The organism is Sulfolobus sp. E5-1-F, assembly GCF_009601705.1.
GTDB lineage: Archaea > Thermoproteota > Thermoprotei_A > Sulfolobales > Sulfolobaceae > Saccharolobus.
Window position 1 is genome coordinate 57,672 of sequence record NZ_CP045687.1, and the last position, 57,671, is coordinate 115,342.

The following is a 57,671-nucleotide window of genomic DNA, read 5'->3' on the forward strand; positions in this document are numbered from 1 at the left end:
GCTAGGATCATTAAACCCATTCTAACCTTTACTTCCTTAACTCTCATTTCTAACATTTTCTTAAACGCTAAGAATCCCATCTCTATTCCCATCATTATCAAAAACCAAATTGAACCTAGAACCGATCCAACTATATCTATGAAATCCCATAATACATTTATTGGATTTGTAAAAGGTTGCCACGGTAGTGTCAGACTACTTAAAAACCCAGAAACCCTAGGAGAAAAAACTCCTTCAACGAAATCCAGTACCCCTCCCATGAAGAATTCCATAATGAATGTGAGGAAAATTATTGTAAACGCCAATAGAGGATTTCTAGCGTAATTCCCTTTTCTTGGGTTTGGTCCAGCCAATGCTCTGTAAACGAACCACATCATTCCTATTATCATAGATATATCGAAAACTAGTAAGGTATTATAGAGAAAGAAGACAAACTCCCCTATCATCATCAGTGTGAAAATAGAGGTTAATTCAATTGCTGTAAAGGTTTCTTGGGAAGCTCTTAGTCTCTGTGTGTATAGAGAATCATAAATTAGTATTGTATCCCCAATCATTATGATGGCGGAGAGCCATATTGGTAAATTTACTGAAGGAAATACTTGGGGAAACCAAGGCATTAGGAGTAATAAACCAATTAAATAGTTCCTCAACGTTTTATCCAGATTTCTGAAAGAGAGAATTAGTGTAAACGCCATTTCTATTATCATTACGCTCACGAAGTATAAGTTGCCAACAGACGTATCTATATTAGCCGGAATTGAGATTTGTAAAGTGTAAATAAGTGCCCCCATTGCCATTTCAGAAATTACCATAATTAGCGTAAAAACACCGAATACTACTTGTCTCCTTTTAACTTCCTTCACGTTAAGTAGTGCATATAATCCGAAAATCATGTATGCAGAGTTAGTTATTAGAAAGTAGAACGGATTATTATTGATTAGATATAAATATGCACCTATGTTCATTGTTAGCATCATTCCTTCAACGTACAGTGCTAATAGCACTCTCCTTGTTGATCTCCACTTTTCTACTTCGTAAATTACGTAAAACATCACTAGAAGCATAGTGACAGTGATTATTATTGGAAGCAAGAACATGATATCACATAATCTTTCTTTTTAACGCTAAAAAGTTTTGCTTAAAATATTAGAAATTGTGACTAGTTTTATAAATAGTCAATCTGAAGAATAAAATATGAATATTGTTGTTGGCTTTAAGATAGTTCCCGACGATCAAATGATTAAGGTTGTGGGGGATAAACTAAACATCGATGCTCCATTGAAGGTAAGCACGTATGACAAGAACGCGATTGAAGAGGCCGTAAGGTTAAAAGAGAAATTTGGGGGTAAGGTTATGGGGATCACAGTAGGTAATAACGATAGAAAAAGTATTAGGGAAGCTTTAGCTATGGGAGTGGATGAGGTAATAACTATCTTAGTTAAAGACCCAGACGTCTACGTTACTGCTATGGCTATAGCTGAAAATGTGAAAAACCTAAATCCTGATATAGTATTATTTTCAGAAATGACGACTGATAGTGGAACTTCCGCCTTACCAGCTTACGTTTCAGAGCTTCTTGGTTTGCCTTACATTTCTAACGTAAAATCACTAAAAATTGAAGGAAATAAGGTCACAGCGGATAGGGGAATGGTAAGTTACATTGAGACTGTTGAAGCAAGCCTACCTTTAGTTGTAAGTGTTGGTGGTGAAATAAATACTCCTAGAATTCCAAGCGTTAAACAAATCATGGAATCCTCTAAGAAGCCAGTTAAGGAAGTTAAATTTGATGCACAGTCTAAGGTTAGAATAAAGGAAATTAAGCCAATGATTGTAAATAGAAAGAGAATAGTTATTGAGGAAAGCGACATAAATAAAGCGGTTGATAAATTAATTGAATATTTAAAGTCTGACGGGGTGATCTAATATGAAAGCTGTAGTGTTCTCGGAAAGTCCAGTATTCTTTAAAATGGCTTCAGCTGTTGCTCAAAGTTTCGGAGGAGAAGTAATAGGAATATCTAATAACGAGAACGTTAAGTTTGTAAATAAACTATATGTCGTTGATAAAATTGATGAAGATGGTATTGTAGATTTGATATCTTCACTTTCTCCGGACGTAATACTAACTGGAAATGTTAGAAGGGATAGAGCAATAGCTGGAAGAGTAGCGGGAAGGTTAAAGTTACCTATAGTTACTGACGTAGTCTCACTAAAGGTTGAAGAGAATAAGATTACGTTAAATAGGGTAGCGTATAGTGGAATGGGGCTAGTTACTCTAGAGAGTGAACTTCCAATTGTTATAACTGTTGCAAATACACAATTACAACCTAAGGAACTTCAGCCTAGCGTAGAGAAGGTTCAATTGAAAGAGGGTAGAGTTAAAATTATCGGTAGGAAATCCACTTCCTCCGGAGTTAATTTAGCTACCGCAGATATTGTAGTTGGTGTTGGAAGAGGAATTGGATCTAAAGAAAATGTAAAATACGCTGAGGAATTAGCGAACGCATTAGGTGGTGCAGTAGGTGGGAGCAGGCCGGTAGCTGCTGAGCTTAACTGGGTTCCAGAGGATAGGCAAATAGGTTTATCTGGTTTAAGAATCAGACCCAAATTATATATAGCCTTGGGAATATCTGGTCAGCCTCAGCATATAGCTGGTATAAGGGATTCGAAAATTATAGTTGCCGTTAATACTGATAAGAATGCACCGATACTTGAAAACGCAGACTACTTGGTTGTAGGGAATGCAGTTGAGTTCTGTAAAGCTATGGTGAGTAAGCTAGGGAAAAAATAATAATGATAAAACCTATTTTATTTTTATGGTATTTCCTTTTAAGTCGCTAGAGGATTTTAAAGTAGAAATAACCCAAGATCATGAGTTGTTAAGAAGTGCAGTTAGAGATTTTGCTGAAAATGTACTGGCAAAGTATGTTGAGAAAGGTGAAAAAGAATTAGATATCCCTTTAGAGGCTAAGCGAAAGGCTAAGGAAATAGGTCTATATGGCTTATTTGCAAGCCAGGATTTAGGAGGACAAGGAGCAGATTATTTATCGTTACTTACGGCAACAGAGGAATTAGCTAGAATTTGGCCTTCATTTAGCACATTTTTGTTAATAAATTGGATGTTCATTTATGCATTATCTAGATTTGGAAGCGAAGAATTAAAGAAAAAATATGTTACACCAGTAGCTAATGGTGATAAAGTAGCTGCATTTGCTGTTACTGAACCAGTTGCTGGTTCAGACGTGGCTGGTATAAAGTCAACGGCAAAGAAACTAGATGGGGAATACGTAATAAATGGAAGAAAGATTTTCATAACTAATGGCGACATCGCTGATTATTACTTAATTGCAGTTAGGACATCACCTCCAGATTCCAAGGCTAGATGGAAAGGTATATCAATGTTTGTTGTAGAGAAAGACGCTGTAAAACCAGTAAGCAGAATAGAGACTACTGGGTTAAAGTCCTCTCATACTGCTGAAATCGTGCTTGAAGACGTGAAAGTACCCTCTGAAAATCTACTGGGAGAAGAAGGTAGTGGATTTAAATATGCAGTAAGTTCTTTTGATTTCGCTAGGACAATAGTAGCTTCACAAGCCTTAGGAATTGGGCAAGCTGCATTGGAGAAAATGATAAATTATTCACTTCAAAGAACTGCATTCGAAAAGAAACTAGCTGAATTTCAATTGGTTCAAACCAAAGTTTCTGAATCGTTAGCGGATTTAGAAGTAGCTAGATTAATAACGTATTGGGCAGGGACGCTGTTTAAGAATGGTAAAGAAAACGAATATGTAATAGCCGCGTCATTAGCGAAATTCATATCTACCGAATCTGCTGAAAGAATCATATTAAGGGCCATGAGCGTATATGGTGGTTATGGTGTTACCACCTCGACTGGACTGGAGAGAATGTTAAGGGATTTACAAATTATGAAAACATATGAGGGGACAAACGATATTCAGAGGATAAGTGCAGCGAGATTCCTCTACAACAAATTCATTGGTTATAAGGTGTGACCTTGTATATTGGTAGTCCAGTTAAGAGAGTCGAAGATCTACGATTTTTAACTGGAAGAGGTAGATATATTGACGACATCTACTTACCTAATATGTTATACATGGCAGTATTAAGGTCGAATTATTCCTGGGCAAAATTCAAGATTGATCCTAAGAGAGCTGAGGAAAGAGGTTTCAACGTAATAACATTTGAAGATACAAAGGAATTTTCGTCATTACCTAATTTTTTCGTGCCTGATCCTAAAAAAGTACCCAAGGAATATATTTTAGCTAAAGAGGAGGCAAAGTATTTTGGAGAACCAATAGCATTAGTATTAGGTAAGGATAGATATGAGGTTTATGATGCGTTAGAACTAATCGATGTAGATTATGAGCCTAGAGAGCCGATAACTGATCCATTTAAGGCAATGGATCCTAACTCACCTACTTTACATAAAGAACTTGAGTCTAACATCGTATATAGTGATATTTTCGAATATGGAGAAGAACCAAAGGACTATAGCTACGTGAAGAAGACGTTTAGATATAATAGAGTTTTACCGGCGCCTCTTGAAACCAATGGAGTAGTTGCCGATTATGATAAGATAAGCGGAAACTTAACAATATATGCAAACACGCAAGTTCCACAAGTCTTTAAGACGGCCTTGAGTATTATCTTCAATATTCCTAGATCTAAGGTCAGAATAATTGTCCCAGACTCTGGAGGAGGATTTGGCGGAAAAATCTTCCTAAAACCTTTAGCTATGACCGCATTAGCTTCTATAATAACTGGAAGGCCGGTAAAATATATAGAGACCCGGTATGAACATATAACCTCTGCAATCCACGGACCGGATAGACATTACACTGCTAAGATATTATATAGAGGAGATGAGTTGATAGGAATGGTAGTTGACCTAGTAGAGGATTTTGGAGCATATTTACATACTTATCAACCCTTACCAATTCTCAGACAAATATATCAATTAGTTGGACCATATAAGATGAAATATCTTAAGTTTAAAGTATCTGGAGTGGTTACGAATAAACCTCCAACCGGAGCGTATAGGGGACTGGGAATTCCACCAGCAGTACTAGTATTAGAGAATCTCGTGAAAAGTGTTTCTAAAATAAGTGGAATTGATGAGATAGAGTTAAGAATGAAAAATCTCATTGACAAACTTCCTTATGAACACATAACAGGGGCAATATATGATAGTGGAAATTACAGAGAGGCATTAAAGAAACTTGTTAGCCAACTGGAGGTAAAGGACAAGGATAAGTACACAGGGGTCGGTATAGCTTTCGCATTAGAACCTGGATCTTCATTAGCTTTCCAAACATTAGTTGTCAACAAGCCTAGGACACCATACTATGAAGGAGTGTATATGAGGATAGATAGCGGAGGTGACATTACAGTATTTCTCTCAACTAATACTATGGGTACAGGGCATGAAACTAGTATATCCCAAGTAGTTGCTGATACTTTGGGTACTTCTATTGATGACGTAAAAGTCATCTTAGGTGATACTGCAGGTCCTCCAGGGACTGGATTTTATGGTAGTAGATTCTCAGTAGTTGGTATTTCAGCTGTTTACGCTGCTGCCCTCAAATTAAAGGAAAAAATGAGAGAGTACTTAGCTAAAATGTTTAACGTAGAAAAGGATGAGGTTAAAATAGATAATGGAATAGTGAAAGTAGGCAGCAAATCGTTCACTTTTAAGGAAGCCGTTAATATGGTGTATAATAGATCGTACTTAATAGGGGACGAAATAGGATTAGACGCTTCGGTTACTATCAACTCATATAATGTGAACGTTGCTGATGATAAGAGAAGAGTCAATTTCTCTACAACCTATGGTGTTAACGCACATGGTGTGGTAATTAAGGTCGATAAGGATACTGGATTTATAAAAATACTTAAGTACGTGGTATTGAGCGATTGTGGAAATATGATAAACCCTATGATAGTAGATGGACAACTAATGGGAGGTACTACAATGGGGATAGGAGCATCACTCTTAGAGAAAGTTGAATATGATGAAAATGGAATTCCAAAGCAAACTTCTTTTGCTGATTATTGGATTCCCTCAGCAGAAGAGGTGCCTAAATTCGAGATCCAACATATGATAACTCCTTCACCTTTTACTCCGCTAGGCACTAAAGGTGTAGCGGAGGGAGGAGCTACGGTACCCCCAGCTGCTATCCTTAATGCCTTAGAGGATATATTAAAGAAGCCAATTGATAGAGTTGAAATTCCAATAACTCCAGAGTATGTCTTACAATTAATTAACGACATGAGCTAGTTATTGCATTCAATATTTCCTCTTCTTTTCCCTTCCCTTTACCCAGAGTAACGTATTCAATAACCTCGCTAATCAGCTGTTTCAAAGTATCTTCATCTTCATTACAAAATCTATTCTTCATTTCAGGATCACTAGTCAATTTTTCCTTTACGAAATCATTAATCGAATTATGTTCTATTACCTCTCTTATGAAATTCCGCATTAGTGCGTATTTGTAAAATGGTGTTTCCATAAAATTTAATCAATTTATATCGATATAAAGCTAATGTTATTAACCTATTTTACGAGATAATAACATATGGAAAGAAAACTAGGATTTATATTTGATCATAATAAGTGCATAATCTGTAACGCTTGTGTTGATGCTTGCAATAAAGCTTATGGTAACCTTAACTGGAGAAGCCTAATTGTGATGCCATATGGCGAGGATAAAACAGCGCTTTCGATTGCTTGTAACCATTGTGATAATCCAACGTGTATGCAAGTATGCCCCGCTAATGCGATTGAAAAGAACGAAATGGGGATAGTCAGAATAAGAGATGATAAATGTATAGGATGCGGATTCTGTACGTGGGCTTGCCCATATGAGGCTTTAAAATTCAATAATGAAGGGATCATGACTAAATGTAACTTCTGCTATGGTCGTTTAGTAGAGGGAAAGGGTATACCATATTGTGTTGAGGCTTGCCCCACTGGAGCACTAGCTTTTGGTTGGATAGAGAAAGGAGAGGCAGAAGTGGGTTATCTCCCACCCTCAGAAATAACTAAACCAAGGATAGTCATAAAACAGCCAGAAGTTAATGAGGGACTTAAAGCAAATGTATTACATACTAAAAAGGAGGAGAATTACTTAGGCCTATTAGCTTTTACGATTGGAAGTGAATTCGCGTTAGGATATTCTCTCTTTAAATTACCATTCTGGAGCATTGTAAGCGTTATCTTACTAGTAGCTTCCTTACTATTGTCCGTAAATCACGCTAGGAGAACCGATAGGTTTTACAGAGTTATTTATAACCTGAGGACTTCTTGGTTAAGTAGAGAAGTATTATTTTCATCGTTATCTATACTATTCTATATTTTAAGCATAGCCAAACCTATATTTTATTATCCTGCAATAGTATTCATAACCGCTGGAGTTATCTCCAGTATTATGATTTATATGTTGAAAAGTAGACCATCATGGTATAAGGCTGATACGCCAGTTTCCTTCATTGGAAGTATCTTTACAATGTCTTTACCAATTGTGTACTTTTTAACTCACAACCTAATAACTATTATTCCATTAGTGATAATATTAGCCATAGAAATAATCTCTAATCACACAAGGTCTAAAGTTAGAATGAGCCTTAACATTGCTTCGATTGTCATCTCGTTAATTTCTCTCTTGATACCTGAAATTATCATTATAGGTGAAATTATGAATATTGTTTCTGAAACCATACATAGGAAAGAATTTTATGAAAAAGTTATATATTATGGCTTGCCTAAAGTTTAAACATTTTTCATAGTTAGTTTTTTAAATGATGAAGAGTATACAGTTCTAATAGGTGGTCATTTATTGCTCGAAATAAGGTTCCACGGTAGAGGTGGGCAAGGTGTTGTAACGGCTTCTCAATTATTAGCTGAAGCTGCAGGATATGAAAACCTTTATACTTCTTCTTTTCCCATTTATGGAGCAGAAAGGAGAGGTGCAGAAATAGAGGCGTATTGTAGAATATCCGATAGCCCAATCAGAGTGACTTCCCCGGTAGAAGAACCAGATTACTTGGTAGTAATAGATAATTCCCTTCTCCGAATATCAAAGAATTTATTCAGAGGACTAAAAGCTACTTCCTCAATAGTGTTAAATTCACCTTTCAAGCCAGATCTTAACTGGAAAACTTTTCACGTTAATGCAACCAAAATTGCAACAGATTTAGGCCTAGTAAAGTCGGGATGGCCAATGGTGAACGTGATCATCTTAGGAGCTTTAATAAAGGTAATGGGTATACCTAAATTGTCTTCACTTGAGCAAGCAATAGAAGAAGAATTTGAAGGCAAAATAGCTGAACTTAACATAAAAGGTGCAAGATTAGCCTATGAACAAGTTGGTGTTGAGTATGTCACTGCTTGAGTATCAATACTTTCCAGTAACTAGACCCAATAAAGGTGCTGGAGGAAAAACTGGAGCATGGAGAATAGTAAAACCCGTTGTTGATTATAATAAATGTATAGGCTGTAAAGCGTGTTTTATGTTTTGCCCGGAATCTACTATAATCCCAAGTAATGGTAAAGTAAGAGTTGATTATGAGTATTGTAAAGGCTGTGGAGTTTGCGCAAATGTATGCCCAGTTAAGGCTATAAGTATGGTGAGTGAGCAATGATTAGAAAAATTATTTCTGGAAATGAAGCTGTAGCATTAGGTGTGAAACTAGCTAGAGTAGGCGTTACTGGAATTTACCCAATAACACCACAAACTACGATAATTGAGAAATTGGCTGAGATGAGAGCTAAGGGTGAGATTGAAACCGAAATACTGAGAGTTGAAAGTGAACATTCTGCAATGGCAGCAACATTTGGTGCTGCCTTAGGTGGCGTTAGGGCTTTTACTGCTACTGCGTCACAAGGCCTCCTTTACATGCATGAAATGGTATGGTGGGTAGCTGGAAGTAGAGTACCAGTTGTAATGGTTGTAGGTACTAGAGCTGTAGGTGCTCCTTGGAACATTTGGAATGAACATACTGACTTTACAAGTGAGAGGGATAGTGGATGGATAATGGCATTTGCATCTAATCCACAAGAAGCGTTAGATTTAACCTTGCAAGCATTTAGGATTTCAGAGGATGAGAGAGTATTCTTGCCAATGATGGTCGGTATGGATGGATTTATCCTTTCCCATACTAAGACTAACGTACTAATACCCGATCAAGATCAAGTAGATGACTTCTTACCTCCAAGAAGGCAACCGTATGTGATAGATCCAGAAGATCCAATAGGAATGGGTAATATATTTCCTCCTGAGGGTTATATGAGACTTAGAGAATCAATAGATTCAGCGCTAAGAAATTCAGAGGATGTAATAAAGGAAATAGGAAGAGAATACAATAAGAAAATTAATCCACTGGGAGATTATTCCACTCTAAACGTATCGTATAAACTAGAAGATGCTGATTACGCAGTAGTTTTAATGGGAGCTTGGGCAGGGGACGCAATGGAGGCTGTGGACACATTAAGGGAGAAGGGGATAAAAATAGGCATGTTAAGAATAAGGTATCTTAGACCTTGGAGTGAGAAAGAGATAAGAAGTGCACTAAAGGATAAAAAGGCGGTCCTAGCGTTAGATAGGAGTACGAGCTTTGGCAGAGGTGGAGGTCCGCTTTATGTTGAAATAAAGTCTACAATCTCGGATGTTGTACCACAAATAAAAGGTGTAGTAAGTGGATTGGGTGGTGTTACAGTTAACAAAAGCGATCTCGTATATATATTTAACAAGTTTGTAGAAGGCCTAAAGGATGACGTAATTTGGTATTATCCAAAGGAGGTAGGGAAAATTGAGCTTAGGACTCCGAGAGATATTGAATAAGCATAATGGTATCTTATCAGGGACTTCAGCTTGCCCTGGCTGTCCAGAAAATATGGCAATGAGAATGCTAGGAATGGGATTAGGTAAAGATGTAGTTCTAGTAGTAGTTGCTGGATGTTCCTCGGTAATACAAGGAAATGCGCCTTATAACGCTTACAACTTCCCTACAGTTAACGTTGCTTTTGCAGCTGGCCCAGCTACAGCAGCTGGTTTGGCTAGGGCGTATAAACAAAGAGGTAAAAACGCCACTGTAGTGGTTTGGGCTGGAGATGGAGGAAGTGCTGATATAGGATTCGCATCCCTAAGTGGCGCTGCTGAGAGAAATGATAATATACTCTACCTTACTGTGGACAACGAGGCATATATGAATAGTGGAGGGCAGAGAAGTGGATCGACTCCCTTTGGAGCTATAACTACTACAACTCCAGAAGGAAAAAAGGAAAATAAGAAAAATTTGCCATTATTGATGATAGCACATAACGTACCTTATGTAGCTACTGCATCTGTAGGATATCCACATGATTATATAGAGAAGTTGAAAAGAGCTAAGCAAGTTGAAGGTTTCAGATACGTTCACGTCCTAACTCCAGATCCTTACGGTTGGTTATTCGATCCTTCAAAAACTGCAGAAGTGGCAAAATTAGCAGTACAGACTTGTTATTGGCCCCTCTTTGAATACTATAATGGAAAATTAAATATTAGTCCAGAAAGTCTACATTGCCTTGACAAAAGAACTAGAAGACCTGTAAGGGACTTTCTAAGTATTCAAGGAAGATTTAAGAGATTAACTGAGGATCAAATAAAGATTTTAGAGCAATATATAGACAGTGTGTGGGAGAAGTTAAAATCGATGCTCGATAATCAGTAACACTACTTCTTATATTCTTCTGACGCTAGTTCAAATGCTTCTCTCAATTCATTTAAAGCATTACCTACCGAGCACTTCTTAACAGTTTCTTGTCCTAGTGATCCAACCTTCTCATCCTTTAATGCTAACTTAAGTTTCTCAGCTAATTCCTCAACATTTCCTGATTTAAATACGAAACCGTTACCTCCTTCTATAATAAGTTCACTAACTCCAGCACCACTACTTACGACTGCAGGTTTTCCATAAACCCATCCTTCACATACTGCTAGGCCAAATCCCTCTATTCTAGAAGGTAAAAGAACCACGTTAGACCTTTGATAAAGTGTAAATAATTCTTCATCTGGCACATATCCGGTAAATATAACCTTGTTTTCTACTCCTAAGCTTTTCGCTAATTCCTTTAATTTACTTACCCACATGCTTCCCTTATCATGCCCTAGGGTCCTACTAGTAAAACTACCATCTCCAGCTAGTACTAACTTAGCGTCCACATTCTTTATTGCGGATATAGCTAAATCTTGGCTTTTCATTGGATCCATTCTCGCAACAACTAAAACTACTTTATCATCACTCTTTAATCCATATTTATCCTCTACGTATTGGATCTCTTTTTTCCCAGCCGTCTTATAGGCGGAAGGATCTATAAATGGGTAAATCTGTTTAACTTTGACTTCAGCTCCGGTTCTTACTAGTCCTTCCAGATCCCTTTTTGTACTTAAGATTACCAAATCGAAACTCTCAAATGCTTTAATCAGAAATTCCCTTAATTTTTTACTTAGATTTTCTGGAACAAAAGGTATATGGTACCATAGAACTGCTGGAGCAGAAGGCCCAATTATTCCTCCTACTAATAACTGTTGAAAGTCATTTATAAAATAGATATCAGTATCTTTGTAAAATTCCAATAATTTCTGAGCTGAAAGCCAATTATAGTTAGCATAAGCTATATACTCTTCTCCTACAAGTTCGTATTTACCTAATCCGTGAGCTTCATTATATAGACCCTCTTTAAATCTAGTATAATTCGCTAAAGATTTAGCTTCTAAATCTACGAAATGAACTTCAGTACCACTCATTTTTACTGATGGAGGATATCCTGGTCCTAATGAGACCCATCTAGATTTCGAGAAGGCATTAGCATTTATGAGACTCAACATCATTTTCGCAACACCTCCAACTGAGATGTGGTAATCCTCATTACTCAGTAAACTAAGGTCTATTGGAAGCTCCAAGTAACCATACTTCTCCAATAAATCTCTATACGTTAATGTAAATCTTATTGGGGGTGTTTGGGTATTAATAGCAACGCTAAACATACTATTCTCTATTCACATTTATTCATATATGTTTATCTTGAAATAAGGGCTAATTAATATACAAAATCTATACCTACTATTTTTTCTAAATTTAATGAGAGTCCACTAGAAGCTTAATGTTACGGCCGAAAGCCTTACCTACAGGGTATAGGTGAATTCTGTGCTCATCGTTTTTAATACTGCATGTAATTCATGAAAATTTTGCTACTATTTGCTGTAAGACATCCAACTATTAGACACTTGGGACTAAAATTTTTTAGGGAAAACTCTCTACTACTCGTGTGATAAGATATTACGAATTTCTTTCCAATGGCATTACGTCAGCTTTAGTAAAAGACGGTAGTGTTGAATGGTTACCATTACCTAGATTTGATTCTTCATCAATTTTCACAAAAGTTTTAGATGAAGAGCGAGGAGGATATTTCAGTATAAAGCCGGTAGATGAAAAATACGAGATAATCGATGAGGATTACATTGAAAATACGTTGATCTTAAGAACTATATTCAAAACTGAGAAAGGTAAGGCCAAAATACTAGACTTCTTGCCCTTATCGTTATCGGGTATTATACGAATATATGAGAGTGAAATAGATTTAAAAGTAGATATAAAGCCGTTTTTTGAATATGGCCTTATAGCACCAGCTATAATCAAAGCTAAAAGGGGACTGATATTTAGAAATCCTAAATCTAAAGAAGGTATAGAAATATTAATAGGAGGTGAATATGTATCTCTCGATGATACTGAGTTCGTTTTGAAGAAAGGTAAAGGTTATATATACTTACTTTACTCTAAGGACTTACGATATGGCCTTTTCAGTAATAAGGGCTTTGTATATTCAGAGCCATATGAAGCCCTAGATAAGGCTATAAAATATTGGAGAAGAAAACTGGAGAGTGCCAGAAAGGTTAACATATATAAGGATGCGTATTATAGGTCGTTATTGGTACTTCTTGGCTTAATTTATGAGCCATCCGGAGGAATCATAGCAGCTCCAACTACTTCTCTTCCAGAAGTAATTGGTGAATCAAGAAATTGGGACTATAGATATGTATGGATTAGAGATGCTTCATATTCCGCTGAGGCACTAATAAAGGCAGGATTATTAGTAAAGGCCAGGGATATAATAAGCTTTCTAACTGCAATGGTAGATCCCTCATCTAAGAGTTTTGATCATCCACTTTATACAATAGATGGAACTGCGCCACCAGCAGAGGAAATTCTAGATTGGCTTAAAGGTCACAAGAAATCGTCACCAGTTAGAGTTGGAAATGCTGCTTATATGCAAATACAAATGGACGTTGAAGGTGCGTATATGAATGCATTATATGAATATTATAATGCCAGCAAGGATTCGAGATACGTTAACGAAATATGGTGGGCTGTAGAAGCAATAGCCGAATGGACTAAGAAGAGTTGGAGATGGAAAAGTACGGATTTGTGGGAACAAAGAGGAGTAGAGGAACATTTCACACATACTAAGGTTATGAATTGGGTAGCACTTGATAGAGCCAGTAAACTCGCAAGGGAATTAGGATATGTAAACGAGGCTGATGAGTGGATTAGTGTAGCTGAAGAAATCAGAAAGGATATCCTAAGTAATGGATATTCGGAAAAATTAGGTTACTTTACGAGGTATTATGGAAGCGATTCAGTAGATTCTGCATTACTTACTTTACCATTATACGGCTTTATAGATGCTAAAGATCCTAGATTTTTAAAGACGCTTGAGAAAATTGAGAAAGATTTGATGATTTCAAGTGGTTTGTTGTTAAGATACAAGGATGACTTTATGGGAAGTGTTAAGCATCCTTTTACCTTAGTATCAACATGGTTAATTAGGGTTTATATCAAGTTAGGAGAAATAGATAAAGCGAAAAAAGTAATTGAGAAACTAATAAGTTGTTCTACATCATCATTATTACTAGCTGAACACTTAGATCAGAATACTTGTGAACCTAGGGGAAACTTTCCTCAAGCATTTCCCCATGCAGGTTTAGTAATGGCCATAGTAGAACTAGAAGAGAGGTTAGCTTGATGAACAGATTACAACAACTATTGAAAGAGGCTTTAGATGAGATTGAAGTATATGGATCTTGGACTTCTCTTTATTACATCTTAAAGTTGTTAGTGGAAAGTGAAGCAGAAAAGCTATGCAGAGAACAAGAGATAATTTATCACATGACTGTTGATTCGCTGACGTTATTTACAATATACAAATACGGTGAAGGAATTGACAAAACTAGACTTTTCGTGCTTTCATTTTTACTCTACGACTATTTATCTAGACATTATAACTTACAAAATCCAATTTTCTCAATCAAATGGAATAAAAGATACTTCATATATAGTCCGAGGATAGATTCTCGTTTGCATAGCTTATCAAAGAGAGGTCTACTCATAAAAAAGAATAAACTATACTATCTAACTCAGTTAGGTATAAGTGAAGCTGAAAGTATAAGTATAGGAAAAAAGGATAGCATGAAAGTCGACAGTATTGTAGCAAGTTTAAAATCTCTAAGGAAAGTTAAGGATATAAAAATATTTATAAGAAAATATCTTATTGGATAAGAAGAGAAAATTTTAATGATACTCCTGCGACGTAAGTAAATTAAATTCGTCATCTAAATTAATTGCTATAATAAATCCTTTGATCCTTTTGTAAATTCACTTTATACTTTCCTTAATATCTATTATTTATTTTGTTTTTATGTCATATTTTCATATAAATTTCAAATATCGTCACACGCTAAACGATGCAACAAAGTCCCTAATATAACAACTAATGTGATTCCTTATTTAGAGTTTGAATCTAGTATTAAGGGCTGTAAGTCTTATGAATCTTTTGGAACTAAAACCATTACCATGATCAGTAAGGATGACGTTTTTACTCTTATTCTCAATGAATATAAAAGTTCACAGAAGCCCGTTTCACTATCTAAGATTAAGAGAAAATTTAAGGACGAAAGCATTACACAAGTATTAGAGGAATTAGAAAAGGAGGGAAAAATAAGAAGGGTTGAAGATAAGGGTAAGACTACTTTTGAACCAATAGATAGTTTAAATATAGCAGAGGAGTTGAAAATAATAAGGGATGAGATTCATAGAGTGCTCGATCTATTACAGAAATTAATCGAATCTAAGAGCCTCTCATATAAGGATTTTGATGAAGCTTATGATAGGATAAAGGATTCCTTAGGATATGCACCTTTGGAGAGAATAAGGATAGAACTCGGATTTTCCAAAGAAGAGTTTTACTCAAAATTTAGAAAATATATAGAGGAAAACTACGATTTAATAGCTGGAGGTGATGAGGGATTTACGAGAAAAGGCGTTACTTACGGAATAATTAAGAGGAGGAGATAACATGGTTTGTGAAATACCAAGGGTAACTGTAACAACATGGTCTTCTAAAAGTGTTATATTGGTAGGTCCAACTTATAAGAAATACTTAGAAAAGGCTCTAGATGCGGTGAGAAATAACGAAGTAGCGTCAGTTGTTGGACAGCCGGGTATGGGAAAGACTACATTGCTTAAGAAAATAGAGGAAATAACTAAAAGTAATAATCTAACAATTTACCTAGACTTAGCTAATAAGCAAAGTATAGATGAGGAATTCTGGACTAAAATTAATCAATTTGAATTAAGGGAAAAAGTCTTACCAGAATTACAAAAGACAAAGAGTAAATTTGGCTATTCGTTTTGGAAAAAAATAACTGGAGTTAAATTTGAGGATTGGCTACTGAAGGTATGTAATAAATACGATAATCCCTTCTTAAGGATTTATTGTATTAACTACGAAAGAAATTTTGATGGAATGATAAACGCATTAAGAGATATGAAGAGTTTGGGTAGGCCAGTATTACTAGTTGATGAAATAAGAGAGTATCACTTAAGCTTGATACATAGATTAATCAATGCAGGGCTTGAAATACCAATAGTTATAGCGATGCCAACTGAAGTTTATAGTAAGATTTCTGACCTAGCAATAAGAAGGAGAATTGAGGAGAGTAGAATTCCCCTTGACGATGCATTAACTACTGAGGACATAAAGGAAATTGTCGAGGCTTATTGTAAGGATCTGGCAGAGGATATTTTACCCATAATTATTACATTATGGAGTAGTAAGGAGATAACGAATGTAAGTTCAATATTACAATTCATACGAAATGAAATGGATAAGGTCGAGAAAATTTGTGAGAAAAAGGACTTGAATTGTATTAGAAATGAATTGAAAAAGTACACAAGTTTAAGGAATCCAGAAGATGACGCTAAGGAATTTGAAAAGAAAGTTAGAGAGTTATTAAATAATATAAGTAAAGAGTTTGGCATTAGTTACGTTCATCCAAGAGGAAAGAGAATTGAAATTGATGGAAAGAGTTTAGTAGTAGGCTTGTTCTTCATTGTAGATACTCAAGTATTCTTAGGAGATGTAGTATTCTCAAACGACGGAAGATTACATAATGATGAAGAATTGAAATTGTTAAGTAAAGTTGAGGAAGTTGAACATGAAAAGAAAATATACAAGGTTAGGGGAAGATTCTTAATAACCAATGTCGATGTTAGTATTAATGGTATATATACACTAAATATTCCTACATTAGAAGTTGTAAAAATATTAAATGGTGACGTATTTCTACTAGAAGAGAGAATGAAGATCCTCTTCGATCAATATCAAACGTTTACAAAGAATGAGACAGAAAGCCTTGCCCTATAGGATGAAGGGAGCTTAGTCCGATAAAAGAGAAAGGCAGAAGTCATTACAATTTTTATGTATGATATTTACAATATGATTAATGCTTAGTCTTTGTTCTCTAATGATCCATCTACCTTAACCAGAAAGGAAAAATTCGACAAAGAGGAAGCAGTTAGAGCTATAAGGAACGCGATAGCTGCGGAAATCGATGCTATAAACTTTTATTTGCAACAAAATAAATATATAGATGACGATAAGTTAAGAAAAGTACACGAGGATATAACTAAAGAGGAGATGACACATTTCGGGGAATTCCTAAGATTACTATATCAAGTTTCTCCGGAGGATTTCAGCTATTTTAAAAAGGGATGGGAAGAAGCGTCGAAGCTAATAGGAGAAAATAAAGATTTTCCTTTAGTTCAGACCACTTCCAGTGAGAATCGTAATGATCCTATAGTGAGCTGGATGACCGAGGGAATTATGTTAAATAGAGTAGTAAGAAACATAGGGAATATTATAAAATATGGATCCACTACTGTATCTTTTTCAGAAATAAAAGAAAATTCGGGCGAAATAGTTCAGAGCAAAAGTACATCACTCTATGAAGTTCCACTAATTAGCTCTCAAGTTAAATTTTATCTAGGTCAAAAGGATGATTCAAGAAGGATAGCCATAATTGCTGGTAAATCTTTTGCTAAAATGGAAAATCAATTGTTGCTAAAGGATCATCCGTTATCACCTCAAAAGATGAGCTCACGGATAACTGCATCGGATTGGAATGTCCCTGGGAATATACTACTCGACATTCTGAGAGCGTATGAAACTCTAGCTAAAGAGGGATTCAGTAAAGATATTTATATATTGATATCTAGTTCAAACTATTCTAAAACGTTTAGAGTAGTTGATAGAACAGGTACCTACGAAATTGAAATGATAAAGGAGATAGGAAATATAATACCTACAGACACCGTTGATAATGACGAGATTTATATTATTAGTAAACGAGGATTTGACATATTAATTTACTCTGAAGTTAATATCGAATACTTAGCTAAAGAAAAAAGACTATGAGGTATATTTGATCTCTGAACAAATTGCACCTAGATTAATAAGTAAATTTGCATCTTGCATAGTTTCACAAAAAGGATCATGATCTAGCCTTTACTTCTTCCAGCCTCTTTTTTAAGTTCTTAAATATTAAATCATCTAAAGAAATATCATAGGCGATCAGTTCTACATTTCCGCTTACCTTCAGTAAATATGCGAAAATCTCATTACCAGCCACATCCATGTTATTTATTTGTGCATGGGAAATCTCTCCATTGACGATAGATGTTATTATATTGTAATCTTCTCCAAGAATAATTATACCTCCTTGTTTAATATTTGCCATAACTTCTCTTAATTTTAATATAACCTCTTCAACACTTCCTCTAAATCTAAATACCTCATTAATAGTTGGAGCTTCTTCCGATATAGAAGGTTTGAAATAAAATCTAACAAATGGTATTATATGTTCTTTTACTAAATGTGTCGCAAAGTCAAAATCTCCCACTCTTAGTCTATCAAAAAAACCGTAACTTTGCTTTACATCAGCAGCTACTTTTATTTTTGTTAGCTTACCTAATTCCGTTAAGATAAGATCTATCTTCCACGTTAATTTTCCATTATCTCCCTCTCCCTTATATGTAATGGTATTAAATGTAAGTAATGGTCCTTCCATTGTACCCGAAAACGTTGTCACTCTTGATTCAGGATCTCCAATTACATATAGGACCTTAAACTTATTTTCTGGATTTCTTAGATTACCCATAGTTACGAATTTATTTTCGTTCTTATCAAATATATTTACTATCATGAGATGACCCAATATTCCAGTAAACCTCACTGGGTCTAAGAAGAATGACAGTAACTGAGATCTATTACCTTTCACTTCTATTTCTTCTGAATAAGGCATAAATGATATATATAATTTTAAAATATAAACCTTATTGATTTATATAGAAGATTACCTATGTATGAGTACATCTAATAGAATCGAAATGCAAACACAAAATATGAGCTTTCATTCGGCTCCAATATTTTGAGCCCTAAGCCATTGTGGTATGCGTCTGGAGCACCACTCATGGGCTCTATGGCGACTGAGCCTCTTACGCCAGTATATATCTGAACAAATGGCATATTCCTTCTTGTAATTTTCACTTTCGAATATGAGGAATGCAACTGAATACCTCCACTTATCAAGAAACAATCATCGTAATCAGTATGCTCAAGTTTAGTTTTTATCAATTCGCCAGTAGGAATCTTATTGAAACTTATACACTTCTTAACACTTTCTTCTTTTTCCACCACTATCCTCCAATCGTCAGCTGTAATAAAGTAGGGATGTGCACCAACTGTTAATGGAGCCCTTTTATTTCCAACATTTTTTACAATTATTTTTGCCCTAAGACCATATTTGAAAACCTTATAAGTTACTAGACACTCCAGTTTAGAAGGATATCCTTCATGTTCTAAAACATACTCCAGGGTAACACTATCATCGCTCTTGGTTACCACACTAAATTCCTTATCCATGACTAATCCATGAATCGCATTTCCCTCTTTGTTTTGAGGCAAAGTGTATTTTACTCCCTCAAATACATACTCTGCATTTTTCACCCTATTTGCAAATGGTATTAGAATTGCCATGCCACCCCTTGTTGGTCTCTCCAGATCACCCTTTAATATCATATCTTTGTTTCCTATTCTGAATGCATTAAGATATGCACCTTTTGTTAAAATTTCAGCTTCCGTATCTCCTTTTTTTATTTTCATACACTTTCACATTAGGACCGGGATTAAATTTATTTTCTATCTAAGTCGTCTTAATCTATCTTCAATTTAAAAAATTTAAACTTATATAAGGATATTCTTCTCGTTAAACTTTACAATAAAACTTTTAAACATTACATTATGGCTAAAAGAAGTAATGATTAAGTATAAGGATACGAGATGGATGTATCTGGTAATACCCTATAACGCTTCGACGGGACCATTGTCAACGTTGATAACATTACAGATACTTTCGCTTGGTGGAAATGCAATCGACGTAGCATATGCGATATCTCTAAGCAACGCTGTTCTAATTCCAGCTTCAATAATATGGGGATTTATGGCGGACAGAATGGATAGAAAGAAACAAATATTGATAAGCTTCGCTGGAGTTTCAATACCACTTATTATGATGCCTTTCATGCGTAATGTCACATTGATTACCTTAAATTACACATTAATTACATTTATGAGCACTGCGTCAACAACACCGTTCAATTTACTCGTAATGGAGTCAGCAGAGAAAAAACACTGGGGATCCTTGTTTTCAAGATTTTCTTTGTTCTCCTCTATAGGTGTTTTACTAGGATTGATCGTTTCGACTTTTCTTGTAATTCTCTTAAGAATTGACCAAATTGAGGAAATATTGGGATTTTCAGTACTGGTTACGCTAATTGCTAGTATAAAAATACTTCCAAACCCTATAATTACGTTTGAAAGGGCAGCTATTATACACCATAAGGAATCATTTTTAACTAGAATGAGACATTTGCCAATGATGTTCCTTCATTTACCTAATATTCATCATTTTAAAATGTTCTCGATGGCTAGATTATTTAGAAAACCTATTAACTATATCCCGTTACTTTACTTAGGAATAGTATTATTTTACATAAGTAGTGGAATATTCAATACAGTTTATCCTGCAGGATTGTACGTTAAGGGGTTAAATAAATCTGAGGTATTGGCTGTAATAAGCGTTGGTATGGTATTTCAAATTTTAGGATTTAGAATATCATCAACGCTTCTTGAGAATAAGGATGAGAAAGTATTAGCTCACATTTCACTTATATTAAGAGGAATGTCTTATATAATACTTGGCATATTTGCCCAATTATTTTTAGGTATACCAATATTAATATCTGGATTAATATTCTATCCATTAGCAGCTGGAATTGCCTATGCCATATTTTACTCCTCTTCTACTACTTTGATATTCAAAATTGTTGGGGAAAGAAGACAAGGAACTGGACTCGGAGTTTACAGTACAGTAGTAGGGATATCACTATTTGTGGGATCGCTTTTGTCTGGTTATATAACACACTATATTAGCTATGGGATAGATTTTATAATAGCGGGAATAATGCTTTTGACTGCGTCATGGATATTCAGATATCTAGAGGAAGGATAAATTTTTATTAATTTTTCTTAAAAATAATCTGATATTTAAGCCTTACGACTTTCTATCGACGCTAAATTTTTGATTAGTAGTTTCCTGAAAATGACGTCAATTTGAAATACCTTAAAAACTTTTTAGGATGATAATACCAAGACTAAACAATGAAAATAACGAGTCTCTTCAACAGGGGATTTGCAAAGGTAAGGAAGTACCTAGAGAAAGTGAAGAAGACGCTAGGCAGTAAATCCCTAGTGAAGTTACTGGGTGCATCTCTGATCGAGGATGGATCAATGAGGGCCAAGTGCACCACGGCTGGAATTGACTACGAATACGCCTTGAGGAAGTTAGAGGAGGTCGCTAAGGTCGATCTAATCGAAGTAGTGAAGGAATTAGTAGGGGAACACAAGGTCCAGCTCTCAATAGACGACACACTAAACGAGAAATACTACGCTGAAGCCGCGTGGGTCTCAGCTCACATGACCCAATTCTTCTACTCCAGGAAGGATAAAACCTACATCCCAGCACACCAAATCCTTGTAGCCACAATAAGGGACTTGGAAACCAACGAGGTCTACTTGATCCACCTCGAGATCTACCTACCACAAAAAGTCGTGAATATCTTGAAACAAGAAGGGAAGCCAGTCCAGTTCAGAACGAAGATCGAAATCGCAATTGAGCTGATAGAGAAAGTGAGGAGGAGGCTTAACGTTAGTTCAATAGCGTTCGATTCGTGGTACGTGAACAGGAGAACTCTTCTGCCCGGTGTTGTTTCGGAACTTAAGGCGAGCGCGCGGGTTACCGAGGGAGGTAGATCCGTGCCGGTCGCCGAGTTCCCCGAGGGAGAGTTCTCCGTCACGTACCTCGGCGTTCCTATTAAATTAATTGTAGTTAATAATTATAAAGGTTGCGGGAGGAGGTACTTCTTCACGACCGACCTAACCATGACCTCTGAGGAGGTAATAACGACTTGGGAGAATAGGTGGGATGTTGAAACTGTGATAAGGGATTTGAAGGTCCTAGGCCTTAGGAGCAGTTCGTTCAAGAGCGTAGTCAAGATCCTCGGATACATGAAGCTTGTTGGACTAGTCGTGAACTTCCTCCACATCTTGAAGTATGAGCTCGGTTCCCACCTTGGTGTAAAGGCTCTCTCAAGGTACTTGAAAAACGTTTATGGATACTTCCTTGACTATAAGAAACTATTCAGACTACGATAAAATCTATAAAGTACTATTTTGATATTTTTGCACATTATTTGCTTAGCTTTTAAAGTAAAGTAGACAAGATTAAAATTTTACTTGTTATATTTTTTATTATGTTTAATCATAAAATTTATTAAAAATGATAAATCTAATATTTAGTAGAGGTGCAAAAAATGAGCGAAAAACTCGATAAACTAATGCAATTAAAAGGAGCGATAGCTGCTGGACAATATACTCCTGATGGGAAACTTGTGGAATATAAGGGACCATTAACAAGAGAGATTGCTGAGATGGTAGCAAAGATGGCAGCAGCTAACACTTTAATGGGAACTGTGGAAGCAGAGTCTTTCACAAAAATTTCTGGAATGAAATGGACTCCATTCTTAGGGTGGGCAGTAGCTGCTGGAGAGTATGCAGTATGCGTAATGGGAAATTATGGAGTATTTGTTAAACTTTCTGAGGCAGATTTCAATCAAATATTCAAAACATTAAGAGAAGTAGCTGGAATCTAAGGCTAGAAAGTTTTATAATATTTTCTTTTTTCATAAATCCAATCCTCACTTTCTTCATGGCATTCTATATCGTATCTCTTACAATTCTCCAATATTCTATTTTTCAAACTAACCCACCACCATGTAGAACCTTCCTTAAATTTTAACCCCTTATAGTAGTGGAAATTATCAAAAATTACCCTTACCTTAATATTTGAAATTTCACGAATTATATCCTCTATCTCCATATCATTTATGCCTTGAATAATAGGCCCTAAGAAAATCCACGTTTCTAGCCCTTCATCGCTGAGTTTCTTTAAGGCTCGTAATCTGGCTCTAGCTGGAGGTGCATTGGGTTCTAACCTATTATTTAAACTAGTAACTGTAAATCCAACATCTACTCTGTCCTTGTATTCTAAGAGTACGTCAATATCTCTTAAAACTAAAGGTGACTTGGTCTGAATTGAAACTCTGAAACCATTTTTTAACAGCACCTTTAGGCTTTCCCTAGTGAGTTTTCTTAAAGCCTCTATTGGTTGATAAGCATCAGTTATCGTAGATATTCCGACTACTCCTTTCTTATAGATTTTCACTTCTTTCATTAAAACCTCAAGCAAATTCTCCTTAATTATTACTACCTTCCCCCAATTTTCTGAAGCCTCCTTATTTGGAGTAAAATTAGGGGCATAGCAATAGGGACAAGAATATACACAACCTAAATAAGGATTTAAACTATAGTCTAATTCTCTCAATCCAGATTTGCTCAAAGCAGATTTTACTTTAATGGACTTTACTATCATTATAACCACTTATCAATGGTATTAAAGGAGAGTAATGACTTCCTTAACCACTCCTTCAAATCTGACCTTAATAAGCTCTTGACGAAGTCTAAAGCTATATTTATGTTATCGAATACTATTGGTTTGCCTTTAAACATTTCCCTAACGTTTTCCCTAACAAACCAGACACCTACAGGTAAGTTAAATCCTTCATATATTTCCCTCCATAATATTGCAGTTGCTTGTCTTTTTCTACTTGCCAAAAATTCTGCTACGCCTAATCTAGAAGCATAATAACAACCCCCTATTTCTGGATAATCTGATCTTCCGTGATATCTTTCGCTATCAACTTCTATATCAACATAATTGCCAAATTTATTCCAAGTACTTCCAGGATACCAAGCTTCTCCCCATTCAAAACTCCACTTTCTAGGGAGAAGAATTGCAATGAAAAGATTCTTATTATGTTTTCTAAAATAAACTTCCACCTTATCTATCGTTTCATAACGCTTTATACTCTCAATTAGAGTATCTGATATAGCTTTATCTACTGCTGTTATACTCCATCTTGTGGGTACTAATTTTCTTTCTTTCCCGATTCCTCCAACGCTTAATATCCTAGATATTTTTTCCACATCAACCCCTGCATTATACAATTTCATTATACCATCTTTTGCCTTCATATCATTATCACTATAGACCTTCTCCACTACTGATAATGGAGGCGGTAATGTACCTATTTCGAGCTTTTCCAATGGCGCTGAAGGGCCTAATGGCGGTAAACTCTCATCCAAAATACCTCCAAAAGGTACTCTTTTTAGCCTTAAATCCAATTCCACTGGTCTCGACGATATTGCTATGCTCTGAATATCTAGTAAAAACCTATCTGGTAATCTTGCAGCATCCCTATGGTATTTTACACCTCCTCTAACTAAGGAAAGCCTCATAGATAGGAACTCAGTTAGGTCAGCATTAAGCCAATATTTGGGATTTTCAAATTTACTCGTATCTCCCAAAATTGGCGGAGTAGAGGGATAAACTGTAATTTTGGGGTAACTAAACCTGCCTACAAATACTGCTGGTGGAGAAGAACCATATACCTCCTTGAAATTTATTCTCACAGTCTTAGTACTGACTATAACTGGACAGTATGAAAGACCGCAAAGGTACTTTGCCCCTCTACACCTTATGCATAACTCCGGTCTTATCACTAATTTAATCTAACTCTCTTATCTATATAATATTTTTATCAGTTAACTTATCGTTAAGCTCCTTTATTGCAATTACCAACTGAGCATGAACGAAAATCTGAGGAAAGTTACCTGTAAACTCTTCTTTTTCTACGTCTATATGTTCACCAACTAAATGCAGTTTTCCTGAAACTTTACTAATCTTATCCAATATTTCTAAAGCCTTTTCTATTTTTCCCATTCTTATATAAACTCTAGCAAGCCAGACCGTGGTCAACAAAAAGGGATGTTTCGCTTCTCCCATGAAATCAGTCTTATACCTTTTCACAAATACATCGGTTCTTAGATCATTTTCGATTTTCGTCAGAGTATTAATAAATATATCATCATTGACTTCAATGAACCCATATAATGGTGCTGATAGTATCGATGAATCTACGTCATCAGTGTCCCCACAGTATCTAATAAAATAATTGTTCCTTACACAGTTTGTTAATATCCAGTTTCTAAGCCTTTCCCTCTCTTTAGACCAAATATCCCCATATCCAATCAGACTTGCTAGTTTTCCTATTCTGTCTAGTGCTATCCACATCATAATTTTAGAGTGAGTATAGTGTTGAGGACTTCCCCTATCCTCCCAAATTCCCGAATCTTTTAAGCTCCAGTTCTCAGCTATCCAATCCCCAATGTACTTCACTTTACTAAAAACATCTTTAAGAAACACTTGATCATTGGTGATCTTTATATACTTATAAAGTGTCGAAATGAAAAATCCTTCAATGTCCAATTGAATCTGGGAAGAGGCACCATTTCCTATTCTTACTGGTTTAGAGTCCTTGTAGCCTGATAACCATCTTAATTGTCTTTCAGGTGGGGGGATAGTACCTTCTATCGTATATAGGGGATAGTAAAATGGCTTTGATGAAAAATTTATAAGTGAAAGTAAGAAGTTTATTATCCTTCTAGCTTCTACAACGTATCCAGCTTCTAACAAGGCTTCAGCTATAATCGAAGAATCTCTTACCCACGCAAATCTATAATCCCAATTTCTCTTACCACCTTCAACTTCTGGTAAAGATGTAGTAGGTGCTGCAATGACTCCACCAGAAGGTGCATAAATAGAGCCTAACATTGCGTATATGGATGTCTTATAAAGATAATTAAATGCTCTAACATCTCTTACATCAATACTTTTCCAATAGTTTATTGTTTTTTCAAACGATCTTTCATATATTGCATTTAATGCTTTACCTCTTTCGCTGAAAATACCATGTTTAACGTCAGAGGCATAGTTAGCTATTAGATACCCTTTCCCATTACTAAATTCCCAAACGTAATTTCCGAATCTTTTTACCTCCCCTGAAAAGTCGTAAAGAAACGCTATACAATCCCTTCCCCTTGGGTTTACAAATCTACTACCATCGATAATGGGTTTATATAGGGAATAGTAGAATCTAGGTTTAAACACAACCTTAAAGGGAATTTCAGATTCAACCTTTCTTATAATTACTGTTTCACCTAGCGGTATGAGATCTGTGATATTTATTTCACCTTCTTTAGTGCGTATATTAGTCGTTAATACTAATGGATAAGCGTATTCTTGGTTAACACCTATTATTTCTTGTCCTTCTGGTAAAATGGAAAACTCTCCACCATCTTCATCTAACAACTTAGTGAACAGTGATGGTGAATCGAATTTAGGAGTTGGAAACCAAACTATCGAGGATAAATCAATCAGTGCTGATGTTATCTGATTTGATATGAACCCAAGCGGTTTCATAACTAATAAAAGGTTAAACAACTATATAACTCATTATCTGAAGAAGGTAACTAGATTATAATCATTATTAAGGGTGGAAGTGAATAATAAATACTATGATTAAAGATGTACTGCCTTGATGACAGAAAAAGAGTTCCAGTAAATGTTGTATGTTCGTCCTATAATTTCAAAATCAAGGCTATAGTGAATGGAAAACCTTATATGGCTAGCTATGAGGAATTATGGAACTTTCCATTAGATGGTTTGAATAGCATTCATTTATTCGAAAATTTAGATTACGCGTTGAGGAATGACCCGTTCCTTTCAGTTACTAGTTCCTTAGCAATATTCGTTTCCGAAAAGGAGGATATTGAAGGTTTCGTAGAACTAATATTATCGAAAACGCTTTTTGAAATAAGATCTATTATTTTAGCTGAAAATCCGATTTCGCGATACGGAGATAATGAAATTACATTATCCTCAAGTTCATACTATTATTATCTAAGTTATAGGAACGATAGATTGATAATCAAAGCTAAGGATAAAGAAGGATACTATGAGGCAAACATGAAATTACACAATTTTAACTTCGTAAGTGATTATAGGGAGTTGTTGAGAAATATGGAAAAGATTGGGAAAAGTACAAGAATCGTTATTTGAAAGTTTTTTAACTATCATGACAATATATTACATATGAAAGTGATTGATATAGCTTATCCTATTGTAATAACTATTTTCCCAGAATCGTCATTAAAGGAGGCAATTGATATACTTTCAAATAATCCGTCTGGTAGAATTGTTGTTTTAAAGGACGAAAAGCCTATTGGAATAGTTTCTACTAGGGATGTTGTTGCTTCTTTTAGTGAGTATGGAACAAATATATACGATTTAAAGGTTAAGGATATAATGAGCAAGGATTTAGTTACTGTCTCACCTAACGATGACGTCAATGATGTAGTTAGAATAATGCTAATGAACAATATTGGAGGAATTCCAGTAGTTGATAATAACACTATCGTAGGTATTTTTACTGAAAGAGAAGTATTGAAACTAATAGCATCCTCAGTATTCTCTGGGTTAGTGGATTCCGTGATGTCATGTAACATAATATCTATAGGCGAGGAAAACACAATATTAGATGCTGCAAAACTGATGGCAATGAATAACGTAAGGCGATTGCCAGTATTTGGCAGAGATAATAAACTTATTGGTATAATTACTGCAGCCGATATAATTAAATATCTAGCTAAAAATAAATATATAGGAAAAGTCTTGGATGCAGGAACTAAAAACCCAATAACTATAAACAGATATTACAGTATATTAAATGCAGCTAAATTGATGATAGAAAAGAGAATAGGAACATTACCAGTTATGGAAAATCAAAAATTGATAGGGATTGTTACTGAAAGAGACCTTATGTATGCGTACATTAACATAGTATAAAACGACTTTTAAGTTATCTATTTTTGACCTCCATTATTAGCTAGCTTTTCCGTATCTGTCCTTCTCCAAGGCTCTGCACTTTCCTTAAACTCAATACTCTTCTCTATTTGTGATAAGTATCTAGCAATCTTCTCAGCATACTCGTAATCGTAAATCCTATTTATGGCAATTCTCTGAGCTTCTGGACTACCTGCTCCATGAACCGACTCGATAAGAAACGCAACGCTAAAGCCTATATTCTCCAATAATCTTACCATTCTTAGTCTATCTTCCGTAGTGTAGTCCATTATACCTTGTAGATATTTTTCAATGTATGGTTTAAGTTTAGGATTCTTTAAATCCCACTCACTAGGAGCAGTGCCTATTATACCTCCTGCGATATCGGTTGAGAGCTTAGTAATCTCGTAAGGAAATCTCGTGACTAGTTGCTTAGTGACGTTTGCAAACATCGGATTCACCCACCAGCACCCATCTTCACATAATTTAACTGCATCGAGACTGGCTGCAATGCCACTTCCGTACATGTTCTCGTTTAACAGAACCATTTCATTTAGCTTATTCTGAATATGTGGAGCTTTTTCAACTCCGATTTGTTTAGCTAAATTATACGCTGCGCCAATTATCACATCTCCTAATCCGGACTTACAACCTCCATAACCTTGCCTGTGATAAGAGCTGAAAATTTCAACTAAGATTCCGCTCATCTGCCAATCTCCTAGCATAAACACTCTTTCCATTGGAACGAACACGTTGTCAAATATTACTAAACCCTCATGATTAGTACGATAGGGTAATCCATCTATCTCCCCTTCTTCTAACCTTCTCCCATCATTAACTTGCCTTCCAATTATAACTTTGATTCCCTCAGTATCTAATGGAATAGAAAAAGCTACCGCGAAATCCTTATCTTTTTCACTCATCGCTCTAGTTGGCATTACCACAATCTCCTCAGCAGCTGCTATTCCGGTTATATTAGCCTTAGCACCAGAAACATAAATACCGTCTTTAGTAACTTGAGTAACTCTTAGATAAGCGTGAGGTTGCTCATGGGGTCTTAACGTTCTTATACCCTTAACATCAGTCATTGCTCCAGCCAGTGCTATATCATTCTTTTGAACATATTTCAGATATTCCACAAATCTCTCATAGTACTCCTTTTTCCCTTTTTCCGCCATTAGCTTAGATGTGACGTATATTGTATTTAACGCGTCCCATCCTACGCATCTTTGGAAGCAAGCTCCAGTTTTGTGACTTATCTTTCTCAGAAGTTTAACCTTAGCTGCCAAATCCTCTGGAGATCTATGAATATGGGTAAATCTATTTACTTCTTCATTAATAAAGGAACTCCATGCTCTTGCTAGAGATTTACTATCCTCGTCATGAGCAGCATCATAAGTTGCTTTGAATGCTAGCACTGAAGGCTTCAAGAAAGGATGCTCAGTTACGTCTTTTACTTCCTTTCCCATAACGTAAATTTCAACCTTATTCCTATGTTTAATTGCATTAACGTACTCATCACCAGTTCTTAGAACCATATAATAAAATAGTAGGACTGGTTTATAAAGTTAGATATTTGCCAATAAATATAATAATAAAAACTTTATGACTAACATTTTTAAAATTCTAACCAACATACTTAAAAAGGTAGAATACACTATATTTTAGTGGATGAGGAACTTTATACTTTAATTGAATTCTTAAAGAAACCCTCCATATCCGCAACTGGAGAAGGAATAGAGGAAACGGCAAACTATCTCAAAGAAACCATAGAGAAATTATTAGGCGTAAAAGCGAATATTGAGAGGACTAAAGGTCATCCGGTAGTATATGCTGAAATTAACGTTAATGCCAAAAAAACACTACTAGTTTACAACCATTATGATGTCCAACCAGTGGATCCAATAAGTGAGTGGAAAAGAGCGCCTTTTTCAGCGACAATTGAAAATGGCAGAATTTACGCTAGAGGAGCCTCTGACAATAAAGGAACATTAATGGCGAGGCTATTTGCTATTAAACACTTATTAGATAAGAACGAATTAAACGTTAACGTGAAATTACTTTATGAGGGAGAAGAAGAAATCGGCAGTGTAAATTTAGAAGAGTATATCGAAAAGAATACAAATAAACTAAAGGCAGATTCAGTAATAATGGAGGGTGCTGGCTTAGACCCTAAAGGAAGGCCACAAATAGTGCTAGGAGTAAAAGGGTTATTATATGTTGAACTAATTCTTGATTATGGAACTAAAGATTTACACTCTTCAAATGCACCAATAGTTAGAAATCCGTGCGTTGATCTATCCAGGATAATATCTACGTTAGTGGATATGGAAGGAAGAGTATTAATTGAAGGGTTTTATGATGACGTGAGAGAGTTAACTGAAGAAGAAAGAGAGTTAATAAGGAAGTACGATATAGATGTAGAGGAGCTAAGAAATGCGTTAGGGTTTAAAGAATTAAGGTATTCTGATAGAAATAAGATTGCCGAGGCATTACTAACTTACCCAACTTGTAATGTGGATGGATTCGAGTGCGGATATACTGGGAAGGGTAGTAAAACGATTGTACCGCATAGAGCCTTTGCGAAATTAGATTTTAGGCTAGTCCCTAACCAAGATCCTTACAAAATTTTCGAGTTGTTAAAGAAACACCTACAAAAGGTTGGCTTTAATGGAGAAATAATTACTCACGGCTTCGAATATCCTGTTAGGACGTCAGTTAATTCTCCAGTAGTCAAGGCAATGATTGAATCCGCTAAAAGAGTATATGGAACTGAACCACAAGTTATTCCTAACTCTGCTGGGACGCAACCCATGGGGCTATTTGTTTATAAGTTGGGGATAAAAGATGCAGTTAGCGCAATAGGTGCTGGGGGGTATTACTCAAATGCGCATGCGTCTAATGAAAATATTAAGATAGATGACTACTATAAAGCTATAAAACATACCGAGGAATTTCTAAGATTATATTCTACACTATAATGTATAATCTTAATAAATAAGAAAGAAAAATATTCTATGTGGATCTCCCCGGTTATAACTACATCGTTGTGTATAAGGATATTCATTTTGGGAGACCATTTATAGCTGGAACTTTAATCAGGCCAGAAAATGTACTCTACGAACTTGCAAAAGATAAAACATTTGATGAGGTTTCAAAGGCGTTTTACAATCAAATAAACTTCAAACAAATTCAAGAGTGTATAAAATATGCTATTGACGTAATGAAAATTTTGAAATACTATAACAAAATAAAGCCTAAAGTTCCAAAAAGATTAAAGAAAAAATTGGGACCTACTAGCTATAATTTCATAGACAAGGGAGATGGTGATAATAAATATAATCCTATAATAAAAAATTCCAATGTGAAAGTGATAGATGTTCTAACTAAACTATATGAGGGGAAGGAAATTTCGCAAGTGACTGAAGAGCTAAGCATACCCAGAGAAGCTGTAATTGAAGCAATTCTCTACTCTGCTTCACTTATAGATGATTTTCACTTGTCGTTATCACAGTTTAAGGAGCCCGCTTCAGTAGTAATTGAATCCTTTAACTATATTAGAAAGAAGCGATAGAGACTACAACCGAAGGGTAGATAGTTCTGATCTTTTCAGCTATTTTCTCGTCTGGAGTTATAATTTTATTTATCTTCATAGCATAGACTGCTATATCTAAACTGTCCCAAATTTCCTTATCTTCAGCCGAAATATGGTAAATATTTGAACTCAGCTCACCTATTTGGGAGGGTTTACTTATATAGACCATGTAGGGGTCATTAGAAGACGGTATTTCTATCTTATTTACATCTATTAACTCAGCCCTTACTTTATCTCCAAACATTCTTTTTAGATTTTCCTTTTGAATTTCCATGTTCAAGATTTCCAGTTCTGAAAGGGAATCAAATTTCTTTGAGCTAAATTGTCTCACCAGTTTCTCCTCAATAAGTGATGTTATTTTCTTTCCATCTTTTAAGGAAAAGTAAACAACCTTCATTGCCCCACAATCGGTATGAGGTAGCAAAATTACCTCATCAACTCTATCCTTGTATTTATCTAACGTTATCAAAAGTGAATTAACATTAGCTCCAGCATTTCTAATGACTATCGCATCTGGATATCTTTTCTTCAAATAGTAATTCAATCTCCTATCCATACAAGAAACAATTAGCTTCATCTCACTATATACTGACATAAGTGACTTTAAACATTTATTAAGAAAATATCTATTAAACATTTAAACTATAATACACAAGATTAAAATAACTGTGTGTTATAATAACGATTCTATCTTAGTATTTTTAGTATTATTAGGGATAATGCTTTTTAAACTATACTAAAAGGGATTAGTTATGGAATATTCAATAATACTGAAGACATTGGTTAAAGACAAAAGAGAATGTAAATCCTTTCTAAATGTTTGTAAAAATGAAAAATTCATATTTATAACAATCTGCAATGATGAAAGAAAGATTTATTGTGGAGAAGTAAATGGAAATTCGATAAGATTTAATGAAAAGGGAAATAGCAATATAACATACGAAATACCAATAAGTGATGATGATAATATAAGAGTGTTGAAAATCAGCGACGATATTTACATATATAACATTGACGAATCTCTTTTCTTAGATTGAATAGAGCTTATATTTTCTTATTTAGTTTCTATTTATAATGGGAGTTTCAATCTCTGACCTAAAATATCTCATAGAGAAACCAGAGATCTTTGGATTTAAACTGGAAACTGTTAGAAAAGATACAGAATTTAAAACTGCGATAGGTGACATTAAACGAAATGGTATAAAGATTGAGAACTATTGGATAAAGTGTAATAAGGATGTTGGTGAATGTGAGGTAGTTGATGATAATAATAATCTGATTATTGTTAATTTTCTAAAGAAAACAATAACTAAGTATACTACCTCAAATTTGTAAATGCAAGCTTAAAATTCTTTTGTTACAAATGAGATTAGTGGAGAGCTTTATATCTAGGTTAATTTCATGCACTAAATGTCCTAGGCTTACACAATATAGAAACTTATTTCCCGACAATTATTGGAAAAAGCCTGTTCCTCCAAATGGCGAAATTAACGCTGAAATAGTAATAGTAGGCTTAGCGCCAGCAGCGAATGGAGGAAATAGAACCGGGAGAATGTTCACCGGAGATGAGAGCTCAAATAATCTTACCAATGCTTTATACGCAGTTGGACTTGCAAATCAGCCATTTTCCATCTCCAAGGATGATGGACTACGATTATTTCGCGTTTACATTACTTCGGCAGTGAAATGCGCACCGCCACACAATAAGCCTAATAAGGATGAGATAATTAACTGTTCAACATTCTTAGAAGAGGAAGTAAGGATGTTAGATAACGCAAAAGTTTATATTGCATTGGGTAAGATAGCATGGGATTCGATCATTTACGTTTTTAAGAAAATTGGATATAATGTTCCTAACGTCAAGTTCTATCACGGGGCACTAGTAAAGGTTTCAAAGCCAGATATGTCAATAATCTGGTTAATAGGGAGCTATCATCCTAGCCCAAGGAACATGAAGACTGGAAGACTAACAATGGATATGCTGATTGAAATATTTGGTACCGCTAAAAGGTTAGTGAGTAATAGGGAAAGAATTACTTAGTCAAATAATTATAACTATATATTATACTAAATTAATTTTAATTATATCTCCTCATCTATGATATTAATGTCATATATTTCGGTCAATTTTCTGAAAGACGAGATACAAAAAGATTAGTCTTCATGATTAGGTATAGTAGTTGGATAATATTATGCATAAGAACGATTACCTTGTAACGCTAAATTAATAATATCAAAAGGCTAGATATTACTATGAGACAATTAGATGCTTTAAAATCTCCACGTTTTACGCAAATTTCCACCTTTGGTAGATTGCCAATTTGTGGAAAAGACGAGGAAATAAAGGCTGCATTTTTGGGAATACCTTTCGATGATGCCGTAACTTATAGGCCCGGAGCTAGATTTGGACCAATGGGAATAAGACAAGGATCTAGATTATTACGACCTTATAATCAATTCCTAGACACTTATCCTTTTGATAAGCTTAACGCTTGTGACATGGGCGATATAAACATTATTCCAGGGTATATTGAAGATACAATGAACATAATACAAACCAATCTTTACGAAATAATATCATCAAAAAACTTAGTGCCATTTATAGCTGGTGGAGATCACTCAATTACATTACCTGTTTTAAGGGCTTTATATAAGAAGTATGGGAAAATAAACATTGTACACTTAGATTCACATTATGACTTCTGGGATTCCTATTGGGGTAAGAAACATACACATGGAACATGGTTGAGGAGAGCAATTGAGGAAGGCTTAATCAAAGAAGCAATACAAGGGGGAATTAGAGCCTCTACATTCTCGAAGGAAGATCTTAAGGATAAGGAGAGATTAGGAGTGAAAAGTTTTACAATAAGAGACTTAAAGTATAATTTAGACGCTGTGATAAGGGAAATAAATTCCTTGTCTGGCCCTACACACGTTTCCATAGATATAGATGTTGTAGATCCGGCATTTGCTCCAGGAACTGGTACTCCAGAAGTGGGTGGCTTAACAAGCTTCGAAATTATAGAAATTATTAGAAAGTTGAGATTTGATAAACTAGTTGGATTTGATGTTGTAGAAGTTGCTCCGCCATACGATGTAAGCGAAATCACTACGATGTTAGCTGCAAATATTATCTACGAAGGGATGAGTGTACTTTCATTAAATCTTTAAATTAGTGGTACCAGTAATTTAGTGGTACCAGTAAATTGTGGTTCATTTATGGGAAACCAACTAATAATCCATTTGGAAGAGAAAATGAAATAGAGTCTCTATTAAGATTATATAAATTAGGCCAACCTATAGGTTTAATAGGACCGAGAAGAATTGGTAAAACCTCACTTCTTTTAGCATCTCTTGAACGTTCCTCATTTCCATTTTCCCTAATTTCAGCAGAGGAATTCATTAGGGGAGAAAAAGGATTTGATTTTGCAGAGTTTCTTTCAGCTAATATTACTAATATTACGAGTACGATTTACTCAAAAGCTAATTATAGGATAATATTAGAAAAAGGAAAGAGTTATCTGAAGCAATTAAGAGATTTGTTGGGTCAAATAAAGGTGACTTTTAACATACCAGAACTCTATTCTACGATAGAGTTGACTTTAGATAAGGCAGAAAAGAAAAAGAATTTAGAAAGTGAGTTTCGTGATGCACTGGATCTTCCCCAAATACTTTCTGAAAGATTAGGTTTGGAAAGGGTTATTGTTGCTATTGACGAATTTCAATATTTACGCCTTGCTAGACAATCAATACCGGGCATATTTCACATGATGCGAAGCAAGTAGCAGTTTCATAAAAATGTAACCTATGTGATTTCTGGCTCACTAATTGGGATGGTAATGGAATTATTAAGCTCAAGAAACCAGCCTTTCTATCAATTCTTCTATTTGATGAGAGTAAATCCATTTGATAGAAAAACATCTGTAGAATTTTTGAGAAAAGGATTTGAATTAAATGGCTTAAAAATAAGTGATAGAGAGATAGAACTAATTGTGGATGAAGTTGATGGATTTCCAGCATGGCTTAATCTAGTTGGAATTAAAATTATTACTGAAAGAAGGAGTGTTAAGGAAATTGTAGAGTCGTTGGTGAGAGATGTAAATTTAGCTACAGCATTAGAAAATGACTTAAAGAAGTTATCCCCTACGGCAAGAGCTGTTCTAAGAAGTTTGGCTAAATTAGGAGGAACAGGACGACCTAAGGATCTTGGTATAGATCTGTTGAGTGCAACTAGAGGTCTTAAACAATTAATAAATTATGGTTTTGTTGATAATGAAAAGAGAGGAATTTATAGAATCATTGACCCAATGTTAATGAAATATCTCATGAGTTAACCTTGAGATATGATATAACTATTTAGTTTATATTCCACATTTATTCCCTTGACTTCCTTTCTTATCGTAATAATTGCGTATTTAAGTAGTTGATCAGTATAACCACTACCTAGGTTTATTATTACTGTTTTACCAATTTTATCAATTCCTTGTGATTCGTGTATATGTCCATGCAATCCCAATAATGGTTAAAATTTCTCTTATAGCTCCCTTAACCGATCTAGAACCTACGTGAACCCATTTACCATTTATATACGCCACATCTAATTTTGTATTATACGGAGGAGCATGAAAGTTTAATATAATTCACTTTAAACATATTCACTGCATTAATAGCTTTTTTAAATACAATATTCGAACCATGAATATCAGTTACGGAAAACAACTTAATATCTTTACCCAATCCCTATTCACTCCGGAGGAATTTCCTTGAAAATTAAGTTGAAATCAATTCCTTGCCTAGCTCTCACGAATTTAGCAACATAGAATATCATAAACAATATTATAATAGAGCCAGCAAGTATTCCATAACCTAGAATTGAATCTGCACCTATGGCTGGTACTGTTAAATACTGATAGAATGTATAAATTAAATAGATTATAGATAGTAATGCAATAGTTCTTATCTTGTTTTCACCTTTCTCAGTCTTCAAAACAGCTATTGATAATATGGTCATTGGAAATAGCATTAATATAGCAACCGCGACGCTTGAAAGCAAGAACGCTCCTGCCGAAGTGACCGGTAACGTAAACACTGTTAAGCCTATAAGTCCAGCTATCATTGATAGGAGTATTGCCTTAATGGGAACATGTCTTTTTTCACTAACATCACCTACAAAATCTGGCATAATTCTGTCCATCGCGTAAGAGAATAACAATCTACTTCCCACGAAAGACGCTGCAGACAGATACATAAGTAATTGTATGATGGTAGCTAAGGCGAATAGTACACCTAATACAACATTTCCACTAGCTATACCCTCCAATAAATCTAAATAGGGAGTGGGAATAGATAAAGTACCTTGAACTATACTTAAATACATGAGTTTGGTAGTAAAGTTATATCCGAATTGATTATACTCAAGAGTTAATGCTGCTGTAAATATGAAGCCAGTTATAAGTAGAGTCCCTAGAATACTAATTGGCATACTTCTCTTTGGGTTTCTTACCTCACCTGCTATATACACAGTGTTAATTATATAAGAGAATCCTACAACATAAACTGGGTTTAATGAAATAATGTTGTAAATACTATAATATAGCGGTACTGAAACATTTGATGATGTTACATTAGCATATAGGTTTGTAATGTTAGCGTAGGTTAACGCAAAATCATTTAGTCTTTTTATGGCTAAGGAATGTGGAACTAATACCTCTACTATGATCATTCCTATGGCAGCTATTAAAGCTAGAGGTATTGCTAACCATTGAAAAACTCTATATACCTTATTTCCAAAGACTGGAATTAAGGACATAATAACTATCTCAACTGCACCTATGGCCATTATTAAATAGGGATTACTATCTATTGTTGAGCCTATAACTATTAATGAGGAATTATGAGTATAGTAGCCCAAGATTGTTAATAAGGGTATTAAACCGAAAGTTTGTAGTGTTATTCCAGTTATTCCCATGAATAAGGGTACAGTTGCTAAAAAGTACCCAGCATTACCTACGAAACCTAATGCGGGATGTAGATTCCTACTGACATAAACGTAATCAACTGCAACTCTCGGAACCTTAGAGCCAACGTATGAGAATATCATTCCAACTAAGAAGAATCCAAACTATAGGTAATATTAAACCTACTAAGGGATCTCCACCAACTAGAGGACCAGTAGAGGCTACATAATATGTTGAAAATAATAGACCTAACAAGGCAATATTAAACCACAATGCGTCTAATATACCAAACTCCCTTACTAATCCATCTTAAAAATACTCCCTTCTTAGACTTTTCCATAAGGAATCAATACAATTTAGACAGAATAAGAATAATAAGCTTTAATATCCAAACAATTGTAAAGTTTTTAAAAATATGCTAAAGTGAATTAAGGATTCTCTTTAAAATTTTTATCACCTTGTTAAGCAATTCCTCTGGGATAGTTAATGGTGGCATAAGCCTTATTACGTTATCCCATCGTCCAGCTTTATACACTAGCAATCCACTTTTTAACGCTTCTTCTATAACTATCTTTGTTCCTTCGCTCCAAGGTTCCTTTCCTTCCTTAACTAGCTCTATTCCTACCATAAATCCTAATCCCCTTATATCACCTACATGGAGATTTTCAACTTCCCTTAATTCCTCTAAGATTTTTTTGCCTAACCTATCTACCCTTTGAAGAATGTTATATTTTTCTATAAATTCTAAAGAAGCTAATCCGGCTGCTAATCCTAAAGGATTTCCCCTATAAGTACCAAGATGAAAGCCAGTAGGTAGTTTATTGAAATCTTCCCTATAAGCTACCATCGAAACTGGTATACCTTCACCTATCGCCTTGGAAATCGTCACTATATCTGGTTCAATATTTTCCCATTGATATGCCCACATCTTTCCAGTACGCCCTACACCAGTTTGCACTTCGTCAACTATTAATGGAACTGAGTACTTTTCCGCTAATTCCTTAAGACCTTTAAGAAAACCTTTGGGTGGAACTACGTAACCGCCTTCCCCTTGTATTGGTTCTACTAGTATTCCAGCTACGTCACCGCCTAAATATCCAGGATTCGACATTGCGTAGTCTAATAAGCTTAATATTTCATTTAAACAATCCTTAAATGGACATCTATAAGGATAAGGATAAGGAAACTTCACTAGTCTGTCGTCAAAGAACTGATTAAACTCCTTAAATCTATTAGCCCCAGTTAAACCTAAAGTACCGGCAGTTATCCCGTGATAAGACCCTTCAAAAGCAATTATTGTTTTCTTTCCAGTGATAAATCTCGCTATCTTCACTGCTGCTTCAACTGCATCTGCACCAGTCGTAGTAAATAATAGTTTAGCCTTAAATCCTAAAGTAGATAATAACTTTTTGCTAAAATTAACTCTAGTCTCCGTTGGTATTTCTAAAGTGTGCCATACCCTTTCCAATTGCTCTTGAACTCTCTTCCTTATAAAGGGATTATTATGACCTAGATTAACTACTGATATCCCTGTGACCATATCAATGTATACGTTGCCATCAGCGTCGATTATGGTAGAACCTTGAGCTTTGTCAATTGCTATCTTAAAGTACTTAGGATAGTTTATGGCTGAAGTTTCACTCTCTTCTTGTTCTTTTAGCAACTTAACCGATTTAGGACCTGGCGGGGTAAAATTAACTATTGGTGCTTCTAGTATGCTACCGTCTAAATTTTCTTCCATATACTAACTTCCTTGAACTGTTTAAAAAAGATCAACTATCATGTATATTCGGTCTAAGTATTACCTCGAGGATCAATCTGAAAAGCTGTAATAATTTCTAAAATAGATACAGTTTAAACTAGTACAATCTTTGTTACTAGAAATATGATAATCTTAAATAATACTAAATAAAAACTGAAGATAGCAATTTAAATTTTCCATTATCCGAAGTTAGGTAGCTTTGTTGAAAAAAGATATCCACATTTACGGGAATTTAAATATTTTAAAAATTTGATAGTAGTAAGGTTTTTAAGCACCTTATATACCACACTACTTAAAATGCCAGATAAAAATCAATCTGTTTTCATAAGACAATCTTCTGGATTAGTAAGAGAAGTTAGTCCATGGACATCATTTTTCGCTACATTTGGGCTAGTAACGGGCGGAATACCCATATTGATAGTTTCATGGCTTTATCTTGCTCCGGGCGCAAATTGGACTATATCTTACTTGATATCACTGTTACCTACTTTAGGAATGGCATTTCTTTTTTACATTGCGTCAATTTCAACCCCTAGATCAGGTGGGGATTACGTATTTCAGGCTAGATCGTCACATTCCTTAGTAGCGTTTGTCAACTATTGGGCCCTATGGATAGCTTTTGCACTGTCTTTAGGACTATATAGTTATTTAGGTGCGCAATGGTTTGCTTATTTATTTAGCGGTTTAGGGCTTTTTTACAATAATCAAATATTAATAAACTTAGGCTCATTTTTTACCACAACTCTAGGGAGTGTAATAGTAGGCATAATAATACTTATTATTGGAGCAATTGTAGCCTCGATAGGAAAATATGGTTGGAACTTCGTATTTATAACCGGCGTTATATCCATACTCTCGACGATAGTTACATTCGTGGCTTTAGCCTTAATAACCCCTTCACAGTTCTCTAATGCATTATCATCTTTTACTGGAGTAAATAACGCATACAACGAAGTCATATCCACTGCTACTTCAAATGGCTTAAGTTTTGTATCCCCATTTTATGGAGCCTTCCTAGCAATTCCAGTAGTATGGTATTATTATGTATGGTATAATTTACCAGCATCTTGGAGTGGAGAGATGAAGAAAGTAAAGTATAATTCACTATTAGGTATAGTCATTGCAGTATTATTCATAGGAGTCTATTATATTCTATTTACCTTCCTTAATCTTCACGCCTTTGGTGAGAGATTCTTAACATCTTGGTCATTCATTTCCGCAAATTCGTTAAATAGCACAGTTTATAATGATCTTAGTAGCATGGGCACGTTCACTCCTTTCTTCGCCTTATTAGTAAACCATGATGTACTTTTATACATTATAATGTGGATAGCTTTCTGGTTACCTAATTTCTACAGTAATCCCCCCTTAGTTGTCTCCTTAACCAGATATCTGTTTGCGTGGGCGTTTGATAGGATAATGCCAGAGAGGTTAGCTGATGTAAATGAAAGGTTCCATATACCACTAATCTCAACCATAATCACTGTAATTATTGGTTTAATAGGAGTACTACTTTACGCATATTTACCAGCAATATCAATTGTAGATGTAACAGTGATATTCGAAATAAGCTATGGAGTTTTCGCCCTAACTACTGCATTATCACCTTTCATAAAGAAGAACTTCTTCAACAGAGTCGTACCTATTAAAAGTATAAGAAACATTCCGCTAGTATCTTTAATAGGATTTCCTGTGTTTGGATTCCTTCTTTATGCGTTATATCAAACCTGGGGAAATCCAATATTGCTTCCAATAAACTTCCCTACAATACTTTCATTAGTAATAATATATGCAAGCGGAATTATGATTTATACAATCTCATACATCATTAATAAGGAGAGAGGAATACAAATGAACTTAATTTTTGAGGAAATACCACCAGAATAACCAACTCCCTTCTTTACTTTTTTCATCTTCTTTTTTGATATTTAATTTTAAATACAAGTTAATCATATTCTAACTCTTGTGGGGCTATTCAAAAGGAATAATCCAGATTCAAACAAGATAGGTGGCCTTAAGATATTATTCACAAGTGACCTTCACGGTTCTGAAACAGCTTTTAGAAAATTCCTTAATGCGGCTTTAATGACAAAAGCTGATACGTTAATCATAGGAGGAGATCTAGCTGGCAAATCGTTGGTTCCAATAATAGATGTAGGAAATGGCAAGTTTAAGGTAGAAGATAAAATTGTGGGAAAAGATGGTTTAGATGAAATTATCAAGAAATACAAATCTTCTGGGGTTTATTATACGATAGTTGACCAAAAAGGTCTTACAGAATTGAATGAAAATCGAAAAGCGTTAGATGAGGAATTTATGAGGGTAATACTAGAGAGATTAGAAGAGTGGGATAGGATAGCCGAAGAAAAGTTGAAGGGAACAAATCTAAAAATCTACACGAACTTAGGCAATGACGATCCCTTATACATGTTTGATGTTATAAGCAAGAGCGAAAGAATGGTGAAATGTGAGGGAGAAATTGTCAATATAAATGGATACGAGATGATTACTTTCGGCTATGTTAATCCCACACCATGGAACACTCCAAGGGAGATGACAGAAGATCAAATCTACTCTAATCTAAAGCAGATGATAGAGAAAGTTGAGGATCCTACTAAGACAATTTTCAACTTACATGCTCCACCATATGGTACAAATTTAGACAATGCACCATTATTAGATAAAACGTTAAAGCCTGTAGTAAAAAATGGTGAAATAGTAATGACGCATGTAGGCTCTACGTCAATAAGGAAATTGGAGGAGGAATTTCAACCCTTATTGGGTATTCATGGACACATTCACGAATCAAGAGCATTTGATAAGATAAATAAGACTATTATTATTAATCCAGGTAGTGAGTATAATTTGGGAATGTTGCATGCAACATATATAATCTTGGAAGACAATAAGATAAAAACACATCAATTTGTTATAGGGTGATCCAATAGTAAATAGTAGTGATATATATTAGTTTAAAGAACTAGTCCAACTTAATTAGCTTTTCGTGTTAGTATCTTTTACCCTCGAAATTCCTTATCTGCTTCCTTTAATATATCATCTATAGCGTTTATACCATCGTCTATCTCCTCCTTATTAATTATTAAAGGAGGTGAAATTATAAACCATGACGGACCATTATAAACATAAATATTCTTCTCTAACAGTAGTTTTCTAGCTAACACATCTACAAAAGTAGATCTACCCTCATACTTATCCTCATACCCTCCAAATGGAGTATTATTCTTATCCTTTACCAACTCAACTGCCCAAAATAATCCAACCCCTCTCACATCACCAATACTTTTATGTCTCTCTTTCAATTCTTGAAGCCTTTTACCCAAGTAGTCCCCCATTATCTTTACGTGAGATAGAATGTTAAGCCTCTCGTATTCCTCTATTACTGCAGGAATAGCAGACAATGAAACTGGATGGGCCTCAAAAGTATGTCCATGAGCGAAAACTTCATCTTCAAAGAACTCTCCTATCTCTTTACTCACACCGGTTATTCCTATTGGTACGTAAGATGCGGAAGCACCTTTAGCAGTAGTCAATATATCTGGCTCGATATTCCATAAATTCACAGCGAACCATTCTCCTACTCTTCCCCAACCTGTCATAACTTCATCAGCAATAAATAAAACGTCATTCTCCTTAGCTATTTTCCTCATTAAAGGCATGTACTCTTTAGGAGGAACTATAACACCATTCGTACCAGTTATCGGTTCGATGATCATTGCTACTACGTTCTTTTCTTGTTTAATAACGTAATCAACATAGTTCGCACATGCTATTCCACAATCAGGGTATTTTAGCTTAAGTGGACATCTAAAGCAATAAGGTTCTGGTATCCTCACAACTCCTGGCATGGTATTGGGCTCAACGAACCATCTTCGATAATCTCCAGTCAAGGATATTGATCCCTCAGTAGACCCATGATACGACCTATACCTAGCTAAAACCTTATATTTAGGCTTCTTGTAAAGCCTAGCTATTTTTATCGCCGCTTCGTTAGCCTCAGTACCAGAAGTAGAATAGAAAAACTTACCAATGCTTCTAGGCATAACCTTAAGTAAAGCTTTTGTCGCCTTTGCCCTAACATCCGCACCGAAAGAGGGATTTATATATTGTAACTTATCCAATTGTTCTTTTATACTATTTATAACTCTTTCATTTCCATAGCCCAAATTTACGTTAACGAATTGTGAGGAAAAATCCAAGTATCTCTTTCCCTCTATATCATAAAAGTAGACTCCACTTGCACTGGACACAATTATGGGATCCCAGCCCTTTTGTTTACTCCACGTTTTAAAGGTATGATCTCTAATAATCTTCTTATACTCTTCTTCCATATTCAATATCTTATAACACACATTATAAACTTTTTACAGTTATAGTTGAAATTAATAAAAAATTGTATATCTCCAATATTATTGGTGGTCTAAAAGTTCCACAGTCTTCTCAAGAACTCTTAACCCATTTAACATATCTTCATCTGAAGAAAACTCTTCCTTTGCGTGACTAATGCCTAAATGAGATGGAATAAATATCATACCAACTTTAGAGATCTTAGCCATATACTGTGCGTCATGCCCAGCCCAACTGTACATAAGCTTATATCTCATACCTAACTCTTTACACGCTCTTTCAATAATAGTAATAACTTCTTCAGAGAAACTCACAGGGTTAGCTGTCCACAAATGTTTATATTCTATTTCTAATCTCTCATCATCAGCTATCCTCTTGGCAATCTCAACTAGTTCACTTATAGCCTGATCTATCTTATTCTTCTCGACGCTCCTAACGTCAACAGTAAGTCTAACTTCCCTAGGTATAGCGTTATATACATTTGGTTTAACGTTAAGTATACCTACAGTTGCCCTTAAGTTTTCCTGTCTCTTTGCGTAATCCCTAACACTGGTTACGAATTTTGAGGCTCCAACTAAGGCATCCCTTCTTCTATTCATTGGTGTAGGTCCAGCTTGATTAGATTGCCCCTTAAATACTATCTCATATATACTTAAACCAGCAATCCCTAAAGGTATTCCAATTTGATATCCTTCCTCCTCCAAAACCGGTCCTTGTTCTATGTGAAGCTCTAAATAGTACTTAGGCTTCCTATACATTAATCTATTACTCTCATCTCCCATAAAACCCGAAACCCTTAATGCCTCCTCAAAACTCGTATTGTCCTTATCTCTTCTCGAATACACGTAATTTTTATCGAAAACTCCAGTAGTTAATCCAGATCCTAGAAGTGAAGGTTGGAATCTAGCACCCTCTTCATTCGTGAAATCCACAAGTGTGATCGAATGGTTATACTTTATACCCCTTTCTTTAATACTCCGTAACAATTCAAGTCCTGCCATAACACCATAAAAACCATCATATTTTCCCCCATAAGGTACAGAATCCATGTGCGATCCAACCGCAATAGTTTCATCTGATTTACCCCCTAACTCCCCGATTATATTTCCAGCATCGTCAACCCCTATTTCAACACCTATATTTGATAGAAGTTTTATTAGTTCCTTTCTAACTTTTATATCATATTCGCTTAATGCAAGTCTCATTACTCCCTCTTCAGTCCAACCTATGTTGGTTAATGAGTGAAAAGTTGTTAAAAATCTTCCTGGATCCATTAAATAATACATTCATTAATTATAGCTAAAAATTTTTAACGACGTTATTTAGGGGGTTTAATAGTAGTTTCTTCTTCTTTAAAACGAGTAGCCCTTTCTTCCTTAAGATCTCTAAGGAATCAGCGTACTTAGATCTCAGTGTAATCCTTATATCGTCTACAGAAGTTTCATTATTTGTCTATACACTTTCATCCTATTTAGGTCATCCCGCTAATGGAGTGGAGAAGGATGAACAGCTTTGTCCGGGACTTTGGTGAAGCCCAAGGGCTGAGAATTGGATTCATGAAAATTCAATGAACCCTAAATTCCCACAGCATGGTTTAATGTTCATTGAAGAAAATGTGAATAAGTTTATCAATTGGTTATAGGGTTTAGATAAGGTTGGATTAAATTTAATGAGTTACTAAGACATAAGAAGGAGAAAAAATAACTTTTAAAGTTTAGTATGTATTCTAAATTTAAACTAGTTACTACGATTCACCCTTTTTTAACAAACTAGTAAACGTAATAATTTATATATATCAAATTATATTCTCTCCACATGTCTGGGAATTTAAGATGGAAGATCGTTTTGATTGTGTTTGCGTTAATTATAGTAGACTACATAGATAGGGGATTAATAAATACTGCATTACCAGTACTAAAGAGTGAATTTCATATAAGTTCTTTTGAAGCAGGAGTCATAGGAAATGGTTTCACTTTTGGGTATCTTATAATGAACCCATTAGTTGGATACCTTTTAGATAAATATGGGCCTAAAAGGATTTTCACTAGATTCGCAATCTTCTGGGGAGCTGTGCAAACTGTTAATGTGTTTGCTTTCTCTGCTTTTTACTTTATAGTAACTAGAGTATTGCTAGGAATTGGAGAAGCAGTTGGTTTCCCTGGAGTTACAAAGATAGTCGCAAACTGGTTAAGAAAAGATGAAAAAGCTAGAGGTGGTACGATTTCAGACTCTGGAGTGAATTTAGGGATAGTTTTCAGTTCCTTATTTATGTTAGGATTGTTTTCAATAATTCCTAGTCGAGAATTGGCATGGAGGTTGGGATTTTTAGTTAGTGGTCTTTTGGCTATAGTTCTCGCTATCGTATTGGGTCGTCTCTTACACGATTTACCAGAACAGCATCCGAAGATTTCTAAAGAAGAATTAGATTACATCTTATCTGGCAGAGAAAAAGTTGACGTAAAAACTAAGCTACCATTGTCGTATTGGTTAAGTAATAAGAATTACTGGGGATATATGCAAGGTTTAGGAGCACAAGCAGGAATATTCTTCGGCCTATTCACTTGGTTACCTTTATATCTTTTTATGCTAGGCATCTTTCTCTATCCTTTACGTTAGAATATACTGCATTAATATGGAGTTTTGGCTTCATAGGAGAGATAGTAGGAGGTTATGTTGTTGACAAATTAATTAAGAGAAATCCTAATTTAGGTTTCAAAGCAGGGTTTGCAGTCAGTTCTTTATCAGTTACTATAGGTCTTGCTGCTGCTACTCTAGTTTCATCATCTGCGGAAGCAGTTGAAATATTGATGATAACCTTCTTCTTCTTAAGATGGTCGGGTATTCAGTGGGCTGCACCATCCTTTTTGGTTTCCTCTGAATTAGCTGGTCAATTTGGCGGTCATATTGGATTTTGGGAAACTCTATGGGGAATAGTAGTACCAATAGTGTTTGGTGCTACTGTGCAAGTTACTGGAGCATATCTCTTAGGAATGGAAATTCTGATTGGAATAGGCCTTATATACTTCATAGGTACTGTAATAGTAACTAGTTATAAACAAATAAAGGTGAGCTAAAAATTGTGGAAAGTATTTTTTCTTAATGGGAATTTCGTCAAAGAAAGTGTTAAAGATGAGCTTCCTAAACCGAATGAAGTAAAGGTTTTTCCTAAATACATAGGAATATGTGGAACTGATAAGAATATTTACTTAGGTAAAAAGCCTGTTAAGGAACCACTAGTCTTAGGACACGAAATATCTGGAATAACTGAAAAAGGGGAAAAGGTAGCTATTTTTCCAAATTACTGGTGTGGTTACTGCAATAATTGTAGAAGAGGATTTTATAATAGTTGTAAGAATAAGATATCAATTGGAGTTAACGCTGATGGTGGAATGGCAGAATATATCAACGTACCTAAAGATTTCGTATTTAGGATTCCCGACACCTTAGATTTGAAATTAGGTGCTTTAATAGAACCTACTGCAGTTGCTATTTCTGCAGTAAATAAAATAGACAAGGGTATAGAGAAAGTAATAATACTAGGTGGTGGTAGTACTGGAGCACTAATATCAATAATAGCTGAAATAAATGGTTTAGAAGCATTCATAATAGAGAAGGATAAGAAGAAAGAAAGCGTGCTTAGAGAGAAGGGCTTTAGAGTAACCAGTGAATTAGAGTTTAATGAAAAAATAGCGGTTATAGACACCATAAATAGTGAAGAAAGTATTGCATTAGCGCAAACTATTCTCAAAAACTCAATAGCTAGATCTGAGCTAATAATTACTGGATTAGATAAGGAACAAATTCTTTTAAATAGAGATATTATAGTTAGAAATGAAGTAGTTATTAAAGGCTCAATCATATATAGTAAAGATGATTTTTTGGATTCTATAAAAATTGTTAATGAAAACAAAGAAAAATTCCAAAAAATAGTAGATAAGGTAGGTTCGATAGATAACATTAATGAGTGGTTTAGGAAATACGTAATAGAAGAACCTAATATAAAAGTATTAGTAAAAATGGATTCTATTAAGTGACACTCTCTTGAGTTTTCCCACTCATGAAAGAAAATACCATAGCAATTATTATTATAATAGAAGATATGAGAAAAGCAAAATGTAAACCATTAACAAACGTTACACTTACGTCTCCATTCAACGTTGTAGTTCCAATAAATATCTCAAATGCAACATTCCTCGGTATACTCAAAGTTGCAACTACTATGCTTAAAACGTAGCTTAGAATAGTGCCTATATTCCCTAACGTTCTAGATAAACCTGAGACTGAACCGTAATATTCTTTAGGTGCATGAAACATTATAGCAGTTGAATTGGACGGCCAGAACATAGCAGAGCCTATGCCAGTAATAGCACTAATTCCTACAATTAAATAATAGTTAGTAGTAGGTGTTAGCAAGAGGAAGTATAGGATCAAGGTTATGAAAATAAATATCAAGCCTATACCTGCTATTATACCTGGCTTTCCCTTATCCGCTACTTTTCCCATAAATGGGGCTAAAATGCTGGCAACAACATATCCTGGGGTTAACAATAAGGAACTATCTAAAGGACTAAGTCCTCTCACGCCTTGAAGATACATTATAAGTAAGAAACTCAAGGAAAGCCCTCCTATCCCTTGAAGGAAATTAGCTAAGAGTGAGTATGTTAAAAGCCTTATTTTGAATATCTTCAAATTCAATATAGGATATTTACTCCTAGCTTCATTCAACAGAAATAAAGGTATTAGCACTACACCTAGAGCTAACTCTATAATATTATCAGTAGAAATTCCAGATGCAGCAATGAACATTAATGATAGTGATATTAATGCTAATAAAATGCCCAGAAAGATTGCTCCTGGGATATCTAGTTTCGTGTTAACCTTATTGATATCTCTAATATTCATTACTCCTAAAATAACTGCTACTATTCCAATTGGTACATTAATGTAAAATATGTATTGCCAGCCTAAAAAAGTAGTCAAAATCCCACCTAAAACAATACCCACTAACGCCCCTATGTTCCAGCCTAAACTAGTTATTCCATAAGCCTTTCCTCTTCTATTGGGTGGGAATACATCAGCCACTATGGATGAACTATTGGCTACTAGCATTGACCCTCCGATAGCTTGTATAATTCTAAATATAATCAACATATCTATATTAGTTGAAATACCACATAAGGCTGAAGCTACCGTAAATATTACAAACCCCAAATTATAGACCCTTCCTTTTCCGAATAAATCACCTATCCTACCAGCTTGTGTTGATAAAACTGAAATAACTATCATGTAAGCTAAAAGTACCCATATTGACGATAATAAGTCGGTATGCAAGCTTGATGTAATTGTAGGAAGTGCTAGTAATACTATTGTAGTATCTACTGCAGCCATTAGAGATCCTAGAGTTAATACAAATAAGATGGAGTTACTATTCATCGCATCTAAACTGATACATCTTACCTTAAAAAGTTTGCCTAATAAACGGTAAATCTAATAATTGTTAACGAATTGATTAAATCATCATGTTCCCTTAACACCGCCAGAGTATAATCCTCTTAACATATAATCTTGCGCCACGTATGATACTATTATGACTGGTAATGATGCTACCAAAGCTGATGAGGCTAATAAGGCCCAATTGACTGATCCTTGACCTATGGCATTTAAGGCGAAAATTGTTGCTGTCTCACTTCCAGTTGGTGGAAATTTCATCTGATAAGGGGTCTCGCTTAGTACTAAAGGATAGAATAGAAGGTGCCAGGCAAACGTAAATAAAATTACGAATGTGGCAATTAGAAATGGTCTTGAGACTGGCAATATTAATCTTAGTATTTTGTTCTTCATACCATCAATTTCAGCAGCTTCCTCATAAACTTTTGGAAAATCTATGTAAAAGTTAAACATTTATTACTATAACAGCTATTGCAAGAGTCGAAAGGGCTTTCATATTTATCAGATACAAATCTACTTCTGCTTTAAAAAATAACTATAGCTAAAATCAGCCCACTGAAGGTTTTAATCACCAACTCATCTACTGGTGGTTTCCTCATTCTTGTAATATCTTGATTTAACCTCATTATATAACTCTCTCGGTGTAGGTATTCTTCCCAACTTGTTAATTAAATCATTGATTATTTGGTTTATAATTTCTTTCACTTGCTTACTTGCTAGACAATATTCTGGCACCTTAAAATCTGGAATTCCTTTCCCATCATATGAGTTTATTACTTCCTTTTGGTCATCTTCTGTTGCAAATGGATATGAGAGACACGCATATGGTTTAATCTTATGAATACTACAAAGCCATCCTTTTTGAAACTGACAAGGTCTTCTTAACAAAAATAAGTTATTGTCCACTTTTTCAAATTTCTTCAAATCATCCATATCCAACCTATCCCTTAATTCCTCGTAATCAAATCTATATACCGGTACTGGGTAACCAATTTGACAGCATTTCCCTCCGCATTCTTCACAATATTTCGAAACATCAATAAATTTATTCATAGCAATCTGAAATACCAAAGAGTACATACCATATTTTACTACTGGTGAATGTTCATACTTCTCTAGAAATTCTAGTACTCTCTCAAAGCTATTCAAATCACCTCTTAAACCTTTTTTGGTCATTAGATTAATCTGATCAACGTTAATTCTCATATACGTAGGTTGGAATTTGAAAAATAAATGGTTATCTTAATGTTACCATAGAAATTGAACACTTAAAGTTGTGAAAAAAGAAAACGTTATTTAATTAGGGAACTAAAGAAGAAGAGATGAGTGAAATATTAGAGCTAATAAATAAAGGGAAATTTGATGAAGCCTTAAAGAGGCTTAAAGAAGAAATGGAGCAAAAGAGAGATGATCCTGAACTATACTATTTGATGGGGTTTGTGTATTTTAAAACTGGCAAATATAAAAGGGCAATAGACAGCTTAAGTAAAGCTGTAAGTCTAAAGAAGAATGAGGCAAAATATCATTGTCTTCTAGGATATTCGTTATATGAGGAAGGATATAACATTGGCGATGAAAAGTTAATAAGAAAGGCCTTAAAGGAACTTCAACTTTCAGTCGAGATTGACAAGGATTTACCTAATAAGGAAAAGGAATATCATTACTATATGGCTAACATTCTATATGAACTAGAAGATTATGAAAAAGCTTTGGAAGAAATTAATGAGACTTTAAAATTTTACAACTCTTCAGAGGTTCATAAATTGAAAGGAGATATTTTATTTCAATTGAAGAAATACGATAAAGCAATTGAGGAATATAAGACTAATTTGAACGATGATAAAAACCTCTATGCAATAGCATATACGTACTTTACTATGGGTAAATATGAACAAGCCCTTGAGTACTACGAGAAGGCAATTAGTATAAATCCGGAAGAGCCGTACTATTATGAGGGTAAGGCAGAAACATTACTCTTTATGGGAAAGCTTGATGAGGCTTATAGCACTATAAAGAAAGCTTTAGATATTGATCCGGATAACCCTCACATTAAACTAACTGAAGTAGAGATCCTAGCAGAGATTAATAGCAAAGAGGCTACAAAAGTTTTAACAGAATATTTAGAAGAGATGTATGAGTTTAGAGAAGTTATTTGTGAAGAAATTAAGGTCAGAAAGGTTAAGGAAAAAACTAGAGAACTCTTAGAGAAAATAAGTCTCAGGTTCTGTTAGCTAAATCGAAAAAAGCTCTCCAGAAGGGATCCTCTAACGGATGCTCTATCTTTACTCTACTCCCATCTTTCTTAATCAACATTACATCTTCGCTTTGATCTACTATCTCTCCAATTATTTTAGCCTCAATACCTTCTTTACTCAACTCGTCAATTACTTCCTTTCCTTTATCAGTAACTATGATCATAGTACCCTCACTTATGGACATCCATGGATCTATGTTAACTATCCTAGTTACCTCTCTAACAGCTCTATTAATGAAAAGCCTATCCTCATACACTTTCATACCCTTACCACTAGCTCTTGCAACCTCTGTTAAAGCCCCAAAGACCCCTCCTTCTGTAGCATCATGCATAAGATGAATACCAATTCTAGATGCTATTAAACCATCTTTCCAACAACTCATTTTCCAATACATATTATAAGCCTCATTAAAAATCTCCTTGTCTAACCTTTGTTTAAAATACTCTGGGTAAAGGTTAGCCAGAAGAGCAGTGGCTTCTATTGCTGGACCCTTTGTCATTATCACACTATCTCCTACTCTAACCTTTGATGGCATTCCTAGCTTCTCCTTCTCTCCTATTCCAAACATTGTGAATCCTCCGACCATTGGATAATCAGTACCTTCATAAACACCAGTATGACCACCAACTACCATTACTCCAATTTCCTTTAACGCTTCATGAATTCCAATCCACATCTCCTCAAATTCCTCATCTTTAATTTTAGGTGGTAAGTTTAGATCTATAACAGCGTATTGAGGAGGAATACCAGAGGTCATTACATCACTAGCTAGTATGTGTACTGCAAACCACGCTGCTTTCTTGAACCCGAATTGTGGTACTATGAAAACTGGATCAGTCTTTACTACTAAGACTCTATTATCTTGAAGATCTATTGCCGCAGTATCCACTCCGTGTTGAGGACCAACTAAAACTTCTTTTCGTTTTTCACCAAGATGAGGGTAGATTACTCTGTTAAATACATCCTCATTTATCTTTCCTAGATGCATTAGGTAAGAAGAGGAATGCAACTTTAAAAAGGTTAAGTAAACAAGTCGTTTCCGTAAATTAGATTTGAATAAAATTTGAAATCATAAGTAAACTGAATAATATGGTTAAAAAATATATGATACTTCTATCATATAAACTTTACATTTGGTAACTAAGTTTACCGATGTTAAGTTGATTATATAAGCTTTACTAAGTAAAGTAGTTTTCCAGAGGAAATCAGAATGGATCCGACCCTAGCCTCAATTGGTCTATTAATATTCAGAATACTATATGGGATTTCACTAATACCTCACGGTGTGGTAAAGACTAATAAAAACGTGAACTCTCAATTTAAAGGATTTATGAAGCAGTTAGGAGTACCGCCAATATTTGTAGATCTCTCAATGTTAATTGAAATTCTAGGAGGGCTTCTAGTAATAGTTGGAGCAATATCGCTAATAGTTTCAGTGGTATTAATTCTGTTCTTTTTAGGTACAATAGTAGTAAGTCATAGGATGAAAAAACCGCTAGCTACTGGAATGAATCCAGGAGTAGATCTAGATATATTATTTCTTGCTGGAGCAATAATCTTACTATTGCTAGGTCCAGGTCAGTTCGCCATATTAACTGGTCCACAAATTTAATATTTTTTAACTCTTCAATCTATAGAATCATAATCTCAAAGCAATTATATTAGGTAAACTAAAAACTATTCGAATCTTAAAAATACCACCTACCTTTTTACTAGGCGATATTTTTAGTTTTTCTTTTCTTCCTCTGGAACTATAGCCTTAACTCCAATCCCAAATAGCGATTTCACTACGTAATCAACTAATCTTACATATACTCCCTTCTGTCCCATAAATGCTCCACTCTCTTTTTTGAGAGTTATAGCTAATGAGTTTCCAAGAAAGTCCGCATCTTCAATATGCTTTGATATCCATGGTACTGGATGTATTGATCTAACTAGTTCCTTAAAATCGAGTGATAATTCCCAAACTCTAATCTTCTTTCCAATGTCTTTCTCAATTGCGTTAATTCTCTCACCATTTTTCCCTATTACTCTACCTGCGCTACCAGTCTTCGCTATTATCAACGCATCTGGCACGTTCTCATAATTTATACCTAGTTTCGATTTTTCCGCAGAAAACTCAGTAACTGTTAATATTAAAGCGTCAGGTGCATGTACCATTGTGGTATCATATATCTTTTTCTCGATTTCACTCGTCTTTCTTGACCTAAGTTTATATTCTAATAAAAGCCTTAAACCCCTCTTAGCACCGCTTCTTACTATATCTTTTATACCTAAATCCACGACTTTAGTGTCCTTTTCATCAATTAATACCTCTCTAATTATTGCTGAGGACTCTTGGCCGGCTAATGCTTGAAATATCGGATCGCCCGCAACTATTAACCTCGAATCCTTACCGACCCTTATGAAAAGCTCTAGTACACTCTCAGGTTTTAAGGACTGTATATCATCGATAAATATAATTGAATTATTAAAGGATCTTCCTCTCAAATATCTGGAATCAACAATTTCAATTTTATCGGAATTTATCAGATCATTTAAAACTTTTTCCTCAACAAACCCACCTAATACATCTTGCATGTATGCCCTTACTACGTTTTCGTAATCCTCTAACTCTTTTTTGGTAACCTCTTCTTGTGTAACAACGTCCACTATTGGCTTGGCTACTATTAATTTTTTGTACTTGCCTGAAATTACCGAATCTATACCATAGGCTAGTGAAAACAAACTCTTTCCGGTACCAGTAGGACCGAAAACTCCTACTATTTGTAGTTTATCATTTTTTAACGCTGCAAGTAAATCCTCTTGTCCTTTAGTATAAGGTTTAATTGTCTCCATTATCATACTATTTCAAAAAATAATATCTCGATTTTTGAAGTTAACTCGTTAGTGCATCTAAAACAGCCCTAGCTCCTTCCATGACATTTTTCTCTAAATCCTCCTTTGAAATCCAAATGCCACCTTTAGCCAAATTATCACTAGTGACTAATACTGCAGCACTCCTCCAACCCTTATGTCTACTTAACATAAATAACGTTGCACATTCCATCTCAACAGCTATATTACCTCTACTACTCCACCTCTTTACAAAATCCTCATCCTCCGCATAGAAGGCATCACTACTAAATACGTTTCCAACATAATACTTTAATCCTCTCTTAGAGAATGATGACACTAGCTTATTAGTTAATTCAAAATCTGGAGTTGCTGCAACGCAAGCATTATCTTTCAAATACTGGTAGAATATTCCACCTTGATTGTAAGATGCTCCAGTAACTATAATGTATTCTCCTAAATTAATATATGGAACTAAAGCACCAGTAGTGCCAAATCTGATGAATACTTTACCACCTAACATTGCCAATTCCTCTAGAACTATTGCTATTGAAGGACCTCCTATTCCATGGGTCGCAATACTTACAGTTTCGCCGTTATATCTACCAGTATACACTAGAAATCCCCTATTTTCATTAACCAATTTTGCACTTTCCAGAAGAGATGATAGAATCTTAACCCTACCCGGATCTCCGGCTATTAGAACCCTTTCCGCGACTTCTCCCTTTTTAGCCAAAATGTGAATTGGATTCATAACGAAAAATAACGTTTAAGGATATAAAGCTTATGAGATTTTAAACCTAAAATTGGGTAGTCCCCTTACATTAACTCTCGTTGTGAACGTTTTTCCAGCTAATGGATCTTGGCTCTTTCCAGCAGTGGTAATGAATAATTGATTTAACTCTGGAGTACCGAAAGTTACTGATGTAACATAGGTTGCTGGAACTTTTATCTCAAAAAGTTTCTTTCCGCTTTTAGGATTCCATCTACTAACCTTTCCTCCACCCCAGTGGGCTACCCAAATATATCCTTCCTCATCAACTGCCATTCCATCAGGGTTACCCGGTTCATTTCCAAAATCTACTGCAACCCTTCTATTGTAGATTTCTCCTTTATTCAAGTCAAAATCGAACATAAAGACCTTTCTCACTGGACTATCAATAAGGAACATTTGTTCGTTATCCGGATCCCAACCTAGACCATTTGACACCGTAAGACCTTCTAGTATCTTAGTTACCTTATTACCATCAAACTTATAGAAATTTCCAGTTGGTTTCCTTTCGTTCATATTCATAGTTCCGGCCCAATATCGCCCAAGCTTATCGCATTTGCCATCGTTAAACCTATTCGATTCCATTTCAGTTTCCACTTCAGCGTCCTTTTTAATCTCGTTTTTTTCTAAATCTACTATGTAAAATCCATGTCTAATTGTAGCAATAACCCTCTTATTATCAATAACACATAAGGATGAGACGAGATCCGGCATTTCATAGAATACCTCAGTACCAGTATTAAGATCGTTAACTAATATTTTCTTTCCCTCAATATCAACCCAAAAAAGTTTGTTTAAATCCTTATCGTAAACTGGACCTTCCCCTAAAACTGCCTTGTAATTGCTTAAGGTAATTAAATTTGAATCCATGCTTACTATTTTAACATGTACTACTTTTTATCCTTTTTATCATCTAAGACGTTTGTAAGTGTAGCCTTCATATAATCTCTTTCATAAATCACTGTTTTTCCTCTTAGAGCTGAAGCTATAACAGCTAAAAACGCTAAAGACCCTGCAACATAAAATGAAACTCTTAGAGCTTCCATAAAAGGTGAGGCTATTACATTAGGGAACCAATGCGTCCCTGTTATGACAGCTATTGCAGAAGCAGGAATTGTGTTAACTAGTGAAGTTGGTAGCTGTGAAAGTAATGTTGAAACGGGATTATAGCCTAGAAAACTAGCAAATATTGCAGCAGTTGGAGGTATTTTACTTAGTAATGGAGCTAGTTGAGGAGCCCCAGCTGCAGTTAGCGCATTAGTTAGTACTGGAGGTAATGAAGTATATAAAGTATTAATTATTATAGTGAAGAATATACCAATACTTAACGTACTACCGGTATTAGTTAACATAGCTCTTATACCTGAGGCTGATCCTCTGTGCTGTGGTGGTGAAGCATTCATCAAAGCGGCCATGTTAGGTGATACAAATAACCCATTTCCAATTCCTATGAAAAATATTATCAGAGCAAATTCTACATAATTAAAATTGTATGACAACGTCGTTAGCATTAAAATTCCTATCCCCATTAGTAAGAGTCCGATAGTAGCTAGACTTCGCGCACCATAACGGTCCGCAAGTCTACCCGCTATTGACCCCATTATTCCGAATCCAGCTAAAAGGGGAAGAAGATATATTCCAGCCCAGAAAGGTGTTACCTCATAACTATAGCCATGTAAAGGTAGCCATATAGCTTGAAGTAATAATACCAGCATTAGTTGGAGCCCTCCAAACGCTAGCTGTGCTAATATTATTGATATTGCGGAAGACGTAAATGCCCTTATTTTAAATAGTTCTATTCTAAACATCGGGTCTTTAACTTTACTCTCGACAAAGAGGAAACCAATAAACATTCCAACACCCACTACGATACTCGATATTACAAATGGATTTGTCCAGCCAGTAACTTGATTGCCATATGGTAATATGCCATACGTTATCCCTAGCAATATTGATATAAGAGAAACAGCGTAAAGAATATTTCCAACTATATCAATACTTTGATTCCTATTAGGCTTACTTAATTGTTTTAACGATTTATAAGACCAAATGGTTCCTAAAATGCCTATTGGAACACTCACTAGAAATACGTCACGCCAGTATATTGAAGCGAGAATTCCACCAATAATTATCCCAGCGACTCCACCAAATATTCCTATTACACCGTTTAATCCTAATGCAAATCCTCTCTCATTAGGCGGAAAAGCTTCAGATAATATTGCGGCACTATTTGCCATCAAAAATGATCCTCCTACACCTTGAAGTATCCTATAAATTATTAATTGAATTGCAGCTATGTTTCCTTTGCCAGGAGTTAAATACAACAATATCGATGCAATTGTAAAAATTAAGAATCCTAAATTATACATTCTCACTCTTCCAAATATATCAGAAATCCTTCCTACGTTTACTACTAAGATTGCTGATACTATGCTGTAACCAAATAGGATCCACAATAAGTATTGAAAAGAGTTAAATGGATTAATGTCAATACCTCTAAATATTGCTGGTAATGCTATTAATACCACATTGGCATTCATAAATCCCATGAACGCTCCAAGACTTGTATTAGATAGTGCTATCCACTTGTACTGTACCATATAGTTAAAGACTTAACTTTACTTTATTAAAACTTTTGCCCAATAACGATTATGCCTTCTTAAAAATTCATAAATTTATAATGATTTAATTATCGTTTACTAGTTACCAAGATGTATAAAGTAGTAGATAGTATTATGAGCATAATATCTAGAATAAAGGCTATTAGAGCAGGTCCAGTAGTTACTGGCAATGGTCTACCTACTAATGGAGCTGGAAGCACTCTGGTTAAAGTGAGCAGCAAATAATTTATCCACCAATATATCACTTCTAAA

At 35.0% G+C, this 57,671-nt stretch carries 53 protein-coding genes and 4 pseudogenes (2 of these 57 cut by a window edge); 33 read left to right on the forward strand and 24 right to left on the reverse strand.

Features of this window, described 5'->3' with window-relative positions; translation table 11 throughout:
• Positions 1–1,097, reverse strand: partial view of a 4Fe-4S binding protein gene (locus tag GFS03_RS00285; protein ID WP_153421966.1) — the 5' portion only. It extends 787 nt beyond the left edge of the window; the window shows 1,097 of its 1,884 coding nt (coding positions 1–1,097); its start codon is at positions 1,095–1,097; its stop codon lies beyond the left edge, outside the window.
• Between the two features lie 97 nt (positions 1,098–1,194).
• On the opposite strand from GFS03_RS00285, the gene GFS03_RS00290 reads away from it, so the two are divergent.
• Genes GFS03_RS00290 through GFS03_RS00305 form a run of 4 tightly spaced genes read left to right on the forward strand, consistent with a single transcriptional unit; the run spans position 1,195 to position 6,295 of the window.
• The gene (locus tag GFS03_RS00290) at positions 1,195–1,923 is read left to right on the forward strand and encodes an electron transfer flavoprotein subunit beta/FixA family protein (protein WP_153421967.1); all 729 of its coding nucleotides are present in this window, start codon (positions 1,195–1,197) and stop codon (positions 1,921–1,923) included.
• Between the two features lies 1 nt (position 1,924).
• Entirely contained in the window at positions 1,925–2,788 is an 864-nt protein-coding gene (locus GFS03_RS00295) for an electron transfer flavoprotein subunit alpha/FixB family protein (protein WP_153421968.1), read from the forward strand.
• A gap of 25 nt (positions 2,789–2,813) precedes the next feature.
• Positions 2,814–4,010, forward strand: coding sequence for an acyl-CoA dehydrogenase family protein (locus GFS03_RS00300; protein WP_153421969.1), 1,197 nt, complete (start codon positions 2,814–2,816; stop codon positions 4,008–4,010).
• Positions 4,007–6,295 (forward strand): xanthine dehydrogenase family protein molybdopterin-binding subunit, encoded by a 2,289-nt coding sequence (locus tag GFS03_RS00305; RefSeq protein WP_153421970.1) that lies wholly within the window; start codon positions 4,007–4,009, stop codon positions 6,293–6,295. Before GFS03_RS00300 ends, GFS03_RS00305 begins: the two co-directional genes overlap by 4 nt.
• On the opposite strand, the gene GFS03_RS00310 is transcribed toward GFS03_RS00305, so the two are convergent.
• A complete protein-coding gene (locus GFS03_RS00310; RefSeq protein WP_153421971.1) occupies positions 6,279–6,527 on the reverse strand; it encodes a hypothetical protein in 249 nt (82 codons plus the stop codon). The genes GFS03_RS00305 and GFS03_RS00310 overlap by 17 nt on opposite strands.
• Positions 6,528–6,593: 66 nt before the next feature.
• Between GFS03_RS00310 and GFS03_RS00315 the strand changes: the two genes are divergently transcribed.
• The 5 genes from GFS03_RS00315 to porB all read left to right on the forward strand — a co-directional run bounded on the left by GFS03_RS00315 (position 6,594) and on the right by porB (position 10,725).
• Positions 6,594–7,790, forward strand: coding sequence for a 4Fe-4S dicluster domain-containing protein (locus tag GFS03_RS00315; RefSeq protein ID WP_153421972.1), 1,197 nt, complete (start codon positions 6,594–6,596; stop codon positions 7,788–7,790).
• 63 nt (positions 7,791–7,853) lie between these two features.
• Complete coding sequence (locus GFS03_RS00320) at positions 7,854–8,408, forward strand: 2-oxoacid:acceptor oxidoreductase family protein (RefSeq protein WP_153421973.1); 555 nt, start codon at positions 7,854–7,856, stop codon at positions 8,406–8,408.
• Positions 8,395–8,658 (forward strand): 4Fe-4S binding protein, encoded by a 264-nt coding sequence (locus GFS03_RS00325; RefSeq protein ID WP_153421974.1) that lies wholly within the window; start codon positions 8,395–8,397, stop codon positions 8,656–8,658. The genes GFS03_RS00320 and GFS03_RS00325 overlap by 14 nt, the downstream gene beginning before the upstream one ends.
• Complete coding sequence (locus tag GFS03_RS00330) at positions 8,655–9,857, forward strand: transketolase C-terminal domain-containing protein (RefSeq protein WP_153421975.1); 1,203 nt, start codon at positions 8,655–8,657, stop codon at positions 9,855–9,857. The genes GFS03_RS00325 and GFS03_RS00330 overlap by 4 nt, the downstream gene beginning before the upstream one ends.
• A complete protein-coding gene (gene porB, locus GFS03_RS00335; RefSeq protein ID WP_153421976.1) occupies positions 9,826–10,725 on the forward strand; it encodes a pyruvate synthase subunit PorB in 900 nt (299 codons plus the stop codon). The genes GFS03_RS00330 and porB overlap by 32 nt, the downstream gene beginning before the upstream one ends.
• A 2-nt stretch (positions 10,726–10,727) precedes the next feature.
• Here porB and GFS03_RS00340 read toward each other — a convergent pair whose 3' ends face one another.
• A complete protein-coding gene (locus tag GFS03_RS00340; protein ID WP_153421977.1) occupies positions 10,728–12,041 on the reverse strand; it encodes a glycosyltransferase family 4 protein in 1,314 nt (437 codons plus the stop codon).
• A gap of 281 nt (positions 12,042–12,322) precedes the next feature.
• On the opposite strand from GFS03_RS00340, the gene treH2 reads away from it, so the two are divergent.
• The 5 genes and pseudogenes from treH2 (at position 12,323) to GFS03_RS00365 (ending at position 17,888) form a co-directional block, all read left to right on the forward strand.
• Positions 12,323–14,077, forward strand: coding sequence for an alpha,alpha-trehalase TreH2 (gene treH2 / locus GFS03_RS00345; protein WP_153421978.1), 1,755 nt, complete (start codon positions 12,323–12,325; stop codon positions 14,075–14,077).
• Positions 14,077–14,610: a hypothetical protein gene (locus GFS03_RS00350; protein ID WP_153421979.1), complete on the forward strand. Its 534-nt coding sequence runs from the start codon at positions 14,077–14,079 to the stop codon at positions 14,608–14,610. The genes treH2 and GFS03_RS00350 overlap by 1 nt, the downstream gene beginning before the upstream one ends.
• Positions 14,611–14,904: 294 nt before the next feature.
• Entirely contained in the window at positions 14,905–15,405 is a 501-nt protein-coding gene (locus GFS03_RS00355; RefSeq protein ID WP_153421980.1) for a hypothetical protein, read from the forward strand.
• A gap of 1 nt (position 15,406) precedes the next feature.
• Positions 15,407–16,756, forward strand: a complete 1,350-nt coding sequence (locus GFS03_RS00360; RefSeq protein WP_153421981.1) for an ATP-binding protein — start codon at positions 15,407–15,409, stop codon at positions 16,754–16,756.
• 90 nt (positions 16,757–16,846) lie between these two features.
• Positions 16,847–17,888: pseudogene (locus GFS03_RS00365) on the forward strand (encapsulin).
• Here GFS03_RS00365 and GFS03_RS00370 read toward each other — a convergent pair.
• On the reverse strand, positions 17,883–18,692 hold the full coding sequence (locus GFS03_RS00370; RefSeq protein WP_153421982.1) for a hypothetical protein: 810 nt from the start codon (positions 18,690–18,692) through the stop codon (positions 17,883–17,885). The pseudogene GFS03_RS00365 and the gene GFS03_RS00370 sit on opposite strands and share 6 nt — an antisense overlap.
• A 71-nt stretch (positions 18,693–18,763) precedes the next feature.
• Positions 18,764–19,552, reverse strand: a complete 789-nt coding sequence (locus GFS03_RS00375) for an aldose 1-epimerase (protein WP_153421983.1) — start codon at positions 19,550–19,552, stop codon at positions 18,764–18,766.
• A gap of 154 nt (positions 19,553–19,706) precedes the next feature.
• On the opposite strand from GFS03_RS00375, the gene GFS03_RS00380 reads away from it, so the two are divergent.
• From GFS03_RS00380 to GFS03_RS00390, 3 genes are all read left to right on the forward strand, one after another.
• A complete protein-coding gene (locus GFS03_RS00380; protein WP_153421984.1) occupies positions 19,707–20,960 on the forward strand; it encodes an MFS transporter in 1,254 nt (417 codons plus the stop codon).
• A 149-nt stretch (positions 20,961–21,109) separates the two neighbouring features.
• Positions 21,110–22,162 (forward strand): ISNCY family transposase, encoded by a 1,053-nt coding sequence (locus GFS03_RS00385; protein WP_153421985.1) that lies wholly within the window; start codon positions 21,110–21,112, stop codon positions 22,160–22,162.
• Positions 22,163–22,320: 158 nt separating this feature from the next.
• Positions 22,321–22,659: a DUF2173 family protein gene (locus GFS03_RS00390; RefSeq protein ID WP_153421986.1), complete on the forward strand. Its 339-nt coding sequence runs from the start codon at positions 22,321–22,323 to the stop codon at positions 22,657–22,659.
• Positions 22,660–22,661: 2 nt separating this feature from the next.
• On the opposite strand, the gene GFS03_RS00395 is transcribed toward GFS03_RS00390, so the two are convergent.
• The 3 genes from GFS03_RS00395 to treH1 are packed head-to-tail and all read right to left on the reverse strand — an operon-like array spanning position 22,662 to position 26,387.
• Positions 22,662–23,438, reverse strand: a complete 777-nt coding sequence (locus GFS03_RS00395; protein ID WP_153421987.1) for an SPL family radical SAM protein — start codon at positions 23,436–23,438, stop codon at positions 22,662–22,664.
• Positions 23,438–24,628, reverse strand: a complete 1,191-nt coding sequence (locus GFS03_RS00400) for an Nre family DNA repair protein (protein WP_153421988.1) — start codon at positions 24,626–24,628, stop codon at positions 23,438–23,440. Before GFS03_RS00400 ends, GFS03_RS00395 begins: the two co-directional genes overlap by 1 nt.
• A gap of 22 nt (positions 24,629–24,650) precedes the next feature.
• Positions 24,651–26,387, reverse strand: coding sequence for an alpha,alpha-trehalase TreH1 (treH1, locus tag GFS03_RS00405; protein WP_153421989.1), 1,737 nt, complete (start codon positions 26,385–26,387; stop codon positions 24,651–24,653).
• Positions 26,388–26,492: 105 nt separating this feature from the next.
• Between treH1 and GFS03_RS00410 the strand changes: the two genes are divergently transcribed.
• On the forward strand, positions 26,493–27,026 hold the full coding sequence (locus GFS03_RS00410; RefSeq protein WP_153421990.1) for a hypothetical protein: 534 nt from the start codon (positions 26,493–26,495) through the stop codon (positions 27,024–27,026).
• A 33-nt stretch (positions 27,027–27,059) separates the two neighbouring features.
• Positions 27,060–27,812, forward strand: a complete 753-nt coding sequence (locus GFS03_RS00415) for a CBS domain-containing protein (protein ID WP_153421991.1) — start codon at positions 27,060–27,062, stop codon at positions 27,810–27,812.
• Between the two features lie 17 nt (positions 27,813–27,829).
• Here GFS03_RS00415 and GFS03_RS00420 read toward each other — a convergent pair whose 3' ends face one another.
• Positions 27,830–29,347, reverse strand: coding sequence for a 4-hydroxyphenylacetate 3-hydroxylase family protein (locus tag GFS03_RS00420; RefSeq protein WP_153421992.1), 1,518 nt, complete (start codon positions 29,345–29,347; stop codon positions 27,830–27,832).
• 129 nt (positions 29,348–29,476) lie between these two features.
• On the opposite strand from GFS03_RS00420, the gene GFS03_RS00425 reads away from it, so the two are divergent.
• Complete coding sequence (locus GFS03_RS00425; RefSeq protein WP_153421993.1) at positions 29,477–30,790, forward strand: M20/M25/M40 family metallo-hydrolase; 1,314 nt, start codon at positions 29,477–29,479, stop codon at positions 30,788–30,790.
• 38 nt (positions 30,791–30,828) lie between these two features.
• The gene (locus GFS03_RS00430; protein WP_153421994.1) at positions 30,829–31,383 is read left to right on the forward strand and encodes a DUF433 domain-containing protein; all 555 of its coding nucleotides are present in this window, start codon (positions 30,829–30,831) and stop codon (positions 31,381–31,383) included.
• Here GFS03_RS00430 and GFS03_RS00435 read toward each other — a convergent pair.
• Positions 31,367–31,999: a carbonic anhydrase gene (locus tag GFS03_RS00435; RefSeq protein ID WP_153421995.1), complete on the reverse strand. Its 633-nt coding sequence runs from the start codon at positions 31,997–31,999 to the stop codon at positions 31,367–31,369. The two genes, GFS03_RS00430 and GFS03_RS00435, sit on opposite strands and share 17 nt — an antisense overlap.
• A gap of 157 nt (positions 32,000–32,156) precedes the next feature.
• Between GFS03_RS00435 and GFS03_RS00440 the strand changes: the two genes are divergently transcribed.
• From GFS03_RS00440 to GFS03_RS13425, 6 genes are all read left to right on the forward strand, one after another.
• Positions 32,157–32,441 (forward strand): hypothetical protein, encoded by a 285-nt coding sequence (locus tag GFS03_RS00440; protein WP_153421996.1) that lies wholly within the window; start codon positions 32,157–32,159, stop codon positions 32,439–32,441.
• Between the two features lie 37 nt (positions 32,442–32,478).
• A complete protein-coding gene (locus GFS03_RS00445) occupies positions 32,479–32,739 on the forward strand; it encodes a hypothetical protein (RefSeq protein WP_153421997.1) in 261 nt (86 codons plus the stop codon).
• Between the two features lie 37 nt (positions 32,740–32,776).
• Complete coding sequence (locus tag GFS03_RS00450; protein WP_153421998.1) at positions 32,777–33,445, forward strand: uracil-DNA glycosylase; 669 nt, start codon at positions 32,777–32,779, stop codon at positions 33,443–33,445.
• A 212-nt stretch (positions 33,446–33,657) separates the two neighbouring features.
• Complete coding sequence (gene speB / locus GFS03_RS00455; protein ID WP_153421999.1) at positions 33,658–34,575, forward strand: agmatinase; 918 nt, start codon at positions 33,658–33,660, stop codon at positions 34,573–34,575.
• 35 nt (positions 34,576–34,610) lie between these two features.
• Positions 34,611–35,189 (forward strand): hypothetical protein, encoded by a 579-nt coding sequence (locus GFS03_RS13420; protein ID WP_238699138.1) that lies wholly within the window; start codon positions 34,611–34,613, stop codon positions 35,187–35,189.
• Positions 35,190–35,243: 54 nt separating this feature from the next.
• Positions 35,244–35,738 (forward strand): AAA family ATPase, encoded by a 495-nt coding sequence (locus tag GFS03_RS13425; protein ID WP_238699140.1) that lies wholly within the window; start codon positions 35,244–35,246, stop codon positions 35,736–35,738.
• On the opposite strand, the gene GFS03_RS00465 is transcribed toward GFS03_RS13425, so the two are convergent.
• The 3 genes and pseudogenes from GFS03_RS00465 to GFS03_RS00475 all read right to left on the reverse strand — a co-directional run bounded on the left by GFS03_RS00465 (position 35,735) and on the right by GFS03_RS00475 (position 39,102).
• Positions 35,735–35,914 carry a hypothetical protein gene (locus GFS03_RS00465; RefSeq protein ID WP_153422000.1) on the reverse strand — a complete coding sequence of 60 codons (180 nt, stop codon included), beginning with the start codon at positions 35,912–35,914 and terminating at the stop codon, positions 35,735–35,737. The genes GFS03_RS13425 and GFS03_RS00465 overlap by 4 nt on opposite strands.
• Before the next feature lie 234 nt (positions 35,915–36,148).
• A pseudogene (locus GFS03_RS00470) lies at positions 36,149–37,701 on the reverse strand (amino acid permease).
• 78 nt (positions 37,702–37,779) lie between these two features.
• Positions 37,780–39,102, reverse strand: a complete 1,323-nt coding sequence (locus tag GFS03_RS00475; protein WP_153422001.1) for an aspartate aminotransferase family protein — start codon at positions 39,100–39,102, stop codon at positions 37,780–37,782.
• Between the two features lie 318 nt (positions 39,103–39,420).
• Here GFS03_RS00475 and GFS03_RS00480 point away from each other — a divergent pair, with 318 nt between their 5' ends.
• The gene (locus GFS03_RS00480; RefSeq protein WP_153422002.1) at positions 39,421–41,010 is read left to right on the forward strand and encodes an APC family permease; all 1,590 of its coding nucleotides are present in this window, start codon (positions 39,421–39,423) and stop codon (positions 41,008–41,010) included.
• Positions 41,011–41,088: 78 nt separating this feature from the next.
• Entirely contained in the window at positions 41,089–42,063 is a 975-nt protein-coding gene (locus GFS03_RS00485) for a metallophosphoesterase family protein (RefSeq protein ID WP_153422003.1), read from the forward strand.
• A 77-nt stretch (positions 42,064–42,140) separates the two neighbouring features.
• Here the strand turns inward: GFS03_RS00485 and GFS03_RS00490 are convergent, their stop codons facing one another.
• Entirely contained in the window at positions 42,141–43,472 is a 1,332-nt protein-coding gene (locus GFS03_RS00490; RefSeq protein ID WP_153422004.1) for an aspartate aminotransferase family protein, read from the reverse strand.
• Positions 43,473–43,550: 78 nt separating this feature from the next.
• Positions 43,551–44,762: a Zn-dependent hydrolase gene (locus GFS03_RS00495; protein ID WP_153422005.1), complete on the reverse strand. Its 1,212-nt coding sequence runs from the start codon at positions 44,760–44,762 to the stop codon at positions 43,551–43,553.
• A 541-nt stretch (positions 44,763–45,303) separates the two neighbouring features.
• Here GFS03_RS00495 and GFS03_RS00500 point away from each other — a divergent pair.
• Together GFS03_RS00500 and GFS03_RS00505 are read left to right on the forward strand one after the other, a co-directional pair.
• A pseudogene (locus GFS03_RS00500) lies at positions 45,304–46,562 on the forward strand (MFS transporter).
• Positions 46,563–46,565: 3 nt separating this feature from the next.
• Positions 46,566–47,522 (forward strand): zinc-dependent alcohol dehydrogenase, encoded by a 957-nt coding sequence (locus GFS03_RS00505; protein WP_153422006.1) that lies wholly within the window; start codon positions 46,566–46,568, stop codon positions 47,520–47,522.
• Here the strand turns inward: GFS03_RS00505 and GFS03_RS00510 are convergent.
• The 3 genes and pseudogenes from GFS03_RS00510 to GFS03_RS00520 all read right to left on the reverse strand — a co-directional run bounded on the left by GFS03_RS00510 (position 47,515) and on the right by GFS03_RS00520 (position 50,142).
• Entirely contained in the window at positions 47,515–48,921 is a 1,407-nt protein-coding gene (locus GFS03_RS00510) for an MFS transporter (RefSeq protein ID WP_153422007.1), read from the reverse strand. The two genes, GFS03_RS00505 and GFS03_RS00510, sit on opposite strands and share 8 nt — an antisense overlap.
• A gap of 84 nt (positions 48,922–49,005) precedes the next feature.
• Positions 49,006–49,389: pseudogene (locus GFS03_RS00515) on the reverse strand (ABC transporter permease); the annotation flags it as partial.
• Between the two features lie 123 nt (positions 49,390–49,512).
• Positions 49,513–50,142, reverse strand: a complete 630-nt coding sequence (locus tag GFS03_RS00520) for a YkgJ family cysteine cluster protein (protein ID WP_153422008.1) — start codon at positions 50,140–50,142, stop codon at positions 49,513–49,515.
• 116 nt (positions 50,143–50,258) lie between these two features.
• Between GFS03_RS00520 and GFS03_RS00525 the strand changes: the two genes are divergently transcribed.
• Positions 50,259–51,167: a tetratricopeptide repeat protein gene (locus GFS03_RS00525; RefSeq protein WP_153422009.1), complete on the forward strand. Its 909-nt coding sequence runs from the start codon at positions 50,259–50,261 to the stop codon at positions 51,165–51,167.
• Here GFS03_RS00525 and GFS03_RS00530 read toward each other — a convergent pair.
• Positions 51,154–52,179 carry an AIR synthase family protein gene (locus GFS03_RS00530; protein WP_153422010.1) on the reverse strand — a complete coding sequence of 342 codons (1,026 nt, stop codon included), beginning with the start codon at positions 52,177–52,179 and terminating at the stop codon, positions 51,154–51,156. The genes GFS03_RS00525 and GFS03_RS00530 overlap by 14 nt on opposite strands.
• A gap of 222 nt (positions 52,180–52,401) precedes the next feature.
• On the opposite strand from GFS03_RS00530, the gene GFS03_RS00535 reads away from it, so the two are divergent.
• Positions 52,402–52,803, forward strand: a complete 402-nt coding sequence (locus GFS03_RS00535) for a DoxX family protein (protein ID WP_153422011.1) — start codon at positions 52,402–52,404, stop codon at positions 52,801–52,803.
• A 113-nt stretch (positions 52,804–52,916) separates the two neighbouring features.
• Here GFS03_RS00535 and GFS03_RS00540 read toward each other — a convergent pair whose 3' ends face one another.
• From GFS03_RS00540 to GFS03_RS00560, 5 genes are all read right to left on the reverse strand, one after another.
• Complete coding sequence (locus GFS03_RS00540) at positions 52,917–54,035, reverse strand: PhoH family protein (RefSeq protein ID WP_238699142.1); 1,119 nt, start codon at positions 54,033–54,035, stop codon at positions 52,917–52,919.
• 34 nt (positions 54,036–54,069) lie between these two features.
• Positions 54,070–54,780, reverse strand: a complete 711-nt coding sequence (locus GFS03_RS00545) for a purine-nucleoside phosphorylase (RefSeq protein WP_153422012.1) — start codon at positions 54,778–54,780, stop codon at positions 54,070–54,072.
• A gap of 30 nt (positions 54,781–54,810) precedes the next feature.
• Positions 54,811–55,668, reverse strand: a complete 858-nt coding sequence (locus GFS03_RS00550; protein WP_153422013.1) for an SMP-30/gluconolactonase/LRE family protein — start codon at positions 55,666–55,668, stop codon at positions 54,811–54,813.
• A 20-nt stretch (positions 55,669–55,688) separates the two neighbouring features.
• Complete coding sequence (locus GFS03_RS00555; RefSeq protein WP_153422014.1) at positions 55,689–57,398, reverse strand: MFS transporter; 1,710 nt, start codon at positions 57,396–57,398, stop codon at positions 55,689–55,691.
• Between the two features lie 89 nt (positions 57,399–57,487).
• Positions 57,488–57,671: the final stretch of a hypothetical protein gene (locus GFS03_RS00560; RefSeq protein ID WP_153422015.1), read on the reverse strand. Its footprint extends 212 nt past the window's final position; 184 of the gene's 396 nt are visible here — the last part of the coding sequence; its start codon lies off the right edge, out of view; its stop codon occupies positions 57,488–57,490.

Excerpts from the sequence above, each read along its gene's own strand:
- GFS03_RS00290 (WP_153421967.1), top strand. The coding sequence starts at position 1,195 with ATGAATATTGTTGTTGGCTTTAAGATAGTTCCCGACGATCAAATGATT.
- GFS03_RS00295 (WP_153421968.1), top strand. The coding sequence starts at position 1,925 with ATGAAAGCTGTAGTGTTCTCGGAAAGTCCAGTATTCTTTAAAATGGCT.
- GFS03_RS00300 (WP_153421969.1), top strand. The coding sequence starts at position 2,814 with ATGGTATTTCCTTTTAAGTCGCTAGAGGATTTTAAAGTAGAAATAACC.
- GFS03_RS00310 (WP_153421971.1), bottom strand. The coding sequence starts at position 6,527 with ATGGAAACACCATTTTACAAATACGCACTAATGCGGAATTTCATAAGA.
- GFS03_RS00315 (WP_153421972.1), top strand. The coding sequence starts at position 6,594 with ATGGAAAGAAAACTAGGATTTATATTTGATCATAATAAGTGCATAATC.
- GFS03_RS00325 (WP_153421974.1), top strand. The coding sequence starts at position 8,395 with ATGTCACTGCTTGAGTATCAATACTTTCCAGTAACTAGACCCAATAAA.
- GFS03_RS00330 (WP_153421975.1), top strand. The coding sequence starts at position 8,655 with ATGATTAGAAAAATTATTTCTGGAAATGAAGCTGTAGCATTAGGTGTG.
- GFS03_RS00340 (WP_153421977.1), bottom strand. The coding sequence starts at position 12,041 with ATGTTTAGCGTTGCTATTAATACCCAAACACCCCCAATAAGATTTACA.
- GFS03_RS00350 (WP_153421979.1), top strand. The coding sequence starts at position 14,077 with ATGAACAGATTACAACAACTATTGAAAGAGGCTTTAGATGAGATTGAA.
- GFS03_RS00355 (WP_153421980.1), top strand. The coding sequence starts at position 14,905 with ATGATCAGTAAGGATGACGTTTTTACTCTTATTCTCAATGAATATAAA.
- GFS03_RS00360 (WP_153421981.1), top strand. The coding sequence starts at position 15,407 with ATGGTTTGTGAAATACCAAGGGTAACTGTAACAACATGGTCTTCTAAA.
- GFS03_RS00370 (WP_153421982.1), bottom strand. The coding sequence starts at position 18,692 with ATGCCTTATTCAGAAGAAATAGAAGTGAAAGGTAATAGATCTCAGTTA.
- GFS03_RS00375 (WP_153421983.1), bottom strand. The coding sequence starts at position 19,552 with ATGAAAATAAAAAAAGGAGATACGGAAGCTGAAATTTTAACAAAAGGT.
- GFS03_RS00380 (WP_153421984.1), top strand. The coding sequence starts at position 19,707 with ATGATTAAGTATAAGGATACGAGATGGATGTATCTGGTAATACCCTAT.
- GFS03_RS00385 (WP_153421985.1), top strand. The coding sequence starts at position 21,110 with ATGAAAATAACGAGTCTCTTCAACAGGGGATTTGCAAAGGTAAGGAAG.
- GFS03_RS00390 (WP_153421986.1), top strand. The coding sequence starts at position 22,321 with ATGAGCGAAAAACTCGATAAACTAATGCAATTAAAAGGAGCGATAGCT.
- GFS03_RS00395 (WP_153421987.1), bottom strand. The coding sequence starts at position 23,438 with ATGATAGTAAAGTCCATTAAAGTAAAATCTGCTTTGAGCAAATCTGGA.
- treH1 (WP_153421989.1), bottom strand. The coding sequence starts at position 26,387 with ATGAAACCGCTTGGGTTCATATCAAATCAGATAACATCAGCACTGATT.
- GFS03_RS00410 (WP_153421990.1), top strand. The coding sequence starts at position 26,493 with ATGTACTGCCTTGATGACAGAAAAAGAGTTCCAGTAAATGTTGTATGT.
- GFS03_RS00415 (WP_153421991.1), top strand. The coding sequence starts at position 27,060 with ATGAAAGTGATTGATATAGCTTATCCTATTGTAATAACTATTTTCCCA.
- GFS03_RS00420 (WP_153421992.1), bottom strand. The coding sequence starts at position 29,347 with ATGGTTCTAAGAACTGGTGATGAGTACGTTAATGCAATTAAACATAGG.
- GFS03_RS00435 (WP_153421995.1), bottom strand. The coding sequence starts at position 31,999 with ATGTCAGTATATAGTGAGATGAAGCTAATTGTTTCTTGTATGGATAGG.
- GFS03_RS00440 (WP_153421996.1), top strand. The coding sequence starts at position 32,157 with ATGGAATATTCAATAATACTGAAGACATTGGTTAAAGACAAAAGAGAA.
- GFS03_RS00445 (WP_153421997.1), top strand. The coding sequence starts at position 32,479 with ATGGGAGTTTCAATCTCTGACCTAAAATATCTCATAGAGAAACCAGAG.
- speB (WP_153421999.1), top strand. The coding sequence starts at position 33,658 with ATGAGACAATTAGATGCTTTAAAATCTCCACGTTTTACGCAAATTTCC.
- GFS03_RS13425 (WP_238699140.1), top strand. The coding sequence starts at position 35,244 with ATGGAATTATTAAGCTCAAGAAACCAGCCTTTCTATCAATTCTTCTAT.
- GFS03_RS00475 (WP_153422001.1), bottom strand. The coding sequence starts at position 39,102 with ATGGAAGAAAATTTAGACGGTAGCATACTAGAAGCACCAATAGTTAAT.
- GFS03_RS00480 (WP_153422002.1), top strand. The coding sequence starts at position 39,421 with ATGCCAGATAAAAATCAATCTGTTTTCATAAGACAATCTTCTGGATTA.
- GFS03_RS00490 (WP_153422004.1), bottom strand. The coding sequence starts at position 43,472 with ATGGAAGAAGAGTATAAGAAGATTATTAGAGATCATACCTTTAAAACG.
- GFS03_RS00495 (WP_153422005.1), bottom strand. The coding sequence starts at position 44,762 with ATGGATCCAGGAAGATTTTTAACAACTTTTCACTCATTAACCAACATA.
- GFS03_RS00510 (WP_153422007.1), bottom strand. The coding sequence starts at position 48,921 with ATGAATAGTAACTCCATCTTATTTGTATTAACTCTAGGATCTCTAATG.
- GFS03_RS00520 (WP_153422008.1), bottom strand. The coding sequence starts at position 50,142 with ATGAGAATTAACGTTGATCAGATTAATCTAATGACCAAAAAAGGTTTA.
- GFS03_RS00525 (WP_153422009.1), top strand. The coding sequence starts at position 50,259 with ATGAGTGAAATATTAGAGCTAATAAATAAAGGGAAATTTGATGAAGCC.
- GFS03_RS00530 (WP_153422010.1), bottom strand. The coding sequence starts at position 52,179 with ATGCATCTAGGAAAGATAAATGAGGATGTATTTAACAGAGTAATCTAC.
- GFS03_RS00535 (WP_153422011.1), top strand. The coding sequence starts at position 52,402 with ATGGATCCGACCCTAGCCTCAATTGGTCTATTAATATTCAGAATACTA.
- GFS03_RS00540 (WP_238699142.1), bottom strand. The coding sequence starts at position 54,035 with ATGATAATGGAGACAATTAAACCTTATACTAAAGGACAAGAGGATTTA.
- GFS03_RS00545 (WP_153422012.1), bottom strand. The coding sequence starts at position 54,780 with ATGAATCCAATTCACATTTTGGCTAAAAAGGGAGAAGTCGCGGAAAGG.
- GFS03_RS00550 (WP_153422013.1), bottom strand. The coding sequence starts at position 55,668 with ATGGATTCAAATTTAATTACCTTAAGCAATTACAAGGCAGTTTTAGGG.
- GFS03_RS00555 (WP_153422014.1), bottom strand. The coding sequence starts at position 57,398 with ATGGTACAGTACAAGTGGATAGCACTATCTAATACAAGTCTTGGAGCG.